General features: G+C 62.2%; 53 protein-coding genes and 1 pseudogene (2 of these 54 cut by a window edge). 20 read left to right on the forward strand and 34 right to left on the reverse strand.

What is annotated here, in order from left to right:
• On the reverse strand, positions 1–1,803 hold the 5' portion of the coding sequence (locus ACZ5YV_RS13035; protein ID WP_464787962.1) for a TonB-dependent receptor. 717 nt of this gene lie to the left of the window's left edge; only the first 1,803 of its 2,520 coding nucleotides appear in the window; it begins with the start codon at positions 1,801–1,803; the stop codon falls past the left edge of the window.
• 155 nt (positions 1,804–1,958) lie between these two features.
• Between ACZ5YV_RS13035 and pip the strand changes: the two genes are divergently transcribed.
• Positions 1,959–2,900 (forward strand): prolyl aminopeptidase, encoded by a 942-nt coding sequence (gene pip / locus ACZ5YV_RS13040; RefSeq protein WP_464787963.1) that lies wholly within the window; start codon positions 1,959–1,961, stop codon positions 2,898–2,900.
• A gap of 46 nt (positions 2,901–2,946) precedes the next feature.
• Here the strand turns inward: pip and ACZ5YV_RS13045 are convergent, their stop codons facing one another.
• The 5 genes from ACZ5YV_RS13045 to uvrB form a co-directional block, all read right to left on the reverse strand.
• Positions 2,947–3,342 (reverse strand): hypothetical protein, encoded by a 396-nt coding sequence (locus tag ACZ5YV_RS13045; RefSeq protein WP_464787964.1) that lies wholly within the window; start codon positions 3,340–3,342, stop codon positions 2,947–2,949.
• An 87-nt stretch (positions 3,343–3,429) separates the two neighbouring features.
• Positions 3,430–4,011, reverse strand: coding sequence for a hypothetical protein (locus ACZ5YV_RS13050; protein WP_464787965.1), 582 nt, complete (start codon positions 4,009–4,011; stop codon positions 3,430–3,432).
• Between the two features lie 13 nt (positions 4,012–4,024).
• On the reverse strand, positions 4,025–4,579 hold the full coding sequence (locus ACZ5YV_RS13055; RefSeq protein WP_464787966.1) for a demethoxyubiquinone hydroxylase family protein: 555 nt from the start codon (positions 4,577–4,579) through the stop codon (positions 4,025–4,027).
• Complete coding sequence (locus ACZ5YV_RS13060; RefSeq protein WP_464787967.1) at positions 4,576–5,061, reverse strand: disulfide bond formation protein B; 486 nt, start codon at positions 5,059–5,061, stop codon at positions 4,576–4,578. Before ACZ5YV_RS13060 ends, ACZ5YV_RS13055 begins: the two co-directional genes overlap by 4 nt.
• A 47-nt stretch (positions 5,062–5,108) precedes the next feature.
• The gene (uvrB, locus tag ACZ5YV_RS13065) at positions 5,109–7,292 is read right to left on the reverse strand and encodes an excinuclease ABC subunit UvrB (RefSeq protein ID WP_464787968.1); all 2,184 of its coding nucleotides are present in this window, start codon (positions 7,290–7,292) and stop codon (positions 5,109–5,111) included.
• Between uvrB and ACZ5YV_RS13070 the strand changes: the two genes are divergently transcribed.
• The 5 genes and pseudogenes from ACZ5YV_RS13070 (at position 7,285) to ACZ5YV_RS13090 (ending at position 10,279) form a co-directional block, all read left to right on the forward strand.
• Positions 7,285–8,190 (forward strand): acid phosphatase, encoded by a 906-nt coding sequence (locus ACZ5YV_RS13070; RefSeq protein WP_464787969.1) that lies wholly within the window; start codon positions 7,285–7,287, stop codon positions 8,188–8,190. The genes uvrB and ACZ5YV_RS13070 overlap by 8 nt on opposite strands.
• Positions 8,191–8,277: 87 nt before the next feature.
• On the forward strand, positions 8,278–8,814 hold the full coding sequence (locus tag ACZ5YV_RS13075) for a DUF3617 domain-containing protein (protein ID WP_464787970.1): 537 nt from the start codon (positions 8,278–8,280) through the stop codon (positions 8,812–8,814).
• 24 nt (positions 8,815–8,838) lie between these two features.
• Positions 8,839–9,096, forward strand: a pseudogene (locus ACZ5YV_RS13080) (HNH endonuclease); the annotation flags it as partial.
• Between the two features lie 78 nt (positions 9,097–9,174).
• Positions 9,175–9,675 carry a DUF3617 domain-containing protein gene (locus ACZ5YV_RS13085; RefSeq protein ID WP_464787971.1) on the forward strand — a complete coding sequence of 167 codons (501 nt, stop codon included), beginning with the start codon at positions 9,175–9,177 and terminating at the stop codon, positions 9,673–9,675.
• 130 nt (positions 9,676–9,805) lie between these two features.
• A complete protein-coding gene (locus tag ACZ5YV_RS13090; protein WP_464787972.1) occupies positions 9,806–10,279 on the forward strand; it encodes a hypothetical protein in 474 nt (157 codons plus the stop codon).
• Position 10,280: 1 nt separating this feature from the next.
• Here the strand turns inward: ACZ5YV_RS13090 and ACZ5YV_RS13095 are convergent, their stop codons facing one another.
• From ACZ5YV_RS13095 to ACZ5YV_RS13125, 7 genes are all read right to left on the reverse strand, one after another.
• Complete coding sequence (locus tag ACZ5YV_RS13095) at positions 10,281–11,501, reverse strand: MBL fold metallo-hydrolase (protein ID WP_464789233.1); 1,221 nt, start codon at positions 11,499–11,501, stop codon at positions 10,281–10,283.
• Between the two features lie 79 nt (positions 11,502–11,580).
• Positions 11,581–11,895, reverse strand: coding sequence for a response regulator (locus ACZ5YV_RS13100; protein WP_464787973.1), 315 nt, complete (start codon positions 11,893–11,895; stop codon positions 11,581–11,583).
• Complete coding sequence (locus ACZ5YV_RS13105; protein ID WP_464787974.1) at positions 11,892–12,788, reverse strand: iron-containing redox enzyme family protein; 897 nt, start codon at positions 12,786–12,788, stop codon at positions 11,892–11,894. The genes ACZ5YV_RS13100 and ACZ5YV_RS13105 overlap by 4 nt, the downstream gene beginning before the upstream one ends.
• Before the next feature lie 135 nt (positions 12,789–12,923).
• Positions 12,924–13,961 carry an ATP-dependent DNA ligase gene (locus ACZ5YV_RS13110; RefSeq protein ID WP_464787975.1) on the reverse strand — a complete coding sequence of 346 codons (1,038 nt, stop codon included), beginning with the start codon at positions 13,959–13,961 and terminating at the stop codon, positions 12,924–12,926.
• Positions 13,958–14,746 (reverse strand): exodeoxyribonuclease III, encoded by a 789-nt coding sequence (gene xth / locus ACZ5YV_RS13115; RefSeq protein ID WP_464787976.1) that lies wholly within the window; start codon positions 14,744–14,746, stop codon positions 13,958–13,960. Before xth ends, ACZ5YV_RS13110 begins: the two co-directional genes overlap by 4 nt.
• 277 nt (positions 14,747–15,023) lie before the next feature.
• Positions 15,024–15,359 carry a hypothetical protein gene (locus ACZ5YV_RS13120; protein ID WP_464787977.1) on the reverse strand — a complete coding sequence of 112 codons (336 nt, stop codon included), beginning with the start codon at positions 15,357–15,359 and terminating at the stop codon, positions 15,024–15,026.
• 15 nt (positions 15,360–15,374) lie between these two features.
• Entirely contained in the window at positions 15,375–16,193 is an 819-nt protein-coding gene (locus tag ACZ5YV_RS13125; RefSeq protein WP_464787978.1) for an alpha/beta fold hydrolase, read from the reverse strand.
• 169 nt (positions 16,194–16,362) lie between these two features.
• Between ACZ5YV_RS13125 and ACZ5YV_RS13130 the strand changes: the two genes are divergently transcribed.
• The gene (locus tag ACZ5YV_RS13130) at positions 16,363–16,980 is read left to right on the forward strand and encodes a hypothetical protein (RefSeq protein ID WP_464787979.1); all 618 of its coding nucleotides are present in this window, start codon (positions 16,363–16,365) and stop codon (positions 16,978–16,980) included.
• Positions 16,981–17,037: 57 nt separating this feature from the next.
• Here the strand turns inward: ACZ5YV_RS13130 and katG are convergent, their stop codons facing one another.
• Entirely contained in the window at positions 17,038–19,287 is a 2,250-nt protein-coding gene (gene katG / locus ACZ5YV_RS13135; protein ID WP_464787980.1) for a catalase/peroxidase HPI, read from the reverse strand.
• Positions 19,288–19,601: 314 nt separating this feature from the next.
• Between katG and ACZ5YV_RS13140 the strand changes: the two genes are divergently transcribed.
• Positions 19,602–20,402 carry a DUF2189 domain-containing protein gene (locus tag ACZ5YV_RS13140; protein WP_464787981.1) on the forward strand — a complete coding sequence of 267 codons (801 nt, stop codon included), beginning with the start codon at positions 19,602–19,604 and terminating at the stop codon, positions 20,400–20,402.
• Positions 20,403–20,453: 51 nt separating this feature from the next.
• Here ACZ5YV_RS13140 and ACZ5YV_RS13145 read toward each other — a convergent pair whose 3' ends face one another.
• The 6 genes from ACZ5YV_RS13145 to ACZ5YV_RS13170 are packed head-to-tail and all read right to left on the reverse strand — an operon-like array spanning position 20,454 to position 25,421.
• Positions 20,454–21,128 carry a c-type cytochrome gene (locus ACZ5YV_RS13145; RefSeq protein WP_464787982.1) on the reverse strand — a complete coding sequence of 225 codons (675 nt, stop codon included), beginning with the start codon at positions 21,126–21,128 and terminating at the stop codon, positions 20,454–20,456.
• 4 nt (positions 21,129–21,132) lie between these two features.
• Entirely contained in the window at positions 21,133–21,486 is a 354-nt protein-coding gene (locus ACZ5YV_RS13150; protein WP_464787983.1) for a cytochrome C oxidase subunit IV family protein, read from the reverse strand.
• A gap of 5 nt (positions 21,487–21,491) precedes the next feature.
• Positions 21,492–22,187, reverse strand: a complete 696-nt coding sequence (locus tag ACZ5YV_RS13155) for a heme-copper oxidase subunit III family protein (RefSeq protein ID WP_449470898.1) — start codon at positions 22,185–22,187, stop codon at positions 21,492–21,494.
• 11 nt (positions 22,188–22,198) lie between these two features.
• Complete coding sequence (locus ACZ5YV_RS13160; protein ID WP_464787984.1) at positions 22,199–22,798, reverse strand: cytochrome c oxidase subunit 3 family protein; 600 nt, start codon at positions 22,796–22,798, stop codon at positions 22,199–22,201.
• Positions 22,795–24,513: a cytochrome c oxidase subunit I gene (locus ACZ5YV_RS13165; RefSeq protein WP_464787985.1), complete on the reverse strand. Its 1,719-nt coding sequence runs from the start codon at positions 24,511–24,513 to the stop codon at positions 22,795–22,797. The genes ACZ5YV_RS13160 and ACZ5YV_RS13165 overlap by 4 nt, the downstream gene beginning before the upstream one ends.
• On the reverse strand, positions 24,513–25,421 hold the full coding sequence (locus ACZ5YV_RS13170; RefSeq protein WP_464787986.1) for a cytochrome c oxidase subunit II: 909 nt from the start codon (positions 25,419–25,421) through the stop codon (positions 24,513–24,515). Before ACZ5YV_RS13170 ends, ACZ5YV_RS13165 begins: the two co-directional genes overlap by 1 nt.
• A gap of 285 nt (positions 25,422–25,706) precedes the next feature.
• Between ACZ5YV_RS13170 and ACZ5YV_RS13175 the strand changes: the two genes are divergently transcribed.
• A complete protein-coding gene (locus tag ACZ5YV_RS13175; protein ID WP_464787987.1) occupies positions 25,707–28,007 on the forward strand; it encodes a GumC family protein in 2,301 nt (766 codons plus the stop codon).
• Positions 28,008–28,462: 455 nt separating this feature from the next.
• Here the strand turns inward: ACZ5YV_RS13175 and ACZ5YV_RS13180 are convergent, their stop codons facing one another.
• Both ACZ5YV_RS13180 and ACZ5YV_RS13185 read right to left on the reverse strand, forming a co-directional pair.
• Entirely contained in the window at positions 28,463–29,803 is a 1,341-nt protein-coding gene (locus ACZ5YV_RS13180; protein WP_464787988.1) for an O-antigen ligase family protein, read from the reverse strand.
• A gap of 197 nt (positions 29,804–30,000) precedes the next feature.
• Entirely contained in the window at positions 30,001–30,756 is a 756-nt protein-coding gene (locus tag ACZ5YV_RS13185) for a LuxR C-terminal-related transcriptional regulator (protein ID WP_464787989.1), read from the reverse strand.
• Positions 30,757–31,397: 641 nt separating this feature from the next.
• On the opposite strand from ACZ5YV_RS13185, the gene ACZ5YV_RS13190 reads away from it, so the two are divergent.
• The 4 genes from ACZ5YV_RS13190 (at position 31,398) to ACZ5YV_RS13205 (ending at position 36,656) form a co-directional block, all read left to right on the forward strand.
• Positions 31,398–33,479, forward strand: a complete 2,082-nt coding sequence (locus ACZ5YV_RS13190; protein WP_464787990.1) for a polysaccharide biosynthesis protein — start codon at positions 31,398–31,400, stop codon at positions 33,477–33,479.
• 52 nt (positions 33,480–33,531) lie between these two features.
• Positions 33,532–34,779, forward strand: a complete 1,248-nt coding sequence (locus tag ACZ5YV_RS13195) for a DegT/DnrJ/EryC1/StrS family aminotransferase (RefSeq protein ID WP_464787991.1) — start codon at positions 33,532–33,534, stop codon at positions 34,777–34,779.
• A gap of 87 nt (positions 34,780–34,866) precedes the next feature.
• Complete coding sequence (locus tag ACZ5YV_RS13200) at positions 34,867–35,433, forward strand: polysaccharide biosynthesis/export family protein (protein WP_196225176.1); 567 nt, start codon at positions 34,867–34,869, stop codon at positions 35,431–35,433.
• 47 nt (positions 35,434–35,480) lie between these two features.
• The gene (locus ACZ5YV_RS13205) at positions 35,481–36,656 is read left to right on the forward strand and encodes an outer membrane beta-barrel protein (RefSeq protein WP_464787992.1); all 1,176 of its coding nucleotides are present in this window, start codon (positions 35,481–35,483) and stop codon (positions 36,654–36,656) included.
• Between the two features lie 12 nt (positions 36,657–36,668).
• Here ACZ5YV_RS13205 and ACZ5YV_RS13210 read toward each other — a convergent pair whose 3' ends face one another.
• Genes ACZ5YV_RS13210 through ACZ5YV_RS13225 form a run of 4 tightly spaced genes read right to left on the reverse strand, consistent with a single transcriptional unit; the run spans position 36,669 to position 41,393 of the window.
• Positions 36,669–38,075, reverse strand: coding sequence for a pectate lyase (locus ACZ5YV_RS13210; RefSeq protein ID WP_464787993.1), 1,407 nt, complete (start codon positions 38,073–38,075; stop codon positions 36,669–36,671).
• Positions 38,072–39,334, reverse strand: coding sequence for a glycosyltransferase family 4 protein (locus ACZ5YV_RS13215; RefSeq protein ID WP_464787994.1), 1,263 nt, complete (start codon positions 39,332–39,334; stop codon positions 38,072–38,074). The genes ACZ5YV_RS13210 and ACZ5YV_RS13215 overlap by 4 nt, the downstream gene beginning before the upstream one ends.
• 2 nt (positions 39,335–39,336) lie before the next feature.
• Complete coding sequence (locus ACZ5YV_RS13220) at positions 39,337–40,524, reverse strand: glycosyltransferase (protein WP_464787995.1); 1,188 nt, start codon at positions 40,522–40,524, stop codon at positions 39,337–39,339.
• A gap of 23 nt (positions 40,525–40,547) precedes the next feature.
• Complete coding sequence (locus ACZ5YV_RS13225) at positions 40,548–41,393, reverse strand: hypothetical protein (RefSeq protein WP_464787996.1); 846 nt, start codon at positions 41,391–41,393, stop codon at positions 40,548–40,550.
• 186 nt (positions 41,394–41,579) lie between these two features.
• Here ACZ5YV_RS13225 and ACZ5YV_RS13230 point away from each other — a divergent pair, with 186 nt between their 5' ends.
• The 3 genes from ACZ5YV_RS13230 (at position 41,580) to ACZ5YV_RS13240 (ending at position 45,786) form a co-directional block, all read left to right on the forward strand.
• Positions 41,580–42,758 (forward strand): glycosyltransferase family 4 protein, encoded by a 1,179-nt coding sequence (locus tag ACZ5YV_RS13230; RefSeq protein WP_464787997.1) that lies wholly within the window; start codon positions 41,580–41,582, stop codon positions 42,756–42,758.
• Between the two features lie 280 nt (positions 42,759–43,038).
• Positions 43,039–44,232, forward strand: coding sequence for a calcium-binding protein (locus ACZ5YV_RS13235; protein ID WP_464787998.1), 1,194 nt, complete (start codon positions 43,039–43,041; stop codon positions 44,230–44,232).
• A 213-nt stretch (positions 44,233–44,445) separates the two neighbouring features.
• Positions 44,446–45,786 (forward strand): lipopolysaccharide biosynthesis protein, encoded by a 1,341-nt coding sequence (locus ACZ5YV_RS13240; protein ID WP_464787999.1) that lies wholly within the window; start codon positions 44,446–44,448, stop codon positions 45,784–45,786.
• 9 nt (positions 45,787–45,795) lie between these two features.
• Here ACZ5YV_RS13240 and ACZ5YV_RS13245 read toward each other — a convergent pair whose 3' ends face one another.
• Genes ACZ5YV_RS13245 through ACZ5YV_RS13270 form a run of 6 tightly spaced genes read right to left on the reverse strand, consistent with a single transcriptional unit; the run spans position 45,796 to position 50,863 of the window.
• The gene (locus ACZ5YV_RS13245) at positions 45,796–46,476 is read right to left on the reverse strand and encodes an HAD family hydrolase (RefSeq protein ID WP_464788000.1); all 681 of its coding nucleotides are present in this window, start codon (positions 46,474–46,476) and stop codon (positions 45,796–45,798) included.
• Entirely contained in the window at positions 46,460–47,500 is a 1,041-nt protein-coding gene (locus ACZ5YV_RS13250) for an ATP-grasp domain-containing protein (protein ID WP_464788001.1), read from the reverse strand. The genes ACZ5YV_RS13245 and ACZ5YV_RS13250 overlap by 17 nt, the downstream gene beginning before the upstream one ends.
• 1 nt (position 47,501) lies before the next feature.
• A complete protein-coding gene (locus ACZ5YV_RS13255) occupies positions 47,502–48,185 on the reverse strand; it encodes a PIG-L deacetylase family protein (RefSeq protein WP_464788002.1) in 684 nt (227 codons plus the stop codon).
• Complete coding sequence (locus ACZ5YV_RS13260) at positions 48,182–49,105, reverse strand: methionyl-tRNA formyltransferase (protein WP_464788003.1); 924 nt, start codon at positions 49,103–49,105, stop codon at positions 48,182–48,184. Before ACZ5YV_RS13260 ends, ACZ5YV_RS13255 begins: the two co-directional genes overlap by 4 nt.
• Positions 49,077–49,679, reverse strand: coding sequence for a sugar transferase (locus ACZ5YV_RS13265; RefSeq protein ID WP_464788004.1), 603 nt, complete (start codon positions 49,677–49,679; stop codon positions 49,077–49,079). The genes ACZ5YV_RS13260 and ACZ5YV_RS13265 overlap by 29 nt, the downstream gene beginning before the upstream one ends.
• Positions 49,679–50,863 carry a glycosyltransferase family 4 protein gene (locus tag ACZ5YV_RS13270; protein WP_464788005.1) on the reverse strand — a complete coding sequence of 395 codons (1,185 nt, stop codon included), beginning with the start codon at positions 50,861–50,863 and terminating at the stop codon, positions 49,679–49,681. Before ACZ5YV_RS13270 ends, ACZ5YV_RS13265 begins: the two co-directional genes overlap by 1 nt.
• A 242-nt stretch (positions 50,864–51,105) precedes the next feature.
• Between ACZ5YV_RS13270 and ACZ5YV_RS13275 the strand changes: the two genes are divergently transcribed.
• Together ACZ5YV_RS13275 and ACZ5YV_RS13280 are read left to right on the forward strand one after the other, a co-directional pair.
• Positions 51,106–51,969, forward strand: a complete 864-nt coding sequence (locus tag ACZ5YV_RS13275; RefSeq protein ID WP_464788006.1) for a sulfotransferase family protein — start codon at positions 51,106–51,108, stop codon at positions 51,967–51,969.
• A gap of 237 nt (positions 51,970–52,206) precedes the next feature.
• Entirely contained in the window at positions 52,207–53,562 is a 1,356-nt protein-coding gene (locus ACZ5YV_RS13280; protein WP_464788007.1) for an FkbM family methyltransferase, read from the forward strand.
• A 102-nt stretch (positions 53,563–53,664) separates the two neighbouring features.
• On the opposite strand, the gene ACZ5YV_RS13285 is transcribed toward ACZ5YV_RS13280, so the two are convergent.
• On the reverse strand, positions 53,665–54,795 hold the full coding sequence (locus ACZ5YV_RS13285) for an AI-2E family transporter (protein ID WP_464788008.1): 1,131 nt from the start codon (positions 54,793–54,795) through the stop codon (positions 53,665–53,667).
• Between the two features lie 180 nt (positions 54,796–54,975).
• On the opposite strand from ACZ5YV_RS13285, the gene ACZ5YV_RS13290 reads away from it, so the two are divergent.
• Positions 54,976–55,413: an acyl-CoA thioesterase gene (locus tag ACZ5YV_RS13290; RefSeq protein ID WP_449470942.1), complete on the forward strand. Its 438-nt coding sequence runs from the start codon at positions 54,976–54,978 to the stop codon at positions 55,411–55,413.
• Positions 55,414–55,541: 128 nt separating this feature from the next.
• Here ACZ5YV_RS13290 and ACZ5YV_RS13295 read toward each other — a convergent pair whose 3' ends face one another.
• Positions 55,542–55,928 (reverse strand): DUF983 domain-containing protein, encoded by a 387-nt coding sequence (locus tag ACZ5YV_RS13295; RefSeq protein WP_464788009.1) that lies wholly within the window; start codon positions 55,926–55,928, stop codon positions 55,542–55,544.
• Positions 55,929–56,022: 94 nt separating this feature from the next.
• Here ACZ5YV_RS13295 and pabB point away from each other — a divergent pair, with 94 nt between their 5' ends.
• A protein-coding gene (gene pabB, locus ACZ5YV_RS13300; protein ID WP_464788010.1) for an aminodeoxychorismate synthase component I crosses the window boundary here: on the forward strand, positions 56,023–56,267 show its beginning. 937 nt of this gene lie beyond the right edge of the window; the window shows 245 of its 1,182 coding nt (coding positions 1–245); the start codon lies at positions 56,023–56,025; its stop codon lies beyond the right edge, outside the window.

Consider the following 56,267-nt stretch of genomic DNA (forward strand, 5'->3'; position numbering starts at 1 on the left):
CGGCTTTGCACCGGCAGCGCGCCAAGCCTCTGCCAACTTCTGGATGCGAGACTTCAGCGGGAAGGAGAGGTCGAAGCCCCAACGCAGCTGTTCGCTTTGCGAGCGCAGATAATTGATCGGCGTCGCATCGATTTCGGTCAGCGCGCCGCCAACGCGGGTGAAGCGGCCACCGAAGGCATCCTCGATCGCGGGGGTAGGTTCCGGGAAAGCCGCGATCGGATTACTCGTCCGGCTGTTGAGGTAGGTCGCGGTCAGGGTCAGGTTGGGCTTGTCGAAAGGCTTCACCGTTGCGCTCAGCCGGAACTGGTCGCGCACGCTTTCCTTCAATTGGGCGTTGCCCCCCGTCACCCGCGTGACGAAGACGGTCTGGCCGCTTTGATAATCAAAGACGGGCACATTCTCCGTCCTGACTTCAGGATCGCTGAGTTGATTGCCGGTCGGCGCAGCCCGATCCTGGTTCGCGGACACCAGCAGTTGCACCGCAGGGATCGGCCGCCAGCGGAGGCCATAACCAAGCGTGGAGAGCGTGCCGAAGTCCGAAAGCTCCTGCGCCGCCGCATTCACATTGACGCCGATATCGCCGACCGCGCCAAGGACGCCTCTCGCCTTGCTGGTGATCGGCAAGTCCAGAGTGACCTGCCCGCTTGCGATCTGCCGGTCATAATCGACGTCCTGCTCGAACCCGTTGCGGATCGACGAGCCCTCAAATCCATTGGCCGACGCCCCCACCCGGACGGAGCTTGTGACGGCGCCCGCAGGCAGGTCGAAGACAGGGCCTGACAGCAGCAGGTCGCCCGTCACGGTCTGCGATCGCGCGCTCGCCTGGTCGGTCGATGCCGATCGGTCGGTTCGCGTGCGCGTATCCGACACGTCGCCATTGCCAGTAAAGGACCATTGCCAGCCCTTTCCGAGCAGGCCGTTGAAAGTGAGGCCCAGATGACCGGTCGTTCCGCGAATCTGCTGGTCGAGCCGGTTATCGCGCAGAAATTCGGTATAGAGCGGCCCGTTGCCGACCGGCGCGGCAAGTGCGGCGGCAGACAGTCCTTGCAGCGAGTCATTGTCCGACAGCTCCACCCTGCCGTTGACGGTCATCGATACGCCGCCGAGCGCGCGCGCATAGGTGGCGTTCGCGGACACGCTCTCGGTCGCCGGGCTTAACGTGCGAAAGCGGGTGATGTCGATCAACGCCGGACTGATCGCCGTCCGTTCGATCCCGCGCTCGCTTTCCAGTAGTGAAGCAGCGGCATTATATTTGACGTTCAACGTAAAGCGATTGTCGTCCCGGATGCGCAGCAGACCTGCCTCGGCGGACCCGCTTTCTCGCCCACCATCGGTGGTCGTGGCTGCTCGCAAATCGGCCAGCTCCGCCCGGAAACGCTGGCGCAAGACGATGTTCGCCACCTTCTGCGTTGGTGCATAGCCGTAGGACAGGGCGACCTGTTCCGGCAGGATATCGACCCGCGCCACGGCCTCGGACGGGATGTCCTGGATTTCGGAAAAGCTGGAAATGCGCTTTCCGTTCAGCAGCACGACCGGGGTCCCGTTCGTCTGTACCGACAATTCGGTGATCATTTCCGAAATGGATGTGACGCCCAGAGCGCGGATGTCGGCGGAAGAAAGCTGCTGTTCGGGCTTGATATTGCCCAGCACCGCGCCCCGCTGCGGCTGGCCGGTGACGATGATTTCGTCGCCGTCCTCTATCTGCGCAGGCGGCTCCTGGGCTGAAGTCTGCGCCATCAGCGCAGCGGGCGATGCGCCCATCATGAAAAACAGCATCAGCGAAGCCGGTCGGCGCACGAACATACCCCTTTTGGAAAAAGCGAACCTTTGATGGTCCGTCACTAGGGGCGAACTGTCTCAAAATCTTGGCAAGGCCAAGGCGAATTTGTCGCAAATTGTAGCAAACGCCCTCACGCACTGCGGTTCCCTTCGTTCATCGGCTCGCCTAGGCTGAGTGCATGCGCACTTTATACCCTGCAATCGACCCCTACGCTCACGGCCACCTCGACGTCGGCGATGGTCATTCCGTCTATTGGGAGCGCGTCGGCACGCCGGGGGCAAAGCCTGCGGTCTTCCTCCACGGCGGGCCGGGAGGCGGCATCTCGCCCGATCACCGCCGCCTGTTCGATCCGGATCGCTACGACATTTTACTCTTCGACCAGCGCGGTTGCGGCCGTTCGACGCCGCATGCGGCTCTGGAAGCAAATACGACCTGGCATCTCGTGGCGGACATAGAGCGCTTGCGGGAATTGATGGGTGTTGATCAATGGCTTGTCTTCGGAGGCAGCTGGGGATCGGCGCTGGCGCTTGCCTATGCACAGAGCCATCCGTCCCATGTCAGCGAATTGATCCTGCGCGGCATCTTCACGCTGCGCCAACAGGAGATCGACTGGTATTATCAGGAAGGTGCCAGCCGCATCTATCCAGATAAGTGGGAACGCTTCCTTGCTCCCATAGCGGAGCCGGATCGTGGCGACTTGCTTCATGCCTATCACCGCATCCTGACGGGCGAAAATCGTTTGGCGCAGGTCGCGGCGGCCAAGGCGTGGAGCGTCTGGGAAGGCGAAACCATCCGTTTGCTGCCAGACGCTGCACTGTCAGCCACGCATGAGGATGATGCGTTCGCACTCGCCTTCGCGCGGATCGAAAATCATTATTTCGTCCATCGCGGTTGGCTGGAGGAAGGGCAGCTCATCCGCGATGCGGGCAAGCTCCGCGACATTCCCGGCGTGATCGTTCAGGGGCGCTATGACATGGCCTGTCCTGTCGAGACCGCCTGGGCGCTGCACAAGGCATGGCCGGAAGCGCGGTTCGAGATGATCGAGGGCGCCGGGCACGCCTATAATGAACCCGGCATCCTCGACGCCCTGATCCGGGCTACGGACAGTTTCGCAATTTGAAATTCAGATGGTGAAGGGGGATGGGTGATCGTCGAGCATCAAAAGCTCAAGGCTCGCCCTTGGACTCCTGCATCCGCCGTTCGGCAAACCATTGTTCCAGCATCTTGGCGGTGCAGCCGGTAAAGCCATTACTCCCGATCGCCGAGCAGCTGCCGGGAAGATTCTGGCGCTGTACCTCTTCCATCGTGGCCACCTGACTGCCCCAACCCGGCCCACCGGACGGGGCGGGCTTTTCGCGCAATTTCTTCGGTATGCGGTAGCGTTCGGACTCAGGCTTGCGCGCGCAAACGACGATCTCGTCGCCTTCGCCTTTGGGACAGGGGTCGTTCCCATAGACGATCAGATTGAACACGCGTTGTGGCGGCTCGGCCCTGGCTGGGGCGAGTAAGGCTATGGGTGCAAGCGCCGCCATTGCAAGGAAGGCATGAAGCGGGAAGCGCATAGGTGATATCCTCTTTTCGCCCCTGTCCACCGGCGGAGTGCCCAATTCCGCCAGCCTTACCCAGACGCCAAGCGCCCGGAGCAACCGTCAGGGCTGCGTCGGTGTAGTCGGCTGCGGCGCGGTCTGCTGTGGTTGGCTGGCCTGCGCCTTTTCCTCCGATACGGCTCGCGCTTCGATCGCCTTGCTGTCCGCATCGATGGTGGAAAGCCGCCGCGCGCGCTCTGCGGCTACCAAGTCCTTCCAGCTGGCATTGTCCGCCGCCTGCCGTTCCGCCTTGGCAAGCCGGGCGAGCTGGTTGAAGCAACCAGTAAAGCCGCCGGGGCCAGTGGCAGAGCAGCTTTCCGTGCCGGTGCGGCCGACATATTCCATGGATCGTACGCGCTCGCCCCATGCCTGATTGCTCGGCTTGTTGGGATCGCCGCGCAGCGGTTCCGGGATGCGGTAGCGTTCTTCCTCCCCCTTACGCGCGCAAACGACAATGTCGGTGCCAGCGCTTTGCGGGCAGGCGTCTTCGCCATAGACGATGACCAGGTTGACGCGCTCCGATCCCGTCGTACCGGCAGCGGCGGTGGGCGCCTGCTCCTGCGTGGGTCCAGCCTGCTGCTGCGCAATGGCGGGCAGGGTGCTCGCAGCCATCAGCAGCATGGCGGCTGTCGCGGTCTTCATCATCGTCCTTATCTCCTCAGATCCGCTTCGACAGCGCGATGGCAGCCCGGCACCCCAGGCGAATGACGCCCGAAAGCAGCGGATAGGCGGGTGCCTGCTCTGCTCCACGGGCGATCGCGGTTTCGCGATGTTCGACTTCTTCCGCCTGAAAATCCGTGATGGTGGCGGCAAGTTCCGGGTCATCACCCGCCAATTCCGCCAACTGCTCGCCATAATGGCGGTCGATCTCCGTTTCGATAGCCGCAGTGCAGGCCATTGCGGCGCGGGGACCGATCGTGGCGGTCACCGCGCCCAGCGCGAAGCCCGCGACATTCCAGATCGGTTGCAATACCGTCGGCCGCACGCCGCGCCGCGCGATCATCGCGTCGAATATCTTGCGATGCCGTTCTTCCTGCGCCGCCATGCCCGCGATGACGCGCGCGTCGGGGTGGCGATCGCCAAGGACGGCAAGCTGCCCGGCATAAATGCGCGTCGCGCCGAACTCACCCGCCTGATCGACGCGCAGCATTGCCGCGCGATCATCGGCCGTCACTTTCCGGCCGGGGCGGGGGAACTCCCTGGGCGCGTTCATGCCTGTTTCCTCGACTTGATCAGCAAGGCCAAGATGGCGAGCGCGCTGGCTCCGGACAAGAGCCCGTTGAAGCCCGCGAGCGAAATGCCGAAGAGTGTCCAGGGGGCGACATCGCAACGGGTGATCGGGGTGGCCATGATCTGGCTCAATATGTCGGCCGGGTTGCCCGCCGCCGGAGAGGTGGAGCAGGCGGTCAGCCCCTGCCACCAGCCATATTCGACCCCCGCATGGAACAGGCCGATCCCGCCGCTGATCCCGATCGCCAGCCCGGCTAGCCCCGCGAACAGCGCACTGATGCAGGGGCGCCCTTTCGCCGCATAGGCGATCAGCGCGAGCGGGATCGCTGCCATATGCGGATAGCGTTGCCACCAGCACATCTCGCACGGATGCAGACCGCCTACATATTGCGAAGCGTAGGCGCCGCCCAGCAGCAGCAGCGGCACGGCAAGGGCGATAGCGCGGGCGAGAGGCAAGTTCTTCATGATGCCCGCTTAAACGGCCCTGAACCTTTCGTCATGCTGAACTTGCGTCAGCGCCCGAACTTCCGCTGGGTCTTGCCGTACCGCAGCTTGCGGGTCCCCGGCTTGCCTTCGGTCGCCCGCCCACGCGGTGCGGCCACCTGTTCGTCGGCGGGCAGGCCCAGCTCCTCCGCCTCCAGCTTGCGGATTTCGTCGCGGATGCGGCCTGCTTCCTCGAATTCGAGGTCCGCCGCGGCGGCTCGCATCTTCTTTTCCAGATCCTCGATATAGGCGCGGAGGTTATGGCCGACGAGGTGGGGGCGGTCGTCCAGCCCTGTATCCACCGTGACCTGATCCTTGCTCGCCACATGGGCGATGATGTCGCCGATGTTGCGCTTGATCGTGGTCGGCGTGATGCCATGTTCCAGATTATAGGCTTGCTGTTTCTCGCGGCGGCGGCTGGTTTCGTTGAGCGCGCGCTCCATGCTGCCGGTGATGCGATCGGCATAGAGGATGACCCGCCCATCCACATTGCGCGCCGCGCGGCCGATGGTCTGGATCAGCGATGTTTCCGATCGCAGGAAGCCTTCCTTGTCCGCGTCGAGGATCGCGACCAGTCCGCATTCCGGGATGTCGAGACCTTCGCGCAGCAGGTTGATGCCGATCAGCACATCATAGACGCCCAGCCGCAGGTCGCGGATCAGCTCGATACGCTCCAGTGTTTCCACGTCGGAATGCATGTAGCGGACCTTGATCCCCGCCTCATGCATGAACTCCGTCAAATCCTCGGCCATCCGCTTGGTGAGTGTCGTCACCAGCGTGCGGTAGCCCTGCGCAGCGACCTTGCGGCATTCGTTGATCAGGTCGTCCACCTGATCCTCCACGGGCTTGATCTCGACCGGCGGGTCGATGAGGCCGGTGGGGCGGATGACCTGCTCGGAAAAGACGCCGCCGGTCTGCTCCATCTCCCATGGGCCAGGGGTCGCGGACACGCTGACCGTCTGCGGCCGCATCGCGTCCCATTCATTGAAGCGCAGCGGGCGGTTGTCGATGCAGCTTGGCAGGCGGAAGCCATATTCGGCGAGCGTGATCTTGCGCCGATGATCGCCGCGCGCCATCGCACCGATTTGCGGCACGGTCTGGTGGCTTTCGTCCACGAACAGCAGGGCGTTTTCTGGCAGATATTCGAACAAGGTCGGCGGCGGCTCGCCGGGCAGGCGGCCGGTGAGGAAGCGGCTGTAATTTTCGATCCCGGCGCAGCTTCCGGTCGCCGCGATCATCTCCAGATCGAAGTTGGTCCGCTGCTCCAGCCGCTGTGCCTCCAGCAGCTTGCCTTCCGCCTGCAACTCTTTCAGTCGTTCGGTCAGCTCGAAACGGATCGCCTCCATCGCCTGCTTCAGCGTCGGCCCCGGCGTGACATGGTGGCTGTTGGGAAAGACCTTCACATATTCGAGGGTCGCGATCTTCTTTCCCGTCAGCGGATCGAATTCGACGATTTCCTCAATCTCATTGCCGAAGAAGGTGATGCGCCAGGCCGTGTCCTCATAGTGGGACGGGAAAATCTCCAGATTATCCCCCTTCACCCGGAAATTCCCGCGCGCGAAGGCCGCGTCATTGCGCTTATATTGCAATGCGACCAGCTTGCGGATGATCTCGCGCTGGTCCTCGATCCCGCCCTTCTTCATCGAAAAGGTCATGGCCGAATAAGTTTCGACCGATCCGATGCCGTATAGGCAGGATACCGACGCGACGATGATCACATCGTCCCGCTCCAGCAGCGCGCGGGTGGCGGAGTGGCGCATCCGGTCGATCGCCTCGTTAACGCTCGACTCCTTCTCGATATAGGTGTCGGATCGCGCCACATAGGCTTCGGGCTGATAATAGTCGTAATAGCTGACAAAGTATTCGACGGCATTCTCCGGGAAGAAGCTCTTGAACTCCCCATAAAGCTGCGCGGCGAGAATCTTGTTGGGGGCGAGGATCAGTGCGGGGCGCTGCATCGCCTCGATCACCTTCGCCATGGTGAAGGTCTTGCCCGAACCGGTGACGCCTAGCAGCACCTGATCCTTCTCACCCGCCCTTGCCTGTTCGACCAGTTCGGCGATGGCTGTGGGCTGGTCGCCCGAGGGCTCATAGTCGGAAACAAGCTTGAATGGCCTGCCGCCCTCGCTCTTTTCCGGGCGCGCGGGACGGTGGGGGACGAAGCCTTCGCCAGTCTGAGGCTCGTCCAGCGTGGTGCGAATCTGAATGGACATGCGGGTCAATATGGGCATGGTCCCGCACCACAGCAATGTGGGGCAGGCATCCCGCATGACGATAGCGGAGGACCCGATGCGCAAGGCCATTTTCCTGTTCACCACGCTGGCCATGTTGCAGGCATGCGCGACGACGACCGGCGGGGCTGGATCGGCGCAGACGCCGCCATCGATCATGCAGGGCAAGACCCCGCTGGGCAGCGGCTATCTTGGCGGCGGTGCGCTTCCTGACAGCCTGTTGCTCTCCCCGCCACCACCAGCCGCAGGATCAGTGGCCGAGGCGCGCGACAGGGAGGGGGCGGCCGCAGCGGTTGCGATGCAGGGTAGCGCACGTTGGAATCTCGCCAAGGCCGATGCCGACTTGCGCCCCGCCCGCGCTGCGGGCGCCTTTTCCTGCACGGCAGGCTTCCTGATCGATCAGGCTCATGCCCCCGCGCTGACACGCCTCCTGACCCGCGCAATGGGGGACCTCGGCATGTCGACCGCCGACGTCAAGAAGCATTACATGCGTCCGCGCCCCTTCATGGATAATGGCAAGCCAAGCTGCACGCCGGATTGGGACAAGTTTCTGCGCCGTGATGGCTCCTATCCCTCGGGTCACAGCGCCATCGGCTACGGTTATGGCCTCATCCTCGCGGAACTCATCCCTGAACGTGCGGCAAGGCTGGTGGCGCGGGGTCGCGCCTTCGGCGACAGCCGCCGCATCTGCAATGTGCACTGGCTGAGCGATATTGAGGAAGGGCGTATTATCGCTTCCGCCACCGTGATGCGCCTCAATGCCGAGCCCGCATTCGCCGCCGATCTTGCCGCCGCGCGCAAGGAAGTCGCCGCGTTGCGCGGCAAATCCTCGGAAACCGCGCCCGATTGCGCGCAGGAAGCCGCGGCGCTGGCTCAATAGCCGCAGGATCATTTTTCATTCTATGCCTGTCCTGATATGCTGATGGTTAGACAGGCCGGGTCATTCCGGCATCAATGGGGGAAGATCATGCTTAAAGCCTTGGCCGTCATTATTCCTGCCACGCTGTTGCTCGCCAGCTGCGGCGACAAGCCTTCCGGCGAACCGCAGACGCGCGAGGAGGTGAAAGCCCAAGTTGAGAAGGTGCAACTGAAACCCGGCCAGTGGGAAGGCGCTTATACGCTCGAGGATATCGACATGCCGAACATGCCCGGCGGTGGCGATCAGATGAAAGAGCAGATGAAGAAGATGATGAGCCGCACTTCGATCAAATATTGCGTCTCACCTGAAGAAGCGGCGAACCCCAGCGGCAAGATGTTTTCGGGTCAGGAAAACAAGGATTGCACGTACAAGGGCTTCGACGTCAGCGGCGGATCGGTGAAGGGTGAGATCGCCTGCAAATCGGAACATGGCACGATGAATGCCGTCATGTCCGGCGACTATGCACCGGAAAGCTATGAAATGCACATGGACATGAAGATGAGCGGCGCCCCCAACGGCATGAACATGAGCATGAAGGCGAAAACCACGGGCAAATGGGTCGGCGCGGACTGCGCTGCCTCCTGATATGATGGAGCGCGCGGAGGGCTTTGCTGGCTCTGCGCGCGCCCTTTAAGCAAACGGGTTGAATGGCATCATCCGGTGCCGAAAAGCCGGGGCGGGCGCGGCACGGTGCCCGTCCATCCAATCTGCCATCGCGTCATCCATGCGCAGCTCAGTAATGTGGAGCTTGCCCGAACGCAGGGTGATCCCGCCGCCCTTCGCGCGCATCCCGGCCTTGCCCGCTTTCTCGGCTGGGTCGCGGCCAAGCCGCCCGACTTCCACGCGCCGACCTACAGGAAACGCTAGCGTCGCTTTTTTCTCTTGCGCTTCGCCGCGCGCCAAGCGAGCCTCTGCCTGTTCCGTAAGAGAACAGGGGAAGAGGATATGCGAAAGACGATAATAGCGGCGTTGCCGCTGGCGATGACGCTTGGCTTGGCCGGATGCGGCAATGAGGCGCCTGCACCCGAAGCGGTCGAAGCGCCGATCGTGATGAAGGGGGGCGAATGGACGATCACCCGCAAGACTACGGGCTACAACACGCCGACCGTCACGCCCGAACAATATCAGGTCGCGCTGAAACAGGTTGACGAGGAAAAGCTGTGCATCGCCGTCGATGCCAAGGGGACACCCGATGCCGATGCTTTGGCAGGGGATGAGGGCAAGGATTGCACCTATAAGGACAAGCTGCTGCGCAAGGGGCGGCTGATAGCGACTTTGGCCTGCAAGTCCGGTGGAGCGACATCGGAAATCGTGCTGGAGGGCAATTACACCGCCGATACGCTGACGCTGGGCAGCACCATGACAAAGACGGACGGGGGCAGCCCAGTATTGCGCACCACCCATGACGTAACGGGCAAACGCACAGGAGAGTGCAGCAAGGCCTGAACGGCCTGTCTTAAGAAACCCTCCGCTGCCTGTCGGCGGAGGGGCTCCTGTCCGGAATCTCCAGTGCTGGTGGCGGGATTCTGTGCCATTGTCGCGCCCGGCATCCATCAGAATGTCGGAGAGTCGAGACATGCTCTTTCATCTTTCGATTGCCGCGCATGATCCAAAGCATGTTGCGGAGGTCATCGCCGAAATGTGGCGGGGCGAGGCGCTCTATTTTCCGCCCGTGACGCCTGGCAGCTGGATTGCCATGGCTGGCGATGACCGGGGCACCGCCATAGAGGTCTATCCGATCGACACCGTCTTGCGCGAGGAGGAAGGCGACGCCGATGGCTTCGGGGAGCGGACTGGCGAAACGCGTTACACCGCGACACATGCCGCGCTGGCCACGCCCTTGTCCCGCGAAGAAATCATGGCGATCGCGGAGCGGGAAGGCTGGCCCGCCAAATATCGTAAGCGGGGCGGCGTGTTCGGCGTGATCGAATTGTGGATCGAAGGGCGGCAGATGGTGGAGATGCTGACCGCCGAGATGCAGGCCGAATATCTGACAGCGATGACGACGGATAATTGGCGCGCGATGCTGGAAGCAGGCCCTCCCGCCTGACCTATTGCAATGTCCGGATGGCGCGTTGGTCGCATCGTTTTGGACTATGCGACACGGCGGAATAGGCGGGCACCTGGATGGACTGGCCGATCCGCAACGGCGCAAAGCGCTGCCGCTCTATGCCTTCGCATTTCAGGAAAAGCTCCAGCATGCGGGGCGGTGTGTCCCATTTTTCATAAGACAGCCTGAATGTGCCCCAATGGATGGGGATGGCGGTCGATGCCTTGAGCTTTTCGAACACCTCGACCGCGCGCTGCGGCCCGATGTGGGAGTCCGCCTCCATCTGCCCCGGCCAGAAGCGGAAGGCGCCGATCGGGATCATCGCGAGGCGGATTGGGCCGAACCGCGCCGCTTCGGTGGGCCATGCCATATCGCCAGCCCCCGTGTCCCCCGCGAAGAAGATATTGCCCGCGCGCGTTTCGATGAGGAAGCTGGACCATAATGCGCGATTGCGGTCAGTGCCCCACCGGCTGCTCCAATGATGATTGCGCAGCACATGGACCCGGTAGTCTGGGCAATGTTCGTAATTTTCACACTGGATGACGGTTTGCGTCCCCAGATTGTTGAGGGCAGCGCCCGTCACTGACTGGCCCCAATCCAGCGCGATCGCCGGAATGCCATTGTCCTTCAGGATGCGCTCATTGCCCAGGCTGACGATGATCTTGGGCCGATCCCGTTCCCACAGCTTCTTGAGCGTGGGGATGTCCATATGGTCATAATGATTGTGACTGACGATGATGAGGTCGATCTTCGGCAGATCATCCATCCGGATGCCAGGCTTTGCTACCCGCTTCGGTCCTAAAGGTGGCAAGGGACTCGCATAGTCGGACCAGGTGGGGTCGGTAAGGATATTGACCCCCGCCGCCTGCACCAGCACCGTGGCATGGCCGACCCATGTCGCCACCATGCCGCGGGGCGCGGCGAAGGCTGGCGGGCGCGTGGGCTTTACTGCGACCGTCAGCGGCCATTCGGGGCGCTCGTCCTGCCCCGTCAGCCAGCGAAGGAGAAAGCCCCGGCGGTTCGTCCCCGGAGGACCGGAAAATTCGATCTCGCCATCGGAATTGAAAAAGTGCTCGCCATCATAATGGCGGCTGACCGGCCCGTCATAATAGATACGATCGAGAAAGGGCGGGATGATCGTGATCGCAAGACACAATGCGATTACCAGAAACAGCAGCCCTATGCCCGCTCCGCGAAAGACTTTTCCGATGATGCGGCCCATGCCGTCTCCTGCTTCGATCACGATGCAGGGTCATAGCCGCGATATAGCGCGGGACAAGAGTTGCTTATCCCGCGCGTCCTCAATGCCGCATATGTCGAAGCCAAGGGAGCAAGCGCCTTTGAAGATCCTGCACCTCGCTATCCTCTCCTTCCAGCAAAGGGATGGCATAGGTCTCAAGATCGTCCTTCAACAGGCTTACGCTCCGGCTGGGATGATGCAGATCCACCACCGCGCCATCGGGCATATGGGTGGCTAGAGCGGCCATGCCTTCGCTGACACTTGCATGGGGACCGTCGACTTCGTAATCCTCCGCCAGCAGCAGATCGACCATCATGCCAGCCAGCAGCGGGTCGTCCTCAACAATCAGGATGCGGCCGTTGGATCGCGCCATCATCCTTGCTCCAGACCGAAATGGCTACGGTAGCGGTTGAAGCAGCGCTCGCCGCAGCTGAGGCGCATCAATGCGCCTTCCGCGATTGCAACGGCGCGGCGAGGGTCTTCCGCCACCAGTGGCTTGATCGCCAGCTCATTCCAGTCTCGACTATGCTTGACGTCCAGCACGGCATGCAGGTCAAAATATCGTCGTTCCGACTGGCTGAGCCCAATTCGTCGCAAGGCGCGAGCCGTGTGTGCCGATCGGCCCGGAGCGGTGAGTTCGATCGCCCCCAACGCGCCGACGCTGTGCCAGGCATAGCAGCGCTGCGTCGCCATTGCGGTCATCGCGTTAGCCAGAGCCAGGCTTTCCCAGACAGTGCTCTCGATCGTCGGCGTTAGTTCCAATGTTGTTACCAGCTGCGCCAGCATCGGCCCATGCATGCCCTTTTCCTGGCCGCGCCCCATCTCATCCCAATAGTTGCGCGCAAGTTCCAGCTTGGCGGAATCGGGGAGCTTCACCTGCGTAAGGGCGACGAGATCGTCGAAGCCAGCCTCGCCCGCCGCTTCCTCCGTCAGGAACCAGCGGATTTCGTCCCGCGAGGCATGGTTGGCGAGCCAGGGAAACAGCGCGTCATGCTGGCCGGGGCCAGTCTGCTCCAGCGCCTCGAACCATTGGATGAAGCCTTCGGGATCGGTTGGTGCCCGCGCCGCTCGGTCGCGGACCATGGCGCGCAGTTCTTCCATAAAGCCATGCTCCAGCCGCAGCATGGCTTCATCCTGGCGGAACTGGCTTTCCCAATCCTCGGGATAGGATGGAGCGAGACGTTGCCGATTCCAATGACTGAGGCGTTCCTGAAAACTCTGTTGAAGAAATTGCGATGCGCATTCGGGTGCGACGAAGCGGGTGGCCACGGAAAATACTCTCCTGATTGTACCCCTGTTCAATTCGGGGGAGAGCGCGGCGTTCCCTCAAAAATGCCTAACAGGGATCAGTATGAGGGTGTTTACTTCGACAAAAGCGGGTCGATCGGGGTTTTGGCAGTTCACTCAACCGCCAAGCAATTGATCGATCTCGGCCGGGCGCAGCTCCATCTGCAACTGATCACATGTGCATTGACGCGGCGCCTTGTCGGGCCGCCAGCGTAGAAAGCGCGTGCCATGGCGAAAGCGCCCGCCGGTCACCTGATCATAGATCACTTCCACAACCAGTTCCGGAGCTAGAGGCTCCCACACGCTTTCCGCGCCCTTCTTCCAGCGGCTTGGCCCACCCGGTGCCTTGCCGGTGAAGCCGGAGCCTCCCGCAATCGGCTCAAGGCGTTGCAACAGAAGAGGTCGCTCATCCGCCTTGAACCCGGAGGTGAAGCCCACATGGTTGAGCTTGCCCGCCTCGTCATAGAGGCCCAGCAGCAAGGATGCAGCGCCACGCCCATCAGCCGTGCTGCGGAAACCACCAACCACACAGTCGGCGCTGCGATAGTTTTTCAACTTCATCATTGCGCGTTCGCCAGATCGATAGGGCAGGTCCAGTTGCTTGGCGATGATCCCGTCGAGTGCGCCGCCGCTGCCTTCCAGCCAGCGGTGGGCATCCTCGATTCGATCACTGGCAGGGGACAGGAGCAGCATCCCGGTCCCATTCTTCGCGTGAAAGCGTTCCAGCGTGTTTCGCCGTTCCCGCAACGGCGCGTCCTTGAGGTCGCTCTTGCCCAGCGCGAGACAGTCGAACAGCATAAGCTGCGCCGGGGTTTCGCGGGACAGGCGCGCTATCCTGCTCTCCGCCGGATGCAGCCGCTGCTGCAACGCATCGAAGGACAGCGCGCCGTTCAGCGGCAGGATCAACTCGCCGTCCAGCACATAGCGGCGCTCGGTCGTTGCGAGCAGTGCATCAATGATCTCCGGAAAGAAACGCGCCAGCGACTTGCCGGATTTGGATCGGATGTCGGCCTGCGGGCCGTCACAGCCCACGACTGCGCGGAAGCCGTCCCATTTGGGTTCATATTGCCATCCCGGCGGCGTGGGCAGCTCGGACACGAGCCGAGCCTCCATCGGCAGCGGCAAGGCCAGACCTTGGGGGTCGGCCGACGTCATGGCTCCGCTCCGCCCAGGTCGAGCGTGATGACGACCGGCGCATGATCGCTCGTCTTTTCCCAGGCGCGGGGCTGGGTATCCACCTCCGCGCTGACCAGCTTGGCGGCGGCAACCGGGTTCAGCAGTGCATGATCGATCCGCAGACCGGCATTGCGCTCAAAGGCGCCACGCCAATATTTCCAGAAGCTATAGATCACCTCATCGGGATGTAGCTGCCGGATTGCGTCGCTCCATCCCTGATTGAGGAGGCGCTGGTAGGCGGCGCGAACCTCCGGCGCGAACAGGGCATCGTCGCGCCACCGGTCGGGCGCATACACATCAAGGTCGGTCGGCATCACATTATAGTCGCCCGCGACGATCACCGGCGCGTCCACGTCGATGAGCGAGGCCATATGCGCGTGCAGCCGATCGAACCAGCGGAGCTTGAAGTCGAACTTGGGGCCGGGACGGGGGTTGCCGTTTGGAAGGTAGAGGCAGGCTATGAGGACCCCGTTCACCGCCGCTTCGATATAGCGGCTCTGCACATCATCCAAATCCCCGGGCAGTCCGCGCCGGGTTTCATGGATGGCGCCAACCCGGCTCAGGATCGCGACGCCATTCCATCGGCTCTGCCCGTGCCAGACTGCATCATATCCCGCTTCCCGGATGGCGCGCTCAGGAAGATTCTCCTGCGGCGCTTTCAACTCCTGCAAGCATATAATGTCGGGCCCAGCCTGCTCCAGCCACCGCAGCAGCACCGATAGGCGTCCGTTCACGCCATTCACATTATAGGTCGCGATCCTCATGTCTTTTCACAAGACGTTTCGCGGGCCGATTGGTTCGAGGGCTTGCAGAATCCCGCCCAATTCAAAAGGCCGCCCGGCTGCTTCCGGACGGCCTTTCCATTGTCAGCCGATTGGACGCGCTCAGAAGAGGCGGACCCCCGCGGCGGAGGTCAGGCTCTTCGTATTTGCCGTGATCGGCATATGACAATGAGACATCAGACCACCTCCTTTCCGTTGTTGACGATGATCGGGATATGGGTGTGTGTTTGGGGAGAACAAGGGTTAGGCGCGCCCCATTTCAGCGCCCTTGGCGGATCAGGGGCGCGTCGAACAGGCTCGGCTGGGTCATTTTCTCCGCCGGGCGAGACGTCGCCGATTGCGGCCAACGGCTTTGCGATAATGGGCGATTACCGCGCATCGCGGCATCTGGGCTGGTCCCCAGATCGCCGGTCATCGCCCTCCATTGCAATACGCCCATCGCTTCGATCTTCTCGGCGATCATGAGATGCGCTTCCCGCGCTGCGGCCGGATTGCCTGCCAGCAGCCTGGGTATCCTGAGGCCGATCACCGTCCAGGCTTCCAGCCCCAGCTGCCAGCTGTCCATGAAAAGGCTGAACGGGTTCGTCTTCTGCATGACGGCGCGCTGCACTTATTGTGCGAGGAAGCTCAGCAGATCGGCGTTCAACCGATCCGGCGCCGTTGCGAACAGGCCATGCGGTTCGCCATCATATTCGATCAATTGCGCCCCCGGGATCGCAGCGGCCGCTGCTCGCCCGGTCGGATCGATCGGCACCGTCTTGTCGCTCGTCCCGTGGATAATCAGCGTTGGTATGGTGAACGCGCCCAGGTCGGGCCGGAAATCGGTTCGGCCAAAGGCGTGGATGCAATCGATCGTCGCCTTGGGGCTTGCCATGATCGCCAGCATGAAGGTCCAATCGAGCAGCGCGCTGCTGACGGGCTTGGAAACGAGGCCAATGCCATAGAAGGTCTTGGTGAAGGTTTGCAGGAAAGCGAAACGGTCCTCGCGTACCTGCGCCTGCATCTGGTCCAGTGCAGATTCATCGACACCGTCGGGATTGCTGTCATCCTTCAGAAGATACGGCACGACAGAGCTGATTAGCGCTACCCTGTCCACCTTCGCCGAACCATGGCGCGACAGATATCGGGCGATTTCGCCGCCTCCCATGGAAAATCCGACGAGGGAGACTTTGGGCGCGCCCACCTTATCAATGACGGCGGCGAGATCGTCCGCGAACACGTCATAATTATAGCCATCGGCGGGATGACCCGATTGCCCGAAACCGCGACGATCATAGGTAATTACGCGATAGCCCGACTCCAGCAGCGCAAGCGTCTGATATTCCCACATGTCGCCGGTCAGGGGCCAGCCGTGGATCAGGATCACCGGGTGGCCCGACCCCATGTCCTTTACATGGATGACATGACCTTCGCGGGTTTCGATATGCATGGGAGCCACTCCTGATAGGGGAGTGAGGGCAACCGGTGGCGCGGCGCATCGTTCCCTTCGGTTCGATTTCCTCGTCTTCGTCTTGCGGGAACAAAGCCTATTCACCCCGGTTAACAACATTTGGCGGCGGGCGTCATAAGCGGCCTTAAAAACAGGCCAAGGAGATGTCATGGTGACGCTCACTCCGCTGGAAATCGGCCTGGGGCTGGTGGTCATTGTCCTGCTGGCCGGACTAGCTGTGCTGATCATGCGCAACCGGCAGCATGCCAATCTGCGATCGAAATTCGGGTCTGAATATGACCGCACCGTCGAGGAGACGGGTAGCTCCCGCAAAGCTGAAGCAGAATTGCAGGAACGGGAAAAGCGCGTGGCCAGCTTTTCGCTGCGCCGCCTTTCCCCGCAGCAGACCGACATGTTCACCGATGGCTGGATGAAGGTCCAGAACCAGTTCGTTGATGATCCTCAAGGTGCGGTGTCACGCGCCGACGTGCTGTTGACCGAAGTAATGGAGGCGCGTGGCTATCCCATCGTCGATTTCGACAGGCGTTCAGCCGACTTGTCCGTTTATCACCCGGAAGTTGTCCAAAATTATCGCTCTGCCCATGACATCGCCATACGCCATGCACGCGGGGAGGCCGATACCGAGGATCTGCGTCAGGCGATGATCCATTATCGCGCGCTCTTTGAAGAACTGGTGCACGAACCCGGCGAACCTGACGGCATGTCCCCCATGACGCGGTCCAGCCGCTTTGGCGACACGGATTATGGCCGCCGGGATCTTCATTGAGCTTAGATGAAATTTGGCCGCCGCAGCTTCCTCATGAAAGCTGCGGCGGCCTTGTGTTCAGGCGGTAGCGGTTAGTGCCGATCGTTGAAGATCGAACCGGTCGGCATCCATCACGTTGACCCATGCACCGACAAAGTCGTCAACGAACTTGCGCCCTGCATCGGCCGACGCATAGACCTCCGACAGCGCGCGAAGCTGTGAGTTCGATCCAAAGACCAGATCGACGCGCGTGCCCGTCCACTTCCGTTCGCCAGAGTTGCGGCAGCTGCCGACGAACAGGTCGCCCTTGTCGCTTTCCGCCTTCCACGCCGTACCCATGTCGAGCAGGTTGACGAAGAAGTCGTTGGTAAGCTGTCCTGGCCGGTCGGTGAAGACGCCATGCTTCGATCCGCCATGGTTGCCGCCCAATACCCGCAATCCGCCGACCAGCACCGTCATCTGAGGCGCACTGAGCCTCAGCAGGTTGGCGCGGTCGATCAGCAATTCCTCCACCGGCACGCGATAGCTGACTGGCAGATAGTTGCGGAACCCGTCCACCTTCGGTTCCAGCACGGCAAAGCCATCGACATCGGTCTGCTCCTGCGATGCGTCGGTGCGGCCCGGCGTGAAGGGCACGGTTACATCATGCCCCGCATCCTTCGCCGCCTTTTCTATGCCGACAGAGCCGCCCAGAACGATGAGGTCGGCGATGCTGATCTTCTTGTCGCCGGAAGCTGCGCCGTCGAACTTGGCTTTGATGCCTTCCATCACATCCAGCACGCGGGCCAACTGATCGGGCTGGTTCACCTCCCAATCCTTCTGCGGTGCAAGGCGGATGCGTCCGCCATTGGCGCCGCCGCGCTTGTCCGATCCCCGGAAAGTGGATGCCGAAGCCCATGCCGTCTGCACCAGTTCCGATACGGTTAGCCCGGACGAAGCGATCTCCTGCTTCAGCGCAGCGATGTCCGCTTCCTCGATCTGGGCATAGACCGCAGCCGGGATCGGGTCCTGCCAGATCAGATCCTCGGCAGGAACATCGCTCCCGAGGTAGCGGCTCTTTGGTCCCATGTCGCGATGGCACAGCTTGAACCAGGCGCGGGCGAACGCGTCGGCGAAGGCGTCCGGATCATTGCGGAAGCGCTCGGCGATCTTGCGATATTCCGGGTCTTCCTTGAAAGCCATGTCGGCCGTGGTCATCATCGTTGGCAGCCGCCTGTCGGGGCTGTGCGCGCCCGGCGCCATGTCTTCCGGCCTCTGGTTGATGGGCTGCCATTGATGCGCGCCCGCCGGGCTCTTCACCAGCTCATAGTCGTAGTCGAGCAGCATGTGGAAGAAGCTCATGTCCCACTGGATGGGGGTGGGCGTCCATGCGCCCTCGATGCCACTGGTGATCGTGTGATCGCCAACGCCGCTTTCATGTCCGCTCTGCCAGCCAAGGCCCTGCTGCGCGATGTCCGCGCCTTCGGGCTCCGCCCCGATCTTTGAAGCGTCGCCCGCACCATGCGCCTTGCCGAAGGTGTGGCCGCCAGCGGTCAGCGCCAGCGTCTCTTCGTCATTCATGCCCATGCGCGCGAAGGTTTCGCGGATGTCGCGCGCCGACTGCAAGGGATCGGGATTGCCGCCCGGTCCTTCCGGATTGACGTAGATGAGGCCCATCTGGATCGCCGCGAGGGGATTTTCCAGCGCCATTTCCTTGTCAGGCTGGATGCGGGTCTGGTTGTCGGGATTGCCGACCCACTGTTCTTCCGTGCCCCAGTAAATGTCCTTCTCCGGTTCCCACACATCTTCGCGCCCGCCGCCGAAGCCGAAGACGGGACCGCCCATCGACTCAATGGCGACGTTGCCGGTCAGGATCATCAGGTCCGCCCAAGACAGCTTGCGGCCATATTTCTGCTTGATCGGCCACAGCAAACGGCGCGCCTTGTCCAGATTGGCGTTGTCCGGCCAGCTGTTGAGGGGCGCGAAACGCTGCCCGCCCGACGAAGCGCCGCCGCGCCCGTCGCCTGTGCGATAGGTGCCCGCGCTATGCCAAGCCATGCGGATGAAGAAGGGGCCGTAATGTCCATAGTCAGCCGGCCACCATGGCTGGCTGTCGGTCATCAGGGCAAGAAGGTCTTTCTTGACCGCGTCAAGGTTGAGCGATGCGAATTCCTTCGCATAGTCGAAGGACTCGCCCATCGGATTGGCGTGTGCGCCATCTTGATGAAGGATTTCGAGGGACAATTGATTGGGCCACCAATCGCGGTTGGTGCGTCCGAGCAGTGACCGCAGCGCGGCTGGCTCCTTCATCGGGCAGCTCAATGGGCTTCCGCCAGTTTTCGCGTCCATGATTTTGGCTCCTTTTGAATACAGAGGGGCAGGCTAAACCCGGCCTGCTATCTAAGGAAGCGATTAAGATTGGTCATGATGATCGATAAAAGCGATCAGTGAAAGCTCGTCAGGACGGCTCCCGGGGCACGGATAGGCTGCTTTTTGGTTCCGCTCCATTACGCTTTGGTGTAATCTCCCGCTGTTGGCCATGAGGCGTCCCTCATGCCGAGACGATGCGCTGCGCAGGTCAAAAGGCCGCCCCCGTCACCGGTCCCGACTGAGGATTGAAGGTTGAGCGTCCGTCATGGTGACTTCGCGAAGGGAGAGCGACCATGGCGATTACGCATCCAGCTGATCTGGCTTCCAATCGGGACGATTATGAAATCCGCAAGATCGGCTTTGATGATCTGCGTATCTCGCTGCGGCAGGGCTGGGAAGATTTCCAAGCCAAGCGCGGCGATCTGGTGTTCATTGGACTGATCTATCCTGTGGTTGTGTTGTTTGCCATTCTGATCGCCAGCCGCGTGTCGATCCTGCCGCTGCTGTTTCCCCTGCTGGCGGGCTCCGTCCTGTTCAGCCCTGCCCTGGCCAGCGGCTTTTATGAACTTGCCCGGCGTCGGGAACATGGACTGGATTCCCGCTGGCGCCATTTCCTGGACGTGGTCCGGGGGCCGTCAGCGCCTTCGCTGTTCGACCTGACCAGCATTACCGCCTTGCTGTTCCTGGGATGGCTGGCGGCCGCCTGGTTCATCTATAATTCGACCGTGGGCCGGTTCGGACCTGAAGTCGTTTCATCCTTCGGGGCCTTTGTGAGCGCGGTGTTCGGAACCGCCGAAGGTTGGCAGATGATCATCGTCGGCAATCTTGTGGGTCTGTGTTTCGCCATCATCACGCTGGCGGTCAGTGTCGTGTCTTTCCCGATGATCATCGACAAAAAGGTCAGTTGGGGCAACGCCCTGAGGACTTCGGTTCGGGTGGCGCGGACCAGTCCCGTGACCGTAGCGGCCTGGGGGCTGATCGTGGTGGGGCTGCTGATCCTGGGCGCATTGCCGGGGCTCGTCGGACTGGCCGTCGTGCTGCCGCTGCTGGGATATTCGACCTGGCATCTCTACACGCGCGCGGTCGTGCGCTGAGGTTGCGCTGACGACACCTGCTCCACTTTTCGGGAGCAGGTGTCGGGCAGGTCATTGACCAGCTTGGGCGGCTGGTTTCGGCAGGGGTGGCGCTCCGCCTCCCAACGTCGCCAGATATTTGATGACAGCCGCCCGATCTTCCGGACGGCGGAGCCCTGCAAAGCTCATCTTCGTTCCCGGCACATCTCGCATCGGCGAGGCGAGGAACGCGAATAGCTGGTCGTAGGTCCAACTGCCCCCATGCGCTTTCATCGCAGGGGAATAGGCAAAGCCCGCATGGCTGGCGACCGGCCGCCCTACCACGCCCCACAGATTAGGCCCGATACGGTTTGGTCCTCCCTGGCCAAAGTCGTGGCAACTGGCGCAAAGCTGCGTCCTCTCCTTGCCAGCATTCGCATCCGCGCTGGCGAGCAACGTGCCAAGATCGACTGGCGCCGCCGCAGGCGCAGAACCAGCGCCGGAGGATGGCGCAGGCGCCTTGCCACGCATATCCCGGTGATAGGCGATCAGCCGGTTGCCTTCGCCCGGGTCGCCAAGGCTGGATGGCCAGTCCCGCTGCACCGACGCCATGTCCACGCGCGGCGGCATGTCGTCGGCAGGCTGGTAGGCAAGGGAGCCTGCGTCGGCATCTGGATAAAGCCGTCCGGCAAACCAGTTGAAGCTCCAGAGCGCGCCCGTGGCCCCCACGACGCACAGCCCCGTCACCAGCCAGCGCATCCGGTTCATGGCTTCATCCTCCCCCACCCATGAAGATCGCCCGCGTCCAATAGGCATAGTCCGCCTCGATCGTCATGATCCGCACCAGCACCAGCAGAAGCAGCGGCGGCACGAGGATCGCGTAGATCAGCGACAACCTTTCCCAGGCGAGATGCATGAAGATGGACAGGATCAGCCCGGCCTTGAGCAGCATGAACAGGATGATCAGCGTCCAGCGGACGATCCCCTGCACATGCATATAGTCCACCATGTAGGACATGGCGCTCAGCACGAAGAGATAGCCCCAGACCTTCAGGTAAAGGCTGATCGGATGATGCTGTCCTTCATGGACTAGCGAGGTTTCGCTGCTGGCTATCTCATGCTTCATGGACATCACCACAGGTAGAAGAAGGCGAAGATAAAGACCCAGACGAGGTCGACGAAATGCCAGTACAGTCCGGCGATCTCCACGGGGCTATAGTCGCCCGTCCTGTCATAATGCCCGCGCGCCACCTTGGACGCGATGATCAGCAGCAGGATGACGCCGCAGGTCACATGCAGGCCGTGAAAGCCGGTGATCATGAAGAAGCTGGCGCCAAATTGCGGCGCGCCCATCGGATTGCTCCAGGGGCGCACGCCTTCCTCGAAGATCAGCTTGCTCCATTCGAACGCCTGCATGGACAGGAAAGTCAGGCCGAACAACGCCGTCACCAGCATGAGGATAGCTGTCTTTCGCCGGTCGCGCCGGTAACCGAAATTGACCGCCATCGCCATGGTGCCGCTGGAACTGATAAGCGCGAAGGTCATGATTGCGATCAGGACCAGCGGAATGTCGTGCCCACCGATATTGAGCGCGAAGACTTCCGCCGTATTGGGCCAGGGCTCCACGGCCGACGCCCGCATTGTCATGTAACCTGTCAGGAAGCAGGAAAATATGAATGTGTCCGACAGCAGGAATATCCACATCATCGCCTTGCCCCAATGGGTATGGCGGAAGACTTCCTGATCAGCCGACCAGTCAGCGACAATCTCCCGCAAGGCGGGAGTGATAATCTCCTTGTCTCTTCCGTCGGGCACCGTGTGAGCCATGGCGATGGACCTCATGTCGATACGAGCAGGGCGGCAATCAAAATCCAGATGAAGAGCAGGAAATGCCAATAGACGGCGCAAAGGCGGACATGGGCGGGGTTCCGCTCCGCCAGCACCCAGGCGGCGGCTACCAGGCCTCCGACGATGTGAAGACCGTGAAGCGCCGTCAGCAGATAGAAGAAGGCGTTGGCCGGATTGGATGACAGATAATAGCCTTGCGCAAGATAGTGACGCCACAGCAGCCATTGACTGAAGAGGAATGCCAGGCCGAGCGCCGCGCCCGCGAGGGAAGCGCCTGCCGCCCGTCCTGCCGCGTGCGATCGCCGCGCGATCTCCCATGCTATGCTGCTCGCGACCAATAGCCCGCTATTGACCCAGAGCAGCGGCGGATCGGGCATGGCGACCCAGTCGTCCGCATGCCCCATGGCGGCGTGCAGCCCCATGCGCATGAAATAGGCCGCGCCCAGCAGTGAGAACATGACCATTGCGACGGCGAAATAGACGCGGAGTCCCACGCTCCCAGCGGAGGGGCGGGTCGCGGATGGAGACGCCGGGTCACGATCGCTCGCCGGTTCCCAGCTTCTTTCCGCAAGGCGCGACAGGATCGTCATGAGCGCGGCTCAGTCTGGGCAATGAAGTCGCGCGGTGCGCCGGGCACGCTATAATCATAGGGCCAGCGATAGACGGTGGGCAGCGTCGGTCCCCAATTGCCATGTGCTGGCGGCGTCTGTGGCGTCTGCCACTCCAGGCTCGCCGCGCCCCACGGGTTCGGGTCTGCGCGCGGTCCCCAAAACCGGCTCCAGATCATGTTGAAGAAGAACAGTCCTTGCGCTGCAAAGACGATCAGCGCCGCAATGCTGATCCATTCATTGGCCAGATGCACCGACGGCGGGATGAACCCGGTTTCCCCCAAAGCATAGTATCGGCGAGGCACGCCCAATATGCCCAGATAATGCATCGGCAGGAAAATCGCATAGACGCCCAGGAAGGTGATCCAGAAGTGGAGCTTGCCCAAGGTCTCGTTCCACATCCGGCCGAAGATCTTGGGATACCAATGATAGATCGCGCCAAAGATCACCAGCACTGGAGACACGCCCATGACCATGTGGAAATGGGCAACGACGAAGAAAGTGTCGGACAGCGGCACGTCCACGCTGACATTGCCGAGGAACAGTCCCGATAGCCCGCCATGGATGAAGGTGAAGATGAAGGCGATCGCGAACAGCATCGGCACGCGTAGATGAATGTCGCCGCGCCACAAGGTCAGCAGCCAGTTATAGACCTTGATCGCGGTAGGGATCGCGATGATCAGCGTCGATGTCGCGAAGAAGAACCCGAAATAGGGATTCATGCCGCTCACATACATATGGTGCGCCCATACGATGAAGCTCAAGGCGCCGATGATGACGATCGCCCACACCATCATGCGATAACCGAATATGTTGCGCCGGGCGTGGACGCTGATCAGGTCCGATACGATGCCGAAGGCGGGCAGGGCGACGATATAGACTTCGGGATGACCGAAGAACCAGAAGAGATGCTGGAAGAGGAGGGGGCTTCCTCCCTCGGTCGGGGTAATCGCGCCCATCGACTGCATCGTCGGCATGAAGAAGCTGGTGCCCGCGAAATGGTCGAACAGCATCATGATTGCCGCGACGAACAGCGCCGGGAAGGCGAGCAGGCCCATGATCGACGCGGTAAAGATGCCCCAGACCGATAGCGGCATCCGCATCAGTGTCATGCCCTTCGTGCGCGCTTGTAACACCGTCGTCACATAATTGAGTCCGCCCATGGTGAAAGCGGCCACGAAGATGGCGAGGCTCACCAGCATGGTGGCTATGCCCCACTGGTGTCCCGGTGTTCCCTCGCTGATCGCCTGCGGGGGATAAAGCGTCCAGCCCGCCCCCGTGGGTCCGCCCGGAACGAAAAAGCCGGATACCAGAACGATGACCGACAGCAGGTAAAGCCAGTAGCTCAGCATGTTGACGAAGGGGAACACCATGTCCCGCGCGCCGATCATCAACGGGATGAGATAATTGCCAAATCCCCCCAGCAGCAGCGCGGTCAGCAGATAGACAACCATGATCATGCCATGCATCGACACGAACTGGAGGTAATTGTCGGGCTGGATCGCCGGGAAGGCGCCGGGGAAGCCGAGTTGCAGCCGCATAAGCGCGGACAGCACCAGTGCCACCAGTCCGATCGCGATGGCGGTCAGGCTATATTGGATGGCAATGACCTTGTGATCCTGGCTCCAGACATATCTGGTAACCCAACTGTGGGGATGATGCAGCGGCCGCAAGTCGTCAGCCAGGGTGGTAGCCATCAACTCTTGCTCCAGGACGCAGGGACGCTGCAGGCATTCGCCTTGATCAGCAGGATGGACATGGCGGCGGGCGGCGTTTCGGCCAGGATTTGCCCAAAGCTCGTCTGTTGTGCCTGCCAGGCGGCGAACGCCTTGGGTGACTCCACCACGACGCGCCCGCGCATCTCATGATGGCCCGTGCCGCACAGTTCGGCGCAGAGGATGTCGAACGTGCCCAGCTTGGTCGGGGTCATCCAGAAATAGGTGACGATGCCGGGCACCAAATCCATCTTTGCCCGGAAATCCGGCACATAGAAGTCGTGCAGCACATCCTTTGAACGCAGCACCATCTTGACCGGCTTGCCCAGCGGCAGATGCAGATCGCCCGCCTCGACCAGCAGATCGTCGCGCCCGAACGGGTCCAGGGGATCGACGCCTAGCGCGTTGTCGGGCGTCACATATTTGACTGCCGCAGCACCCAGCACCCCATCGGGTCCGGGATAGCGGAACGACCACTGCCATTGCTGCCCCACCGCCTCGATGACCGTGGCGTCCTGCGGCACGGAAACATAGCGGCCCCATGCGGCCAGACCCGGGGCCAGCATCCCGGCGATGCCGATCGCGGTCCAGAGCGTCAGCCTTTTCTCCAATGAGGCGTTTTCCGGCTCATAATGCGCCTTGTGCCCGGTGCGGTGTCGGTAGCGAACCAGCACCCAGGCCAGGAACAGGTTGAGGATGATGAAGGCCGCCGCGCAAATCCAGAGCGTTACGTCCAGCGCGGAATCGATGGAACCCCAATTTGAAGCGATCGGCGTCCGCCACCATGGGCTGAACAGGTGAAATGCGACCGAACCAAACACCAGCATGGCGATGGCGACCGCAATCGGCACAGGCTCTCTCCCATCGATGCGGGCACGCCTCACAGCCATTGACCCGGCTTTTATTGAGTCGCCCCGGAAATAACCGCATTGGTAATCTATCGAAAAATCGCACCGGGTGGAAGTGGTTAGCCGTGATGCCGCTTTCCCGGACTGAAGGCTTCCGCGCGCGGGTGCGCGGAAGGGGGCAGGGCTGCGCCTCTTGCGTCACGCGATGCCCGAAGGGGTTAATCATTATTCCTGCGCTCTGCGACCGAAGATTGTTTGATCGGACCTGGCAAAAGCGGGAGGGTCGGCGGCCAATGAGGTCAGAATGCCGCTGTGGAGGATCTATTCATGCTATCGCAATCGGGAACGCTGAACGCGCCCCTGCTCGAGGCAATGTCTGACCGGCCGATGGAGGGGGGCTCCCGGCCCTCCAGCCTTTCGGCCCGCCAGGTCATCAAGATCATCCGGCGGCACGAACTGCTGCTCGGCGCCATTGTGTTCTTCGCGGTCCTCATCGTGCTGGTGGTTCAATTGACCTCCACGCCCATCTATCAGGCGACCGCGACGGTGCAGGTCGAACTGAATGACGACAGCGGATCGCCCGACATGGCCGCGCGCAACCAGCAGCGCGTTGCCAACGAAGCGGGCATCTACCGGTCCCGTTCCCTTGCCGAACGCGTGGTGCAGGATTTGAAGCTCGCCTCTGATCCGCGCTTCGTCGAAACGCCGCTTCCCGCCAACGCCGTCGTCGACAACCGCCGCCTGTCCCGCCTCGCGAGCAGGCTGATATCCAGCACATCGATTTCAAGCTCCAAGGATTCCGATTTCATCGACATCACCGTGCGATCCGAGTCGGCTGACCTGGCGTCGGAAATCGCCAATCAATATCCCGCCAGCCTCGCCGCCTACCGCTCCATCATGCGCGATGACCGGCAGGGCAAGATCGTCAGTCAGCTGGATGACGAGCGGGCACGGCTTGCGACCGAGGCGCATCAGGCGGAACAGGCGGTCGCCGATTTTCGCCGCCAGCATCAGATGCTTACCGGCGCTGGCGGGTCGGAAGATTATCAGCAGATCAACCGGATCGCCACCGAAGCCGCCTCCGCCGCCGCCATGCGCGCCGCGCAAAGCGCGCGGGCAGCCGGCATCGCGAGCGCGGTGAGCAACATCACGACAGCGGGCGCGACGTCCCCGCTGCTCGACCAGCAAAGGCGGCAACTGGACGATCTGAACCGCACGCGTAGCGAACTGGCCATGATGTATGGGTCCGAACATCCCAAGATGCGCGGAGTAGAAGCGCAGATCGCGGAAACCACCGGCAACATGCAGCAGGAACAGGCCAGGGTCATCGCCGCGGCAACCACGCAGGCGCAGAACTCCGCCGCCCGTGAAGCGGGCATCGCGAGAAGCGAGGCAGCCTCTGCCGCATCGCGCGCAGGCCAGCTGGAAGGAACGCTTCGTTCGATCACTGGCAAGGCATTCGCGAACACCGCCGCGACGGTCGAGCTGAACTCGCTCGAACGCAATGCGGAAGCCGCGCGCAGTGCTTTCACCGCCATGAGCACGCGTGCGCAGCAGGTGAAGGCCAGCCTCGCCGCATCGGGCATCCATTCGCGTTTGATGTCGCCCGCCGCCGTTCCGCAGGATCCGATTTCGCCCCGACCCAAGTCCGCGACGTTCGCCGCGTTCGTCGGGGCGCTGATCCTGGGACTGCTGGTGGTGTTCGGCATCGAGCTGACGGATAACCGCCTCTGGAATGCCGAGCAGATATATCATCAATTCGGCCTGCGCACTTTTGCCCTGCTGCCCGAACTGGATGGCGACGCCCTTAAGTCGGCAAAGGCGAATCCTGTGCTTCAGGACCCTCAGTCGCTCTTCGCTGAGGTGGCGCGTGGGCTGGGAAGCGAGGTCGCCGAACTGGCCCAGCCGGGAAGGGCGCAGACCGTGCTGATCACCTCGCCCATCACCGGAGACGGCAAATCGACGGTCACCCTCACCCTGTTGGCTGCGGCCGTCGCCATGGGCCGCCGCGCGATCGTGATCGACCTCGATCTGCGCCGTCCCAGTGACGTCCTGCGTCCTACCGATGATGCGGGGGGGAAGCCGGACCTCATCGATTATCTCAGCGGTGCGGTCGATGCGCGCCATATGCTTCCAACGCTCGCCCTGACACAAAGGCCAGGCGCGGAGCAGCCGTCCGAAATCACCACCTATGAACCCGTCGTCCTCAGCGCGCGTGAACCTGCGCGCAATCCGGCCGCGATCATGCGGTTGGGGAAGGTCAACGACCTGCTGGACCATCTGCGCGAACATTATGATCTGCTGATCATCAATGCCCCCCCCACGCTTGCCACGCGGGATTCACGCATGCTGATGGACGCGGCCGATCACACGCTGCTGGTCGTACGGTGGGGTCGCACCACGATCGAACAGGTGCGCGCGGCGTTGCAGGTGCTGCAAAAGCCGGTGGACGGGGTGGTCATCAATCGCGTGGATTATGCGGAACACGCCCGTCGCGGTTATGGCGATCCGGTCCAGTTCTACATGGACTCAGCGGAATATTTCACTGGCGAGATGCCGACCCGCCGCCGCTGGTATGAGCGGATGGCCCCGTCGCGCTGGCGCGATCGCACGGACCATATGGCATGACGGCCGGAAGGGTGCGCGATCCCTTCGTGCAGCCTTTCGCGGATTGGCCTGTCGCTGCGCGCGCCAGGGCAGGCGCTCCCCCCCCCCCAAAGCAGAGTGCCAAGTTGCACGCTCATCAGAAGCTGCCGACGGGAAGGGGCTGAAGCGCCCATCGTCTCAAACCAACCTCATGCGCGAGATTGCAGTGCCGATCATTGGGCCATGGCGCTGCGGACGAACGATGGACTTAACAGCCAAGCGCGCAGAGATGCCCCGCGAAATCGCAATCGCCGCTGATACCATGGCGCCCGCACATCTTGATCAAATCGATACACCCACTTGACCCTTCTGTCCGGCCTCTCGAAGGCCCTAGACGTAAGGAGGGTGAATGAAGCAAAAGGTGTGAAGCTCTAGCCATTCCATGGTGCTTAGGAGCACTAGCAAGAACAACGGTCACTGGAAGCCGGGCAGAGCCTTCAGCTTTCCAACGGGGGAAGATGGCTGCGCATGCCTCTGCGTTGCGAGGGGGAAGGCAAGAAGCGAGGGCTGATCACTCCCGGCCCGATCAGTGCGGGACTGACGGCGAGGAAGACGAACAGGAACCAGCATCGTCCATAGACGTGCGGCATTCCCATCACCGCGTTGGCGAAGGTTACGAGCGTCGTGACGATCGTCAGCAGTACCAGCTTCCCATATCGAGCTCGATATCCCACGATGCCCGCCAATATCGGAACGGTCATCAGCACCAGATAGCCCAGCAACGACAGGCCGCCACCTTCGTTCAACAGCAGCAGATAAAGGTTATGGACAGGAAGGCCATAGCGGCTTGCCTGCCGATACTGATCCGCGCCAAGGCCGATGATGAGATTCTTGTCGGCCATCTCCAACGCTTCCCTGTTCAGTTCCTGCCGGGACTCGAACGTCCCAGCGGTCGAAAGATCGCCCGAGTTCAGGGCGGAAAGGACCCTGGTCTGGAATGTCGCGGGAAGATAATTCTGCCCGAATGCGAGTACAGTCGCGCCCAGCGAAGCGACGATGATCAGGGTCTTGAAATTCCGTCTGCCGCCGAAGAAAATCAGGGCAGCGGCGATCATGCTGTAAAGTCCGGTATTCGAACTGGTCAGGATCACGCCCGTGATGAGAATGGCGAGGCAGGGCAGCGCAATCATCGGTCGCATCTGTTTGGACAGGAGCATCAGCCAGACGAGCGTCATGGCCATGACCGTCAGCACGCCCATGCCATTTGGGTTGCCCGCAAAGCCCTGTAGCCGCTTGTTGCCCGTGACCAGGGCCATCTGTTCCCTGTCGGTGCTGTAATAGCCGGCCGAGTAGACCATCGCCCCCAGCGCGCACATGACCACCATGCCCCAGATCCCGCACTTGATGAGGCGGACGACTTCCTCCTCCGGCCGACGCAACAGGACGAGCGGCACGAGCAGATAGGCGAAGGAATATTGCGTGACCAGCACCAGGCATCGGACCATATCGCCCTTGAAAACGCTGCCTATGAAAAGGCCGCCACTGAGCATCAACAGGCCCAGTACCCAGAGCCAGGTCAGACTGGCAAAGGGTGATGCGACCCTTCCTGTGGATACGCGCAGGAAGAAGGCGCCTGCGAACATCACGTCGCTCAGGGTTATGTAAAGGCTTGGATGGCGGAAGGCGTTGTAAGGCGCAAAAAACACCGCGCCTTGCAGCAGGACGAATTCCCATCTGTGGAGTTCATCTGTCCAGAATTGCGTTCGTTCCTGAGCGGGGCTGGCACGACGGCCGCCGGGCAATGGATAATGGCTTGCCTGATACTGACTGGTTTGCACGCCTGGCGCTCCGGCTATTTTGCTGCCTTGTTCCGTGAGTAGGATGCAAATCTGGCCGGACTTAGTCCATTGCACATAAAGCCTGCCAGGCGTTCAAAAGGGCAGGGACGATATCCGATTGGGTAGGGGGTCAGGCAATGAAAACGGATGGTTAGCGCCGCTCGTGAAAAAAAGCTGCCTCTGTCCTCCGGCAGTCGTCACGCACTTGCCGAACAATCGGCGGTGCCGCGCGGGGCGCCTCTCGGCGGGAAAGCGGCAGGGCTGGCCGCGGGCGGGGAGGGCGTTGCGCTGTCAGCTGCCTGACCATGCAGTCCCTGTCCTGCCGCCCATATGGCTGCCTGGGTGCGATTGGATACCCGCAGCTTGCGCAGGACCGCTTTCACATGAACCTTGACGGTGGCTTCGCTGATCGAAAGCTCGCGCGAGATGACCTTGTTGGGCAACCCTGCGATCAGGCGCCGTAATATCTCCATTTCCCGTGCCGACAGATTTGCGCAGTCGATAGACACGGCGTTGGGCGTCTCCTCGCAAACGGCGGATTGGTCGATCAGCTTCTGGGCCAGTTGCGAAGGAAAGATCTTTTCCCCCAACGCGATCAGGTCGAGATACCCTCCCAATCGTTCGCATGACAGGTCATTGATCAGATAGCCTTCGGCGCCCGATCGAAAAGCATCCAGCATTGCGTCGAAATCGAATTTGTTGGCGAGTATCGCGATCCGCGCGCTTGGATAATATTCGCGCGCTTGGGCAAGCGCCGCGCCGTTCCATTCCATGTCCTGATCTTCGATCAGTAGCAAAAGGCAGTCGGAATCGGCGATGTTGGCGGGGCAAGGCTCGTCCAGTCTGGCCCCGGTATAGAGGATCTGACGCTGTTGTGACGAAAGAAGTCGCCGGAGACCCTCTCTTACGATGGAGCTTCCGCCCACAAGCACAACATCTGAATCCATTGTCATAGTCCGCCTCCCTCAACATCACAGCAGGCCGTGATGGATTGAATGCAAAAGCACTTGCTGAAGGCGACCCCTGTCTTATCGGGTCGGAGAGTATCACAAATGCAGCGTTGAACAATAGGCGTAACATTTTGGAAAAACTTAACTTACATGAAGATCGTGCGTTGGCACGATTTCGCTAACCGATTGTCTATTCATGAATTTGTCTGAACCATCCCAAATAGCAAGCAAGCGTTGTCCTTTAGGATGGACTGATGGCATGTGCTGAAAAGCATGTGTGATTCGCGCGTAACCTATTGTGGAAATGATCTTCTGGCAGCGGCTTGGATTCAGCTCTTCAGTCGATGCCGTGGGCAAGGGCGGTCCGCCGCACATGTCAATTAGCCAAAAGACTTAATCCAGCTTCCTCCCGCAAATCATTCGGGGCGACGGCCTGCGGATATTCTGCTCGTTCGGCCAACGCCTGCACCGATTCCTGCCACAAGGGATGATAGCTGTCTGGTTCATTGCGGCCGGGGGCCAAGTTGTTACCGTTTTACTCGTGATCTGGACGATCGCGCTCCGCATGCTGCGACAGGCCCTCTTTGGCAGCATGCGGGGTTTGTTCGTCGAAGGTCTTTTTCTTGAACCGCAAGGGTTTTGCTATGGATGCGAGCGCGCCGCCCGCTGGATCTGACCCGCTTCTCGACGATCTCGCAGACCCGCGGGCGGAGGTTTCCGCTGGTGGGCCGGGCTGGGCGATACTACTGCATGATCTGCTGACGCGGCCAACCGGATTTCCCGGCCCGGCCCGCTTTGCGGCACTCATGCTGATCGACGCGTCGTTGATCCTGACCACCCTGCTTCTGGTCGTGATGGCCATACCGGGCAGCGTTTCGGCGGCCTTCTATGATCGTCCCAGCCTCATGATCTTCTTCACCCTGGTGGCGGTGTTCGCTCTCTGCCTGACGGGCCTTTACTGGCGAAGCTGGCGCTTCCTCTCCTTCGGCGACTGCATCGCGCTTTCGACAGGGGTCGCAGGCGGAGCGACGGCGGCATGGAGCATGTGCCTGATCATCTCGGCAAAGATACGGGCCGTGCCGCTGGAGGCGGTCGGTTTCGCGCTGTTGCATTCGGCATTGCTGTTGGTGGCGATGATCGGCGTGCGAACGGTGCGCCGGGGCCTGCGCGAATTCGCCTTGGCGCATATCGTCCCTCCCGGCGGCGGTCACAACATATTGCTGCTGGGCGAACTGGACTGGATACGGTCGCTGATGGACATGCTCCGCGCCGAACGGACCAATCGGTTCAATGTCGTCGGCGCGCTGACCTTTGACGGACGCGAGGCGCGGTTGCAGGTCGCCGGTGTACCCGTGCTGGGTTCGCCTGACAAACTGCCGCAGATCGTGGAGATGCTGGCGACGCGGGGGCTAAAGCCCGAAAGCCTCGTCATACGCGGCGACAGGACGATGCCGCGCCGGTCCTTCTCCCATTTGGTGAAGCTGGCCGATCAGTGCGACCTGACGGTTGCGCACGCCAATGACCTGCAAAAGGCGAAGGACGGCACGGCGCGCCTGGAGATCAAGCAGTTCGAGCTGGCCGACCTGCTCGGCCGACCCGAAGTCTCCCTCCAGCGCAGCATCGTGGATCGGCTGATCCGTGGCCGCCGGATATTGGTGACGGGCGCGGGCGGCACGATCGGCGGCGAACTGGTGCGCCAGATCGCCACCTTCCGCCCGGCGGAGATCGTTCTCCTCGATCATTGCGAGTTCAATCTCTACACCATCGAGATGCAGGCGCGGGACAAGTTCCCGGATGTCATCTGTCGGCCCGAACTTTGCTCGATCCGCGACCGCGCCGCGTTGAATGACGTCTTTCAGCGCCATCAGCCGGAGGTCGTCTTCCATGCTGCCGCGCTCAAGCATGTGCCCATTGTCGAGGCCAATCCGTGCGAGGGCGCTCATACCAATGTGCTCGGCACGCGAAATGTCGCGGATGCCGTCTGCGCTTATGGCTCGCTCGCGATGATCCAGGTGTCGACGGACAAGGCGGTTAATCCGGTGGGCGTCATGGGCGCCACCAAGCGCCTTGGCGAACTTTATTGCCAGGCCCTTGACCTGATCGGTCAGTGCGACCCCGACAGCCCGCGCTTCATGACGGTGCGGTTCGGCAATGTGCTGGGCTCCAGCGGGTCGCTCGTCCCCCTGCTTCAGCAGCAGATGGCCGCCGGAAAGCCGCTCACCATCACGCACCCGGACATCAAGCGCTATTTCATGACCGTGGGCGAAGCGGTGCAGCTCATCCTGCAAAGCAGCGCCCGTGCGATGGAAACAAACATCGATCGCGGCACCATCTTCGTCCTCGACATGGGCGAGCCGATCAAGATCGTCGACATCGCCCGCCGAATGATCCGCCTCGCGGGCCTGCGTCCGGACATCGACGTGCCGATCAAGTTCGTCGGCCTTCGTCCCGGCGAGAAGCTTTACGAGGAGTTGTTCGACACCACCGAGGAACAGCTTCGCTCCACCATCCCCGGCGTGATCGAAGCAAGCCCTTGCCCGGTCCCGCTCGAAAAGCTGGTGAACGCCTTCATCGAATTGGCAAACCTCATCCATACCCATGACGAGGACGGGGTGCGCGACCTGATGAAGGAATTGCTGCGCGCGCCCGCCCAATCGAACTGGGCAAAGACGCTGCGAGAATTGACTCGGGAGATCGACCTTGTCGGTAAGGCTGCGAATGAATGACCGGGTGCGCTCCTTTGCGGCAGCCGATGCCTGGAAGCCTGGGAGCGGCGATATGAATCATATTTCCCAGACGCGCGAACTAGGGGCTGCGGCCGTCGCCATCCCGCCTTTCCCGCCGTCAGACCGGCGCTGGCCCCAATATGAGCCGGACGAGATCGATGCCGTGGTCCGGGTGCTGGAAAGCGGCCGCGTCAACTCGCTGGTACATGGTGACGAGTGCCGCGCTTTCGAACGCGAGTTCGCGCTATATTGCGGCATGCCCCATGCGATCTCCCTCGCCAATGGCACGCTGGCGCTGGAGCTGGCGTTTCGTGCGCTGGGCGTCGGGCCGGGCGATGAGGTGATCGTTCCGGCCCGCAGCTTCTTCGCCAGCGCCTCTGCCGTGGCGGCGGTCGGCGCGGTGCCAATATTCGCCGACATCGACGCCAACAGCCACACGATCGATCCCGCCGCCGTCGTTCCGCTGATCAACGGAAGGACGAGAGCCATATTGTGCGTCCATCTGGCTGGCTGGCCCTGTGACATGGAAGCGCTGTCGGTCGTCGCGGATCGGCATGGCCTGTGGCTGGTGGAGGACTGTGCCCAGGCGCACGGCGCCGCCATCGATGGAAAGAAGGTCGGCTCCTTCGGCCACGCCGCCGCCTTCTCCTTCTGCACCGACAAGATCATGTCGACGGGCGGGGAAGGGGGCATGTTGCTGCTCAAGGACGAAGCGCATTGGGAACGCGCGTGGGCCTATAAGGACCACGGCAAGAACCCCGCGATGCTCTCGGCGCCTTCGGCAGGTAACGCCTTCCGCTACCTGCATGAAAGTTTCGGCACCAACTGGCGGCTGACGGAAATGCAGGCCGCGATCGGGCGGGCGCAGTTACGCAAGCTGCCGTCGTGGCTCGCGCGGCGGCGCGCCAATGCCGCCATCCTGCGCGAAGGACTGGGCGATCACCCGCTGATCCATGTGCCACAGGTGCCGCAGGGGGTGGATCACGCTTTCTACAAATTCTACCTCATGCTGGATGCGGCGGTCGCTAGACCTGCCGTCATCGCCGCGCTCGCCCGCCATGGCATACCTGCCGGGACAGGATCATGCCCGGACATGTCCCGGGAACTGGCCGTCCGGAACAGTGCCCACCCCAATCTCCATCCCCTGCCGATCGCCGCCGAAATAGGCGAACGCAGCCTCATGCTGCCGGTCGATCATCTGCTGGGCGATAAAGATATGCAAATCATCATCGATGCGCTGCTGGAGGCGCTCGAAGATGCTCGTGAAGGCGACCAGAGTTTATCCTTTGCGAACAAATAACTATCCCGAAGCAATTGACATTAATTTATTTCTGTTCTGAAACTGTAACAAAAATGGCCAGAAGTGGCCAGGAAATGGGAGGTGGTCATGCGGCTAGTTCACTCTATCGGCATTTCCCTGATGCTCGCGCTTTCGGCCTGTACCGGCTCTGTGTCCGGCTTGCCTGCCGTTTCCACCGCCAACGCCGATCAATATCGGCTTGGGCCGGGTGATGAACTTCGCATCATCGTCCCCGGCTTTACCGAAATCGACAATGGCACGGCCTTCGTCGTCAATGATCGCGGCGAACTGACATTGCCGCTGATGGGCGGGATTCCGGTCAGGGGATCGACCATCCCCGAACTGGAACAGCGCATCGCCGCCCTGCTGGTGGAAAAACGGCTGATGGTCTCGCCCGCAGTCAGTGTTCAGCCGGTGAAGCTGCGGCCCATCTATATCCTTGGCGAAGTGCGTAGCCCCGGCGAATATCCCTATCGGCCCGGCATGACCGTCGTCACCGCAGTATCGGTGGCGGGCGGGTACACATTTCGCGCCAATCGCAACACGGTTGCCATCATCCGTCAGGTGAATGGCCAGGCGTCCACCGCCAAGGCTTCCGAAAATACACCTATCCAGCCGGGTGACACCATCAAAGTCGTGGAGAAATGGTTTTGACAGCAAAGCGCCTCATCCCCTTCTGCTCATGCGTCATTTTGACGGGCATGGCCTTTCCTGCTGCCGCACAGCAGCTGGATCGAGCCACGCCGCTGCTGGAAACGCCGGAGGAGTATGAGGCGAGGGCGGTGCAGTTGGGCAGAATATCGGCCTATCTCGGCGCGGATGCCCGGCTTGAATATGATTCCAACATCTATGCCCTGTCATCAAATGAAATCGACGATGAGCGCCTGACGATCTCGCCCTGGCTCAACCTGCGGCTGAGCGATAACAAGTTCGAGCTGGCGGCGCAGGCGCGGGGGGTGATCCGGCGCTATTTCAAGAATGACAGTGAAAATTCCGAGGGAATAAATACCAGTATCGGCGGCGTATATCACCTGTCGGGCGCCGATAATATCACCGCTAGCGCGGGTTGGATGCGGCTGGTCGAGGACCGCGGCGAACCTGAATCCCGCACGGGCGTCGGCACCCCGCCGCGCAGATATGACCAGTGGCAGAGTGATCTTGGTTACACGCATCAGGGTGCCCGCTTCAATCTCGGCGTGAAAGGCACCTGGCTGAAGAACAACGCCCTGGCCGCCGTCGATGCCGAACGCGATTTCGACCAATATTCCGGCTCTGCCCGGCTGGGATACCGGGTCAGCGGCATGATGAATATCTTTGGAGAAGGCTTTGTCACCAGACGCGAGTTCCGGTTGCCGGTGGACGCGTCGGGTGTGGACCGCGATTCAAAAACCTATGGCGCACGTGCGGGGGTGGCTTTTGAACCCGGCGGCCTGATCCGTGGCGAAGCGTCCGTCGGCGTATTCCGCTTCAAACCCGACGACGCGCGATTTGACAGCAGGACCGGCCTGTCGGTTTCGGCCGGGCTGACCTATACGCCGTCGCCCAGATGGGCGGTTACGCTCGACGGGTTCCGGGGCGATGTCGCCACCGTCCGCACCGGTGCGCAGTCGCGGACTGACACGAGGTTCCGTCTGGGTGTGCAGAACGAGATTTATCACAATCTGCGCTGGCAGGCTTCCGTGCTGTACCGCCGCAGCAATTTCATCGGTTCGGGCCAGCACGAACGGACGATCGCCGGTGTGGCCGAAGTCGAATATCTGGTGAACCGCAATATTTCCTTCGCGCTCACAGGACGCATCGCCAATCGCGATAGCACAAGAGCGTTCGACGATTTTGATCGCACGATCGTCGGTGCGGAAATCCGCCTGCAATATTGATCGGATAGAGGATTAGCGTATCTGCCGCCCGGCCATGACTTCGCGATGGGCGAAATCAAGGAATTCGTCCAGATTCAGCCAATTGTCATGGTCGGCATCCTGCCAGGCATCATTACGCCGGGTGTTCATGCCATTGGCCCGCTCCCAGCTGTCGGCCATCCCGTCCTCATCCAGATCGACATAGGGCGTTCCGGGCGCGATCCGGGGTAGCGGGCGTGGTCCGCTCCGCATCTTCGGATCGCGCAGGATCGATCCCGTCCGGTTGCGAACGTCGCTGACGGTACGCAGGTCGAGCGCATCTCGCGGGAATGCCCCGGCGTTTTCCAGCACTTGGATATAGGCCTTTTCGGGTGAGGCGACTTTCATGCTGAGGGGGCAGACGGGCCGCCCCACACGTGCAGCGGCTGCGGCGCGGGTTGTCATGACCTTGACCTGATCCAGCCTGTTGTCGGCCATGAATATTTCCGATTGGCCCGCGCTGGCACCCACATCACGATCTATTGCGGCAATCTTGTCCGTCCCGTCTGGACCGTTTTTGTAATAGTTGCCGACGATGTTGACGGGTGTTCCACCATATATCTCCTGCACGCGGGTGAATTGGGACCTGGCATTATAAAGAACATTGTTGACGATCTCCACGCATGACTTGGGTGTGAAATTCACGTCCGGACTTCTGCTTCCATTATGAGCGCACAGGTTGCGGATGAAGCTGACCTTCTGCGGCTCCCGCGGGTCGAAAGCGAGCATCGCGCATTTGCTTCGCCGGGAAATGCCCTCTGTAAAGATGGAATTGGACATTGTGATATTGTCGTTCACGCCAAAGCCGCTGATGATTTGACCTAATGCCCAGGCGCCGCTGACATGATCGAAGATGATGTTGCGGCTGTTCTCAAAAAGAAATGACCCGTTGCTGGCGGCGGCATTGCCGTTGAGATCGGTTCGTACGCGGATGTGACGAATGATAACATCATGCGTATTCTTGGCAACGATCGGGGTGTGGCCGCCTTCGCCTCCTGCATGGGTGATCAATATTCCGCCGCCAGGCGCGGTCTGACCGGCGACGGTGATATAGGGGTGGCGGATCACGGGCCGATCCGTCGTGAAACGGATGACGCCAGCGACGCGGAAGATGCATATGCGGGGTTTTTTGGCGTCTATGCATGCGCGCAGGGAACCGGGGCCGTGGTCTGCCAGCGTGGTGACAGGCATGATCACGCCACCACGTCCGCCACGGGTCCGTCGGCCAAAGCCTTCGGCTCCGGGGAACGCTTCGGCACCGGGTACTTCGGGCAATACTGAAGTTCCATCGGAATCGCCGGTCCCCGTCAATTGCCGCACGATATCGGAGGGCGTGACAAACGGAGCCACCAGTAGCGCGGCGATCCCGACACCCAGGGCGGCCACCGCATTGGAACTCACCATCGCCTCCGGTTCCGGCGCGGCCCCGTCCCGAGGAGCGACTGATAGATTGCGGACACTTGCGACGCATGCTGCTCCACGCCGTAACGGCGGTTCGCCAGGATCTGCGCTTGCGCGGCGACCGCCGTCAGGTGATCGGGACAATCGAGCAACTCGACGATGGCTTGCCCCATGGCGGCGGGATCATCGGGTTCGACCAGCATGCCCGTCACGCCATGGTCGATCGCTTCGATATTGCCGCCCGACGCGGCAGCAATTACGGGCGTGCCAAGCAGCATGGCTTCGATCAGGGACCGGCCAAAGGGCTCGTTGACGGCCGTCACCACATGAATGTCGCAGCCCGCCATCAACGCGGCGGAGGGATAGCGAAAGCCCATGAGGCGCAGGCGATCGCTTACGCCCAGCGCCTTGGCTTTTTCGTTGATCTGTTCCTCTATCCCGTCCGTCAGCGGCAATCCGAACATCAGTCCCATCACGGGGAGTTCGGGCCGCGTCCGGGCAATATGTGCCAGCGTTTCCACGAACATCAGCGGCCTTTTGCGGTCGATGAAATGGCCGAAAAAGCCAAGAAGGCGGGTGTCGGGATCGACGCCCAGCTCCGATGTCAGCGCCAGGTGCGCCTGCGCCCGGTCGATCGGCTCGGCGTCCGCGTCGAAGGGGCTGTAGATGACGGAAGTCTTGCGCGCCGCGCGCTTCAGACGGCGCACCTCGGACAAGGCATAGGCTGACACGCCGACGATGCGATCCGCCGCGAAGGGGGCGACGAAGCGGACGCCTCGGGCATCATGACTGCCCCTATGGTGCCACAGCATCTTGGCGCCCGCCAGACGTGCGGGCAATGCCCAGGACATATGCATCGGCCCATCATTGGTATGGACGATCCGGACGTCGTTCAGCCTCAGAAAGCGGGCCATGCGCCACTGATCGATCAAGGCGCTCACCGTCTCCGCCCTGCCTCCCGCTTTGGGAACGCCGGGCGATTCGCCGAAGAATCGGGTATCGGGCAGCGTGACGAACTCCAACCCCTCGGATCTCAGGAAGTCGCCGAACTGTCCCGATCCATAATGCAGAACGATGAGGGGCGAGAAGCGGCTCCGATCCAGCTGATGGATGAGCTTGGTCGCGGAGATATGGCTCCCCCCCATCGCGCCCCCGGCAAAGGGGAAGCAGATGCGGACCGGGGCAGTGCTTCCAGCTTCGCGGTCCAGCGTCGCGGCGGTTCCGGACAGAGCGGGGGAGGCGAGCAAGACCTGCAACATGTTCACATCACCTGCGCGCGGCGTGGCGAGGAGGGGGCTCCCCGTTCCTGAAAGCAGGAACCGGATACATCCCGGTAGAGCTGGTGGTAGCGCGCCGCGATCTGGCCCATCGAAAACTTCTCCTGCACCCTTGCGCGAGCGATCTCGCCCAATTGGCGGCGGCCATCGGGACCCAGCCGGTCCATGGCGATGATCGCTTCGGCAAGCGCCGCCGGGTCGCGTGGTGGAACGACCATCCCGCTTTCATCGACGATCCAGCCGCTATCCCCGACATCGGTCGCGATGCAGGGCGCGCCGCATGCCATAGCCTCGCCCAGAATATTGGGGAAACCTTCACCCCAGGCCGAAGGCAGCGCGATTATGTCGAGGCCGGGCAGCAACGTCTCAAGCTTCCGGTCATGGCTCCGCAGGGTCAGGCGATCGGCAGGCATGGACGCCAGCAGACGCGCAAGCGCTCCGGTGGGTTCGTCCATGCCTTGACCCGTCAGCAGCAGGTGAACATCCGTGCCACGTTCGCGTGCACGTAGCACCGCTTCGACCAGAGTGGCCGCATCCTTCATCGGATGATTGCGCGCCGCCATCCCGACGATCAGCGCGCCCGGTGCAATCCCCAGATCGTGAATAAGCGCATCGCGAGCCTCTTCGCGCGGGCGGAAAAGGTCGCAATCGAACCCATTGGGGATGACCGCCATATCTTCCGCGTGAAAGCCCAGCCGCAGATGCTGCGCTGCCGCCGCATGGGAGTTATAGATGATCGTGCGCGGCCAGGATGAACATGCTGCGGCCAGCCGCACGATGACCCGCATCAAGGGTTTTTCCTGCGACAACTCGTCGATGCTGTGGCGCACGTTCCAGATCACCGGTACAGTGTTCGCGCTCGCCAAGGTCGCCAGCCGGGTGGCAAGATGGGCGTGATACATCCACGCCATGATGACCGCTGGCTGTTCCTGCCGAATGACGGCGCGAAGGCAGGCAAGCCCCGGCAGCAGGTCGATGGCCCTCGTCATGCCGCAATGATGAAGCGGCACGCCGCTCGCGCGGATGCGGTCTCCAGCGACACCCGGCGGCATCAGCGACACGACCGACGGCTGCATCGCGCCGCCCTGCCTGCGTTCATGATCCACCAGCTTGGCGAGCATGGTTTCCGCGCCCCCGACATTCAAAGCGGTTATGACATGGAGAATCTTCATGGGGGCTCCTGAAGCCGTGCCGATCACATTGCGATCAGCAACTTTTCTATTTCCGATCCGGCACCGATCCGTTCCACCACCTCCAGGGCGCCGCTGTCGCTCATGGCGAACAGCGTCCCATGATGGTCCCCGGACACCCGCGTGCGCACGATGAACAGCAGCGATCCGGGACCTTTGAGATAGGACCGAAGATTGTCGATCGCCTTCCGAAGGTCGGCTTCGACGAAGTAATTTTCGTTGAGGATGTTGGCGGCGCGCACCAGATCGAAACGCCGACCGAAACCGTCACGCGGGGCCAGCACATCATCCTCGACAATCGTGATGAGGTCATGGTTGCGGACGCGCGGGCTGACCAGTTCGACTTTCCTGACGCCCACACCCTCGCGCAGCCTGCGTGTCGCCAGACCGCCGACGATGCGGGACAGGATCGGCCGCACCAGCCACATGCCGGTCAGATAATCCAGACGGCGCCGCCAAGGCTGTATCGACCGGCCGAACAGATCGACCTGCAACAGCTGACCTTCGGGATTCAGCAGCGCTGCGCACCTTTTGCCCAGCGGGACGATCCAGGCATGGATGGCATAATCGGTGCCGGTGATGCGCGGCCGATATCCCTCGCGTGCAAAGGCGTCGCACAGGTCCAGCGTGGTCGTCCCCGACGATACCCCGACATCCAGCAGTTCCCGCACATCCAGCCCGCGTGCCTTGACCGCTTCCACCAGACGTCCGTCCAGCGCCCCGAACCGTCCGCCCCAAGTGCATTTGAACGTATTGTTCGGGTTCTTGATGGAACTGAAGAAGGCGTCTTCCACCTGTTGCGGAAGGGCTTCTGCCGGGTGCGAGAAAAATTGCGTTGCTGCTACTATCATAGCCGTTGAGCCTACAATGTGTGGCGGCGTCATGAAGTGGGCGCTTGGCTATGACGCAGGCCAATAGGGATTAGCCCAAATGCGAGCGGCCTGCGGTTCTGGCTAAGCCGCTTGGTCGCCGCGACCAACTGGCGATAATCCGCAAGTCCCATGGATTTGACGCGGCCAAGGCCTCACTGTGCGCGGATGACTATGCCGATCCGGACGGATGCCTCAGCCCGAGGGAAGCCGCACATCGCCTTCATTCTGCCCGGCCTGCGCGCTGGGGGATCGGAACATATCGTCAGCCTGCTGTGCAATCATTTCAGCCGGTCGGGCTGGACGGTCAGCCTGTTCGCCTTCGAAGAGCCCGGAGCGCGCCCCTATTATGCGCATGATCCGGCGGTCAGCATCACGCAGTTGGGCTTTCCCGTCGGGCGCTTGCCGGTGCTGCGATCGGCCCTCGCGATCTTCAATCGCATCGGGGCGCTCCGCAAGGCATTGGCAAGCACGCGCCCCGACCTGATCATCAGTTTCCTGACACGCACCAACGTCGTCACCGTTCTTGCCGCAAAGCCGCTCGGTATCCCGGTGATCGTGTCGGAACGCAACAATCCCGCCCAGCAACGACCCGGCGCCTTCTGGTCGGCTCTGCGCCGCTACACCTATGCGCGCGCGCACGGGCTGGTGACGATGACGCAAGGCGCGATGCAATATTTCCCCAGGGTCATGCGTCCCCGCCAGTGGGTCATTCCCAATCCCACCTATGCTCCTGTCACGATCGATGAGGCGCGCCCATGCGGCAGGCAGGTCGTCGCCGTTGGTCGGCTGGTGCCGCAAAAGGGGTTCGACCTGCTGCTGGACGCCTTCGCCCGCGCGGCCCCTCTCATCCCCGACCCCGACTGGTCGCTCACCATCTGGGGGGAGGGGCCGGAACGTGCGAAGCTCGAAGCGCAACGGGACGCGCTCGGCCTGCAAGACCGGGTGTCGATGCCGGGCGTCACACAGGATCATGGCGGCTGGCTGCGTGAAGCCGACATCTTCGTCCTCTCCTCCCGCTTTGAAGGGTGGGGGATCGTCGTGGGCGAAGCCATGGCGGCGGGCGTCCCCGTGATTTCCTTTGATTGCCACTTCGGCCCCGGCGAAATGATCGCCGACGGGATCAGCGGCCTGTTGGTCCCGGATGGCGACGTGTCCGCTCTTGGCGCGGCCATCGCCGCCTTGTGCGCCGACCCCGATCAGCGCCGCCGCCTGTCCGAAGGGGCGCGGGCCGCCTCTCAGCGTTTCACCGTCGACCGCGTCCTTGTCCAATGGGAGCGCGCAGCGATGGAGGCGATCGCCCCGCGCCAGTCCGGGGCAAGCTCAATCAGGCCTGTCGCCATCTGAACGGTGCAGCCTGTTTTTGACACTTCTAAACGACGCTGATTTCGTGTCGGCGCGCGCGCCCTGACGCGTGCGAACCGGTTTCCCGTTCGGAGAAGTCACTGCGCTAAAACGCATAATGCCGGAAGCGCGGCTCCAGTTGGGCTTTCGCGTGCTCCCGGACCCGCCGGAATCCGCGCCCGCCCGGCGGTTCCAATCAACCTATCGTTTAGATTAGCGTGAGACAGTTATGTCGGTCCCGCGCCATTTTCATGCGCGTGGGGTCTCTACTGGGAGCGGGTGAATGGCGAAGTTTTACGGGCTTGTCGGAGACGACATCATCAAGGGAACATCCCTAATCGACAGTATATTCGGTGGCGCAGGCAATGATCAGCTGTGGGGCGGATTAGGCGACGATTATATTGAGGGGAATGATGGCAACGACGTGCTTCATGGGGAAGCAGGCGCCGATTTCCTCAAGGGCGGTTTGGGCGATGACCAGCTTTGGGGCGAGGATGGCAATGACTCGCTCGACGGCGGCGCGGGACACGACCGTATTTACGGCGGCCTGGGCAACAACATCGTCACGGGCGGCGACGGCAACGATCGCATCGAAACGCTCGATGGGCACGACCAGATATTGGGGGATGCCGGGAATGACACCATCCTTGCAGGCGGGGGCCGCGACTATATTGATGGAGGCGCGGGAGATGACATCATCTACGCTGGCGCTGGCGATGACGGGTTTCTGAATGAAATCAATCCGGCCACCGGCAAGCTGACGACACAGGCCGTGGCCGGCGGCGCTGGCAATGACTGGATCTATGGCGAAGACGGCAACGACAAGCTGAAGGGGCAGTCGGGCGACGACCATGTCTACGGCGGAAACGGCAATGACAGGGTCGATGGCGGCGACGGAAACAACTATCTGTCGGGCGGCAGCGGCGACGATATTCTGGATTCCGAAGGCGGCGTGGATCAGCTCTATGGCGACGACGGCCGGGATAATATGGAATCGGGCGCGGGCAACGATTTCCTCGACGGCGGCAAGGATGCGGATTCCCTGAACGGGGAGGCTGGAAACGATATCCTCTTTGGCGGCGATGGCGACGACCTGCTCTTGGGTGGCGACGGTGCCGACGAGTTGCACGGTGATGCCGGAATCGACAAGCTGACCGGCGATCTGGGCGCGGACAGGCTATGGGGTGGCGCGGGCGCCGACTGGTTCGTCTTCAAGGGCGCGGGCGCGCTGGATGGTGGCGACCGGATAGAGGATTTTCAGGACGGTGCCGACCGCATCGTGCTGGAAAAGCTGGGAGTCACCAAATATGCTGCGGGCGGGGCGCCGGGTACGGTGTTCGCGCATGATGGAGCCTCGGGCAACGTGTTGCTGGATGTCGTCACCTCTTCCGGGGTGAAGTTCAGCATCGACATCGCCGATCCCCTGGGGACGTTGACCGCCCATAATTTCACGGCTGCGGATTTCATCTTCGCCTGATGGCGTCGCAGACCGGCTGTTTCTGAACGGAACGGGGCACCGCTCGCCTGCCAGTGAGTGCGCGGCCCCGTTTCGCAATTCTTCCCCCGCACCGGCTATTCGGAGTTAAGACGACAGAGAAGCTGCGTCTTCCCTGCTTCGGTCCCATCATAAGTCTCGAAAAACAGGACTGAAGGTGGCGTGCCGATGAATGCGGTGGGATTTCGATTGAAGATGACCTTTTCCGCGATTCGGTTGCGCGATGCGCTGACTCATCGGCGTGCGCGGGCCGTCTTCCATCTTCTATCCGGCACCGCCGCGACGCTGGCACTGACGCTTCTGTCCATTGCCCTGGTTGCGCGGCTTCTGGGGCCTGCCACCTATGGCATCTTCGCGATGATCCTGACGCTGGGTCAGGCGTGCGAGCGGCTCGTCAGCTTTCAGTCGTGGCAACCGCTGATCCGCAATGGGGCGACCGTCGATCCTCACGCGGACCCGGCCACCTATTTCGCGCTGCTCAAATTCGGCTGGCTGCTCGACATCGGCGGCAGTATCGCGGCCTGGGCGATCGCGAGCGTGCTGACGATCGCTGGACATTATCTGTTCGGCTTCTCTTTTCAGCATGTCGGCTACACGCTCCTTTTCGCCACCTCGCTACTGTTCAACTTCAACGGTGTCTCGACCGCCATATTCAGGCTCGCGGGCCAATATCGCGCGGTGGCGCAGATTCAGGTCGCGAACGCGTTCGTCCGTCTCCTCTGCGTGGCGGGGGCTTATCTGGCGGGCGCGGGCATGCTCCAGATCATCCTCATATGGACGATCACCCAAATCCTCGGCTCGATTGCCAATTTCGTTTTTGCCATGCGCTTTTTGCCCCAGCCTGGATTTCGTCAGCTGCTACGAGCAAGGGCGAAAGGGATCACCGGCCGCTTTCCCGACATCTGGCGCTTCGCGCTCGGGTCGAACCTCTCGCTCACCCTGTGGTCGAGTGTGCAGGTGGTCGATACGCTGATCGTCGGATGGCTCGCCGACCCGGCAAGCGCGGGCCTGTTCCACATCGCCAAGCGCATCAGTCGCATTCTTCTCCAGGTCGGCGCGCAGGTGCAGGCCGTGGTCTATCCCGACCTCAGCCGGTTGGTGGCGGCGGGCAAGCGCCACGCCTTCGTCCGTGTGCTGGTCCAGACCGAATTGCTGCTGGGGGCTTTCGGCGTCATCTGTTTTGTCGCCATGCTGTTAGTGGGCGGGCCGCTGATGCGCCTCGCCGTGGGGCCGCATTTTGCTGGAGCCGTCCCCTTGCTCACTGTCCAGATACTGGCGGTCACCTTCGCGATCAGCGGGTCCGCCAGCCGCGCCGGGCTGCTTGCCCTGGGTGACCAGCGCGCGCTTCTTCGCACGGTGATGGCGTGCACGCTCGCCTTCTACTGCGCCGTGTTTCCGCTGGTTCCGCTGGTCGGAGCAATGGGCGCGAACATCGCCCATCTGCTGTTCGGGGTGATTTGGCTCGGTAGCCTGACGCTGTGCCTGCGCCGGGCGATCAACGCTGCCCCATGGACGGTGGAAGACGCGCGGAAATAGCGGCGATCCTCAGAACTCTTCTAGCGTCTCGATGATCCGGTCGGCCTTCACGCCCTCATTCACGCCGAACTTGTGGATACGGTCGGGCCGGGCAATCTGCACCGTCCGCCACCCGCGTGATCGGGGCGCGGTGAAATCCTTGGAAGGGTTGTCAGCGATATAGGTCAGCGATCCGCCCGACCGACCGAAAATCTGCTCGACATGCTCGAACGCGCGCGGGTTTGGCTTCCAGCACTCCCGTCCCCATTTGTCGGTGCAGATACCAAGGTGGATGCCGCGCCCATACAGGCCCAGCGCCCTGATCTTGCGCCTCTGCGCATCAAGAAAGCCGTCGGTGATTACCGCAAAGCCCGTCCTGCCATCACGCCTCGCAAGGAACCGTTCCGCATCGGGCGCAAGGCAGATGTCGGGCCGGTGCTGCCGGTAAGTAGCCAGCATCCGCCCGATCAGAGAGGATGACGGCGTAAGCCCCATCTCCTGCAAGCTGTCGTCGAATATGTGGCTGCGCGCCCCCGCTTCGAACCGCGCGCGCATCACCTCGCCCAGACTGCCGATGCCCAACGCGTTATTCGCCCATTGCCCCACGGCCCGCAGCCCGCTCCGCACATAGTCGCGCTCCAGATAGAGCGTGTCGTCCAGATCGAACACGATGACGCGCTCGAACCGGGTGCTTTCAGATGAAAGCGGCATCATCGAAACGCAGCATCAGGACATTGTCCTGCCAGCCATCATGCGCCGTGCGCGGCAGTCCCAGCCGTTCTTCCAGCATCCACTGCGCAAACCGCGCGCCCGCCCGATGCGCCAATGGATAGCCCCCGCCGAAACGGGCGTTGATCTCGAAAATGGATGCGTTCCCGTCCGCATCCACCCGAAGCTGAAAGCACATCGCCCCGCGCGCCCCCTGAAGGGCGGAACCCAATCGCCAGGCCAAGTCCTGCATGACGGCATCCCGCACCGTGATGCCCTTCTCAACCTCCCCCGACCGCACCCGCAGCCGCTCATGGGGAACCGCGCATTGCAGCTGTCCTTCGCCATCGAAATAGAGGCTGATCGTAAATTCACGCCCCGCAAGAAACTGCTGGAGAACATAGGGCTCACTCTTGTCGAGCGCCGCCACCTCCTCGCGATCATAGACCATGCCGATGCCCCGGCTGGAGCTGCCATGCCGCGGCTTGGCCAGCAGTGGCAGCGGCAGATCGGCCGATCCCTCCAGATAGTCTTCCACCGCTATGGTGGCGGGGGAGGGCAAGCCCGCACCCGTCAGGAACCACGCCGTGGCCAGCTTGTCCCGCGCCATTTCCACCAGCGGCGCGTCCGACACCGCGACATGGCAATTGATCGCGGCGAACTGCTCGCGCGCATTGGCATAGGCGATAAGTTCGGTATCGATCGTCGGCACGATCAGCTCGATCTGCTCGCGCCTGCAAATGTCCAGCATCGCCGGAATGAACGTGTCGCTCTCCGCAGGCGGCGCGGCAAAGCTGCCGTCCGCTTCGATACAGGCCGGGCTCCAGTCCGGCTTCAGGTCGCATGCGAACATGGCAAGGTCGACGCCCAGCGCGCCCGCCGCGTCGCGAAAGCTCCGCATCAGGCCGACCCGCCGCCCGGCGGAACTCAGCATCATGCGCAGCGACCGGCCGCTGCGGTCGGGTCCTTCCCAATCCGTGCCCAAGGTTGCCGATGCTCCTCCAGTCCGGGTCGCGGGTGCGTCCATGTCAGGCTACCTCTCTTATCAGCACAAAGGCTTCCGCCGCGCTCCGGCTGACGCAACTGCCCCGCACCTGCGCCAGCGCACGCAAGGTTTCAAAGGATCGTTCATTGGGAAAAGGACGAACCTGCGATTCAAAACAGCCAAAGGCCTCGATCTTCCGATCCAGATGCTCGCTGATGTCGATGAAGACGTGCGGCTGAAACGGAGGCGTCAGGAAAGGCGCCGCCCAATTGGTTTCTGACACAGTCTCATAAGCCAATATGCGCCTTGGGTAATGCGCCCCAACCGGCCGCGCCGCCACCATCGCAGCTTCGAATATCAGGCCATGGTCGAAATGCAGGTCGCCGGGGAAGGGCAGGAACAATGTGTCGGGACGGCTCTCGGCGACCGCGGCGGCGATGCCCTCATTCAACTCCGCGCGCGGCAGGCAATCCAGCGCCGCTGCCTCAAATTCCAGGAAATGGGTCCGCCCAACGCCCAGCACCTTATGAGCCCGGCGCGCTTCGGCCTGCACCCGTTCCACCTGCGCCGCAGTGAAGCGCGGCGGCTTCCCCTGCGTCGCGATGACGACCTCGACATGGCAACGCATAGCGGCAAGGCGCGCGATCGTTCCCCCGCAGCCCAGCACTTCGTCGTCGGGATGGGGCGCGATCACCAGCGCGCGCTCTATGCTATCGATCATGGTCATGCCGCTGCCTTGGTCCGCCCCAATATGGCGTGGTTGGGCAAGGGCGCTTCCCGCGCCGTCTGCCAGCGTAGCACATGCAATCCCTGATCGTCGCCGCAGCGCACGACGAAGCCTTCCGCCATACGCTTGACAATCTGCCCCGGCATCGCAGCGGCATGATGGCGCAGCGGCACCAGCGCCGCCTCTTCGATGACGATCTTCTCGCCCGCATAGCTCGTCCAGGCGCCCGGATAGGGGTGACCGCAGGCCCTGACGCAGCGCCAGATTGCCGATCCCGGCGCCGACCAGTCGATCAGCGCATCTTCCGGTCGCCTGCGCGCGGCATAGGTGGCGCAACGGTCATCCTGTACCATGAGCGTCGGCGACCCGCCCGCAATATCCTCCAGCACGCCCGGCAGCATCGCTTCCAGCGCGGCCATGTGCTTGGCGTAGAGCGTCGCCGCCGTCTCATCCGGCGTTAAATGGAAATAGCGCTGGCCAAGCAGCGGCCCGCTATCCACCCCCGCATCGATCAGGAAGAGAGAGGAAGCGGAAATGGGCTCATCCAGCAGGATGGTCCATGGAATGACGGCGCGGCCCCGTAGGCGAGGCAGGGGCGCGGGATGATAGCCCACGACGCCCCGCCTTGCGGTGGCGCGGAATGCTTCTCCGCAAATCTGAGACCAGCCGATGACGAAGATATAATCGGGCGCCAGATCGCGGAGCGCCTGCAACGCCGCATCGGAATTGATATTGGCGGTTCGCACGATCCGTGCCCCCGCTTTTTCAGCATCGCCCGAAAGATCGACGAAATCGGAATGGCGATGGGCAAGATCGGACGGCAGGGTGAAGACTGCCGCCAGATCCCACTGGCGGGATGCGCCAAGGGCCGTCACCGCGACCCGTGTGCTTTCAACCGCGCCAACGACTATGGCCTTCATGCGCCCTCCTGATCGATGACTGGTTGGACCGTTCGCCGCGCACCGCCACGCTGATCGTTCGGGCAAGGATGGTGAGGTCGAGCCACAAGGAGCGGTTCGCAATGTACCAGAGGTCGAGCGCGATCTTGTCCCGCTCACCCAGTAGCGTGTTGCCGTTGACCTGCGCCCATCCGGTAAGGCCGGGCCTGACCGCGCACCGCTGCCGTCCCCGCTCTCCGGCTTCCTCTATGGTCGCGGGCAGCAGGGGGCGGGGGCCGATCAGGCTCATGGTCCCGGTAAGGATGTTCCACAGCTGCGGCAGTTCGTCCAACCGCGAACGCCGCAGGAACCCACCGATCCGGGTCGTCCGCATCGCATCGGGCAGCAACCGACCATCCCGGTCGTGGGCGTCGGTCATCGTCCGGAACTTGATGACGGGAAAGCGCCGCCCGCCCTTCGTCACGCGGACCTGCCTGTACAGCACCGGCGCGCCATCGGTCAGCCTTATGGTTCCAGCTATGACCGCCATGACCGGCAGCGCCAGCGGCAGGGCGGTGGCCGCGAACAGCATATCGATCAGTCGCCTCACGCCCATCAGGATTCTCCGGCAAGGATCGGCGCGTTGACCCTCTTCCGCTCGGACCGCCCGGCCACGGGGCCGTTCATCTCCATGGTCGAAAGCAACAGCGCGTTCACCATTTCGACCGAATAATGGTCTTCAACCGTCTTGCGCGCCGCCAGGCCCAATTGCGCGGGCAGGCCCGGCTGCTCGCATATCCGCACCATCGCGTCGGCCAGCGCGTTGGCATCGCGCGGCGCTACGATGAAACCGTTCACCCCCTGCCTAATCGGCTCGCGGCAACCCGGCATGTCGGTCGTGATCACGCCCCGGCCCACCGCCATTGCTTCCAATATCGTGCGCGGCAGGCCCTCCCGATACCAGCTTGGCAGCACGAAGATGCTGGCCTGCCCCAGATAGGGGCGCACGTCGCGCGTCTCGCCCAGATATTCGATAATGCCCTCATCCTGCCACTGGGCGATCATCTCGCGCGAAACGGCGGCCGGATTTTCATCGAGCGGCCCGAGCAGTTGCAGGCGCACATCGGGAAAGCGCGCCCGCACGATCCGGGCCGCCTCGACATATTCGATCAGGCCCTTGTTGCGCAGCAGCCGCGCAATCATCAGGAAGACGGGCGGTCCTTCCGGCAAAGCCGCCTGGGCATAATGGGAAAGGTCCACGCCCGACCCCGGCACCTGGACGACGCGGCTGTCGGGGCGCAGGATATGGTGGCGCAGCATCTCGCCACGGTCGTCGCTATTGAAGACGAACACTGCTTTAGCGCTACGCAGCGCCTGCCGGTACAGAATGGACACGATCGCCCGTACATAAGGCAGCAGGCGCGATTCACCGTCGCTGAACACATGACCAAGCCCGCTCACCATTGCGTAGAAGCGGATGGACGGGAAAAACCGGCTGGCGATGCCGCCATAGATGATCGGCTTCTGCGTATAGGCCATTACCGCGTCCGGCCGATGTTTCCGGAAACAACCGATCAGCCAGCTCAGCGTGCCCATATCAGCAAAGGGGTTCATCCCTGCCCGCGCCATGGGCATGGGCAGATAGGTCGCGCCCATCGCCGCCAGCTTCGCCTCAATTTCGGGATCGCGGCCGGGCGCGCAGACAATGACCTCATGCCCGTTGCCGATCATTGCGGCGATCAGCCGCCCGCGAAAATTGATCACCGAATAGGCGAGGCTGGCGATGACGATGATCTTCATGCGGTCCCGTGACTGTTCCCGGATCGCCGCGCTACAGGGGGCGGCAAGGGCAACCATAGGACAAAGCGTCCGGAAAACGCCGCACCATTCCGCACCTATACTTGAGGCCAGCTGCCCATCCTTTCGGATGACGAATGGGGATGGGGATTTGATTTCTGCTCAAAGGGATAAGACCGCTACCCATCTTCGGATCGTACCTATGCCCAACTGCCCTGCGTCCCCATTCGCCCTATCTGAAGAACATGATTGATCGCCAGCCAAGCTTCGTCGTTATCGGCGCCATGAAAGGCGCGACCACCTGGATCGCTCATCAACTCCGCAATCATCCGGGGCTGTGGCTCCCCGACGCCGAACCGCATTATTTCAGTTCGGAATATGATCGCGGCCCAGACTGGTATGCCTCCCTCTTCGATCCTGCGCCGCCCGGCCGTATTATCGGGGAAAAGTCGGCGGACTATCTGGCGCATCCGCAAGCCGCGGAGCGCATGGCGGCCATGCTTCCCGACGCCCGGCTCATCGTTCAGCTGCGCGACCCGGTTCAGCGCGCCTATTCCGATTATTGCATGCTCTTCCGACGCGGACAGGTCGGCGGCGACCCCCGCAAATATCTGGAAAGCGCGCAGCCTGAACAGTCGCGATTCCTGTCTGGTGGGCTTTATGGCGCCCATCTGCGCCGCTTCCTCCGCCATTATCCGCGCGATCAGATCCACGTGATCCTGTACGAGTCGCTGCGGGAGCAGCCCGAACAGGTCGTCGCGGACGTCTGCACTCATATCGGTGTGCCGGTGCATATCGCGGCCGAAGAGGTGGCCAGCCGGAAAAATGACAGCGCCAGCCCGATGTTGCCGTTGCCGCTGCGCCGTATGCTGCAACCGATGCGCCCGGTGCTCGACCCGCTCCGCTCCAACCCTCATCTGGCGAAGCTGCGCGCGTCGCTGGCGGCGCCGATCCGCTACCCGCCCCTCACGGATGAATTACAGCAGATGCTGCGCGATTTTTACTGCGAGGATCTCTTGATCCTGCAAGACATCCTCCAGATGGATTTGCGCCACTGGATCACTGGCGATCTCGCGTTAAGGGACGCTCACGCCGTGGCGGCGAAGTGATGCGCGCCGTCATTCTCCAGTAATGGCCACTGCTTATCTGACGCCATAGGGAGCGTCGGCCCGACCCGCATGCATGTCCGCTAACTGGTGGCGCGGGCAACTGCGGGGGTACTCCGGAAAAGTCGGCCACTGACGATCATGCATGACGTAAATTGCCGACCATAAGGGAAGTGAGGTGCGCTGATGCCGGGTTTCAGGGTGGTTCGACCTTGGCTGTTGAACCTCTATGTCCATCGATTGCCTCGCTTTCGCGGGAAGTGGCGGCTGTTGTCGCCTTTCGCCGGGGTGCTGGATGGCACACCCATTCGGTCAAGCTATGGCAATGTCCGACTCGCCTTCGATGTGCGCGACCGGACTCATCTGCTTGGGCTGACCGGGGAATATGGCGCGCGAGTCTCCGATGAGGTGGAATGCCTCCGTCCTGGCGACTGCTTCATCGATGTCGGCGCCAATTGCGGCATCTTCACCCTGCTTGCGGCAGAGCGCGTGGGGCCGGACGGGCTGGTGGTCGCCTTCGAACCTTGCTTTTCTACCTTCGCAAAGCTGGTCCGGAACATCGGCCTGAACGCGTTTAACAATGTCCTGCCCTTCAACCTGGCCCTTGCAGCCCTGACCCGCCCCGACCTGCTCGACAATCGCGCGACAGGGCATTCCGGGCGCTTCTCCATCGCCAGCGAACCTGTAGAGGAGGGGGAACGGGTCATGACATTGTCGACCGGCGACTTTCCCGGTCTCCTCAAGCTCATCGGCGAGCGATCCATCACGGTGAAGATCGATGTGGAGGGATTTGAATATGCCGTCCTTCAGGGGCTGGCGCCGATCCTTGCCCTCCCGCAAACGCGGGCAGCGGTCGTCGAAATCGATCACCGGAACCTTCACCGCTATGGCGCTGATGCAGGCGAAGTCTTCACCCTGCTAGAGCGCCATGGCTTCACCCGCGTCGATCCTGACGGAGCAGGCGATCATTTCGACGCGGTTTTCCACCGCCGGACTGACTCTGCGGTCCCCGTCGCGGCTTGTGCCAACGTCACGCCGTTTCGTCGGAGGCCTTCTCATGCTGCCTCGCTCTCGCCCGCCCGATCAACATCCCGCCTCGCGCGCGTCGCTGCGGCCTTGTTGGTGTTGGCAGGCGGCTGGTTCGCCATGGGCAAGGGCGTGTCGGTCGATCGCGGCCGAGCGGAGGAATATTTCATCAAGGAAGCCCTGCAGTCGCACAAAGTCGCGGAAATGCGGGCCGTCCTTCGACGTTCGCCTCCCACGGTGTTCAACGTCGGCGAAGTCGGCTCCTTCGCCCGCATCGCGCTTCCCATCCTGCCGCAGGGGTGGCGCATCACCGATGTACAGCTTTTCCCTTCCGACAGCGGCCCTAGCTTGCAAATGACCATCACCAACGACGTCAGCCGCCCGGTATCCCTGTTCGCCGTCCGCGACGATGGCGTGGCGCCCGCAAAACCGGCCGTGCTCACCCGCGATGGCAAGACCGTCGCCTATTGGCAGGAAGGCGAACTGGCCTACGCCCTGATCAGCAAGAAGAAGCAGCCAGCCGAACTCGATCGCCTTGCCGAGGATATCGCCGACAACGTCTCCTCCTAGGAGCGGGCTGCGTTTAATTGGACGCAGGCCGCGCGCTCCAGTTTTTGTTTTCGCATCCTTTTAGGCGCAAAACCGGTTCCCACTTTTGCGTACTAGCGGCGGTTAGTCCAACGCTCCGCGATCCGCCTCAGCGGACGGCGTGTCTTCCTGCGTCAGCGGACCTTCCAGCCCGTTGCCCGTCCGCATCCGCGTCACGATGTTCCACGTCGCGATGAACAGCGCGGCGATCACCGGCCCGATGACGATACCGTTGAAGCCGAACATGTCGATTCCGCCGAGCGTCGTGATCAACACCACATAATCGGGAATGCGCGTATCCCGCCCAACCAGCATCGGCCGCAGCAGATTGTCGATCAGGCCGATGACGAACAGGCCGCATACGATCAGGATGATCCCCTTGACCACCGCGCCCGTCGCCAGCAGGTAAATCGCCACCGGCACCCACACCAATCCCGTGCCCACCGCCGGGATCAGCGAAAAGCATCCCATCAGCACGCCCCACAGCAGCGGCCCCTGTATCCCCAGCAACCAGAATACGATGCCGCCGATCATCCCCTGCACTATGGCGACGACGACGCTGCCCTTGATCGTCGCGCGGGTGACGACGACGAACTGTTGCATCAGCGCGCGCCTGTGCGTCATGCGCAGCGGCGCCGCGCGATCCAGCCGCGCCGCCAGCGCCGGCCCGTCACGCAGCAGGAAGAAGGTAAGGTAAAGCGTGACGCTCAACGCCACGAAAAAGCTGAATGCGCTCTGCCCGATCTGGAAGACCTGCGCCGCGACGGATCGGAAGCTGTTGGCGATGCTCTGTCCCAACATGTCGCGCACCGCCGCGAAATTGGTGATGCCCACGCGCGCCAGCAGGTTCGAAGCCCAATCCGGCAGGCTCGCCTGAAATGCGTCGAACATGGCGGGGATATTGATCTGCCCCGACTGTATCTTGGCGTAGAAAAGCCCCGCTTCCTGCACCAGCGAAACAGCCAGCACGATCGCAGGCAGGATGACGACCGCTACGATCAGCAACAGCGTCAGCCCCGCCGCGCTATTGGGGCGGCCCGGCATCTGCCGCAACAGGTTCTGGTTGATGGGGCCGAACAATATAGCGGCGATCACGCCCCACAGGATGGCCGCGAAAAACGGCTCGATCACCAGCGCAAAGGCCACCGACACCAACAGGACGAAGCCCAGAAAAACACCGTCTTCGATGCGGACATTCTGTGGCTTGTCGGTCATGTTCGCGCTTTGGCAGAAATGAGGGGCAAAAGTCCATCTCCCGCGCGATGGGGGCGCCTTTGCAGCGCGACCAACATCCGCTGTGTCAAAAAGGTCGCAGTTGCGTCAATTTTCCCTGAACGATTGAATCCGCGTCGGCGAAGCGTAAGAGCTTCAGGGACAACCATCGGAAAGCAGGACATGGCAAAACCCGAATCCTGGCGCTTGAGCCCCGAAGCCTACAGCTTCATCACCAGCATCGACACGCGCTTCCAGGATATCGATACGATGGGCCACATCAACAATGTGGCCATCTCGGGCATCTTCGAAACCGCCCGCATCCGCTTCCACCATCATCTCGGCCGCCACCCGCAGGAACAGGGCGTGCGCTGGCTCGTCGCCGCCGTATCGCTGAACTTCGTCGAGGAATCGCACTTCCCCTATCCGTTCGAAGTGCATTGCGGCATTGGCCATATCGGCCGCACCAGCTGGACCGTCAGCTCCGCCGCCTTCCAGAAGGGTGTCTGCGTCGCCACCTGCGACACCACTGTCGTCACCCACGGATCGGAAGGCCGCCGCAGTATCGACGCCAGCCTGCGCGAAGCCATGGAACGCAATTTCCTCCGCCAGCCAGCTTAAACAACTCTCGTCACCCCAGCGAAAGCTGGGGTCTCGTGAGGCTTGCCCGCGCCGTCTCCCTGAACCAACCTCCCTCACCCCCGTTCGCACGGCCCGAACGGTATGGGGTAATGATGGCGGTGGAGTGTTCAGCCCGCAAACCCATCCATCCGCCGCGCCCACTGAAACGCGATCACCGCACCCTTCACCGGCTGGATCATCACCGCCGCCAGTACCACGGCCAGCCCCGGCCACAACGCCGCCTGCACCCCTAACGGAATGGCCAGCGCATGGTTCACCTCGATCATCAAGGGCACCAATATGTGCCCCAGCAGCAGGATCACGATATAGGCGGGGAAATCGTCCGCCCGTGACATATCCCACGGCTGTCCACAGGCATTGCAGGCCGGACTGGGCTTCAGGAAGCCCGCGAACATCGCGCCCTCGCCGCACGCGGGACAACGGCCGCGCAGCGCCAGCGTCAGGGCGGGGCGAAGCGGCCGCACCACGGCACCTGCGGAATGATGATCGCTCATGCGCCGTCCCTATGGCCGGGCGGCGGGCTATGCAACAACGGTTTAACCCGCTGCCTCCCTTTCGCCCGGCTAAAAGGCTGTTAAGACGGCCAGCATGCGACTACCGGGTCCTTCCGAAGCCTTTGTCCTGTTCGACGATGCGCGAGAGCGCAATGCCGCGCCCGCGCGCCTCTACCGCGATCCGGTGGATGTCATCACCGCTGATTGCCTGGAGGAGGTGCAGCCCGCCCTCGACCGCCTTGCCGAAGCGGGAGAGATGGGCCTGCATGCCGCCGGCTATATGAGTTATGAGGCCGGGCTGATGCTGGAGGACCGGCTCCAGCCGATCGCCTTGGGCCA

This window comes from Sphingobium sp. TomTYG46, assembly GCF_055396345.1.

Excerpts from the sequence above, each read along its gene's own strand:
- pip (WP_464787963.1), top strand. The coding sequence starts at position 1,959 with ATGCGCACTTTATACCCTGCAATCGACCCCTACGCTCACGGCCACCTC.
- ACZ5YV_RS13045 (WP_464787964.1), bottom strand. The coding sequence starts at position 3,342 with ATGCGCTTCCCGCTTCATGCCTTCCTTGCAATGGCGGCGCTTGCACCC.
- ACZ5YV_RS13050 (WP_464787965.1), bottom strand. The coding sequence starts at position 4,011 with ATGATGAAGACCGCGACAGCCGCCATGCTGCTGATGGCTGCGAGCACC.
- ACZ5YV_RS13055 (WP_464787966.1), bottom strand. The coding sequence starts at position 4,579 with ATGAACGCGCCCAGGGAGTTCCCCCGCCCCGGCCGGAAAGTGACGGCC.
- ACZ5YV_RS13060 (WP_464787967.1), bottom strand. The coding sequence starts at position 5,061 with ATGAAGAACTTGCCTCTCGCCCGCGCTATCGCCCTTGCCGTGCCGCTG.
- ACZ5YV_RS13070 (WP_464787969.1), top strand. The coding sequence starts at position 7,285 with ATGGACATGCGGGTCAATATGGGCATGGTCCCGCACCACAGCAATGTG.
- uvrB (WP_464787968.1), bottom strand. The coding sequence starts at position 7,292 with ATGTCCATTCAGATTCGCACCACGCTGGACGAGCCTCAGACTGGCGAA.
- ACZ5YV_RS13075 (WP_464787970.1), top strand. The coding sequence starts at position 8,278 with ATGCTTAAAGCCTTGGCCGTCATTATTCCTGCCACGCTGTTGCTCGCC.
- ACZ5YV_RS13085 (WP_464787971.1), top strand. The coding sequence starts at position 9,175 with ATGCGAAAGACGATAATAGCGGCGTTGCCGCTGGCGATGACGCTTGGC.
- ACZ5YV_RS13090 (WP_464787972.1), top strand. The coding sequence starts at position 9,806 with ATGCTCTTTCATCTTTCGATTGCCGCGCATGATCCAAAGCATGTTGCG.
- ACZ5YV_RS13095 (WP_464789233.1), bottom strand. The coding sequence starts at position 11,501 with ATGGGCCGCATCATCGGAAAAGTCTTTCGCGGAGCGGGCATAGGGCTG.
- ACZ5YV_RS13100 (WP_464787973.1), bottom strand. The coding sequence starts at position 11,895 with ATGATGGCGCGATCCAACGGCCGCATCCTGATTGTTGAGGACGACCCG.
- ACZ5YV_RS13110 (WP_464787975.1), bottom strand. The coding sequence starts at position 13,961 with ATGACGTCGGCCGACCCCCAAGGTCTGGCCTTGCCGCTGCCGATGGAG.
- xth (WP_464787976.1), bottom strand. The coding sequence starts at position 14,746 with ATGAGGATCGCGACCTATAATGTGAATGGCGTGAACGGACGCCTATCG.
- ACZ5YV_RS13120 (WP_464787977.1), bottom strand. The coding sequence starts at position 15,359 with ATGCAGAAGACGAACCCGTTCAGCCTTTTCATGGACAGCTGGCAGCTG.
- ACZ5YV_RS13125 (WP_464787978.1), bottom strand. The coding sequence starts at position 16,193 with ATGCATATCGAAACCCGCGAAGGTCATGTCATCCATGTAAAGGACATG.
- ACZ5YV_RS13130 (WP_464787979.1), top strand. The coding sequence starts at position 16,363 with ATGGTGACGCTCACTCCGCTGGAAATCGGCCTGGGGCTGGTGGTCATT.
- katG (WP_464787980.1), bottom strand. The coding sequence starts at position 19,287 with ATGGACGCGAAAACTGGCGGAAGCCCATTGAGCTGCCCGATGAAGGAG.
- ACZ5YV_RS13140 (WP_464787981.1), top strand. The coding sequence starts at position 19,602 with ATGGCGATTACGCATCCAGCTGATCTGGCTTCCAATCGGGACGATTAT.
- ACZ5YV_RS13145 (WP_464787982.1), bottom strand. The coding sequence starts at position 21,128 with ATGAACCGGATGCGCTGGCTGGTGACGGGGCTGTGCGTCGTGGGGGCC.
- ACZ5YV_RS13150 (WP_464787983.1), bottom strand. The coding sequence starts at position 21,486 with ATGAAGCATGAGATAGCCAGCAGCGAAACCTCGCTAGTCCATGAAGGA.
- ACZ5YV_RS13155 (WP_449470898.1), bottom strand. The coding sequence starts at position 22,187 with ATGGCTCACACGGTGCCCGACGGAAGAGACAAGGAGATTATCACTCCC.
- ACZ5YV_RS13160 (WP_464787984.1), bottom strand. The coding sequence starts at position 22,798 with ATGACGATCCTGTCGCGCCTTGCGGAAAGAAGCTGGGAACCGGCGAGC.
- ACZ5YV_RS13165 (WP_464787985.1), bottom strand. The coding sequence starts at position 24,513 with ATGGCTACCACCCTGGCTGACGACTTGCGGCCGCTGCATCATCCCCAC.
- ACZ5YV_RS13170 (WP_464787986.1), bottom strand. The coding sequence starts at position 25,421 with ATGGCTGTGAGGCGTGCCCGCATCGATGGGAGAGAGCCTGTGCCGATT.
- ACZ5YV_RS13175 (WP_464787987.1), top strand. The coding sequence starts at position 25,707 with ATGCTATCGCAATCGGGAACGCTGAACGCGCCCCTGCTCGAGGCAATG.
- ACZ5YV_RS13185 (WP_464787989.1), bottom strand. The coding sequence starts at position 30,756 with ATGACAATGGATTCAGATGTTGTGCTTGTGGGCGGAAGCTCCATCGTA.
- ACZ5YV_RS13190 (WP_464787990.1), top strand. The coding sequence starts at position 31,398 with ATGGATGCGAGCGCGCCGCCCGCTGGATCTGACCCGCTTCTCGACGAT.
- ACZ5YV_RS13195 (WP_464787991.1), top strand. The coding sequence starts at position 33,532 with ATGAATCATATTTCCCAGACGCGCGAACTAGGGGCTGCGGCCGTCGCC.
- ACZ5YV_RS13200 (WP_196225176.1), top strand. The coding sequence starts at position 34,867 with ATGCGGCTAGTTCACTCTATCGGCATTTCCCTGATGCTCGCGCTTTCG.
- ACZ5YV_RS13205 (WP_464787992.1), top strand. The coding sequence starts at position 35,481 with ATGGCCTTTCCTGCTGCCGCACAGCAGCTGGATCGAGCCACGCCGCTG.
- ACZ5YV_RS13215 (WP_464787994.1), bottom strand. The coding sequence starts at position 39,334 with ATGTTGCAGGTCTTGCTCGCCTCCCCCGCTCTGTCCGGAACCGCCGCG.
- ACZ5YV_RS13220 (WP_464787995.1), bottom strand. The coding sequence starts at position 40,524 with ATGAAGATTCTCCATGTCATAACCGCTTTGAATGTCGGGGGCGCGGAA.
- ACZ5YV_RS13225 (WP_464787996.1), bottom strand. The coding sequence starts at position 41,393 with ATGATAGTAGCAGCAACGCAATTTTTCTCGCACCCGGCAGAAGCCCTT.
- ACZ5YV_RS13230 (WP_464787997.1), top strand. The coding sequence starts at position 41,580 with ATGACTATGCCGATCCGGACGGATGCCTCAGCCCGAGGGAAGCCGCAC.
- ACZ5YV_RS13235 (WP_464787998.1), top strand. The coding sequence starts at position 43,039 with ATGGCGAAGTTTTACGGGCTTGTCGGAGACGACATCATCAAGGGAACA.
- ACZ5YV_RS13240 (WP_464787999.1), top strand. The coding sequence starts at position 44,446 with ATGACCTTTTCCGCGATTCGGTTGCGCGATGCGCTGACTCATCGGCGT.
- ACZ5YV_RS13245 (WP_464788000.1), bottom strand. The coding sequence starts at position 46,476 with ATGCCGCTTTCATCTGAAAGCACCCGGTTCGAGCGCGTCATCGTGTTC.
- ACZ5YV_RS13250 (WP_464788001.1), bottom strand. The coding sequence starts at position 47,500 with ATGGACGCACCCGCGACCCGGACTGGAGGAGCATCGGCAACCTTGGGC.
- ACZ5YV_RS13255 (WP_464788002.1), bottom strand. The coding sequence starts at position 48,185 with ATGACCATGATCGATAGCATAGAGCGCGCGCTGGTGATCGCGCCCCAT.
- ACZ5YV_RS13260 (WP_464788003.1), bottom strand. The coding sequence starts at position 49,105 with ATGAAGGCCATAGTCGTTGGCGCGGTTGAAAGCACACGGGTCGCGGTG.
- ACZ5YV_RS13265 (WP_464788004.1), bottom strand. The coding sequence starts at position 49,679 with ATGGGCGTGAGGCGACTGATCGATATGCTGTTCGCGGCCACCGCCCTG.
- ACZ5YV_RS13270 (WP_464788005.1), bottom strand. The coding sequence starts at position 50,863 with ATGAAGATCATCGTCATCGCCAGCCTCGCCTATTCGGTGATCAATTTT.
- ACZ5YV_RS13275 (WP_464788006.1), top strand. The coding sequence starts at position 51,106 with ATGATTGATCGCCAGCCAAGCTTCGTCGTTATCGGCGCCATGAAAGGC.
- ACZ5YV_RS13285 (WP_464788008.1), bottom strand. The coding sequence starts at position 54,795 with ATGACCGACAAGCCACAGAATGTCCGCATCGAAGACGGTGTTTTTCTG.
- ACZ5YV_RS13290 (WP_449470942.1), top strand. The coding sequence starts at position 54,976 with ATGGCAAAACCCGAATCCTGGCGCTTGAGCCCCGAAGCCTACAGCTTC.
- ACZ5YV_RS13295 (WP_464788009.1), bottom strand. The coding sequence starts at position 55,928 with ATGAGCGATCATCATTCCGCAGGTGCCGTGGTGCGGCCGCTTCGCCCC.